This is a genomic window from Kocuria dechangensis, assembly GCF_014636775.1.
Taxonomy (GTDB): domain Bacteria; phylum Actinomycetota; class Actinomycetes; order Actinomycetales; family Micrococcaceae; genus Kocuria; species Kocuria dechangensis.
Map to the genome: position 1 here is coordinate 1 of NZ_BMEQ01000026.1, position 50,642 is coordinate 50,642.

The 50,642-nt window shown below is 66.7% G+C and carries 43 protein-coding genes and 1 tRNA gene; 23 read left to right on the forward strand and 21 right to left on the reverse strand.

Going from position 1 to position 50,642, the window contains the following annotated elements:
* Positions 1–184, reverse strand: a 184-nt coding sequence (locus IEW07_RS16945; protein ID WP_371870242.1) for a transposase, incomplete at its 3' end; no start/stop codon positions are given.
* 326 nt (positions 185–510) lie between these two features.
* Between IEW07_RS16945 and IEW07_RS16950 the strand changes: the two genes are divergently transcribed.
* From IEW07_RS16950 to IEW07_RS16960, 3 genes are all read left to right on the forward strand, one after another.
* Positions 511–5,184: a DEAD/DEAH box helicase gene (locus tag IEW07_RS16950; protein ID WP_188539409.1), complete on the forward strand. Its 4,674-nt coding sequence runs from the start codon at positions 511–513 to the stop codon at positions 5,182–5,184.
* A gap of 39 nt (positions 5,185–5,223) precedes the next feature.
* Positions 5,224–6,264 carry a DNA cytosine methyltransferase gene (locus IEW07_RS16955; protein ID WP_188539410.1) on the forward strand — a complete coding sequence of 347 codons (1,041 nt, stop codon included), beginning with the start codon at positions 5,224–5,226 and terminating at the stop codon, positions 6,262–6,264.
* 92 nt (positions 6,265–6,356) lie between these two features.
* Positions 6,357–7,478, forward strand: a complete 1,122-nt coding sequence (locus IEW07_RS16960; protein WP_229741930.1) for a DNA cytosine methyltransferase — start codon at positions 6,357–6,359, stop codon at positions 7,476–7,478.
* Positions 7,479–8,945: 1,467 nt separating this feature from the next.
* Here the strand turns inward: IEW07_RS16960 and drmB are convergent.
* The 6 genes from drmB to IEW07_RS16990 form a co-directional block, all read right to left on the reverse strand.
* The gene (gene drmB / locus IEW07_RS16965) at positions 8,946–10,676 is read right to left on the reverse strand and encodes an MrfA Zn-binding domain-containing protein (protein WP_188539411.1); all 1,731 of its coding nucleotides are present in this window, start codon (positions 10,674–10,676) and stop codon (positions 8,946–8,948) included.
* Entirely contained in the window at positions 10,663–13,896 is a 3,234-nt protein-coding gene (locus IEW07_RS16970; RefSeq protein WP_229741931.1) for a helicase-related protein, read from the reverse strand. The genes drmB and IEW07_RS16970 overlap by 14 nt, the downstream gene beginning before the upstream one ends.
* Before the next feature lie 37 nt (positions 13,897–13,933).
* Positions 13,934–15,763: a UvrD-helicase domain-containing protein gene (locus tag IEW07_RS16975; RefSeq protein ID WP_188539413.1), complete on the reverse strand. Its 1,830-nt coding sequence runs from the start codon at positions 15,761–15,763 to the stop codon at positions 13,934–13,936.
* A gap of 755 nt (positions 15,764–16,518) precedes the next feature.
* Positions 16,519–17,487: a DNA mismatch endonuclease Vsr gene (locus IEW07_RS21665; protein ID WP_308738240.1), complete on the reverse strand. Its 969-nt coding sequence runs from the start codon at positions 17,485–17,487 to the stop codon at positions 16,519–16,521.
* 121 nt (positions 17,488–17,608) lie between these two features.
* Positions 17,609–18,682 (reverse strand): IS630 family transposase, encoded by a 1,074-nt coding sequence (locus IEW07_RS16985; RefSeq protein WP_188539415.1) that lies wholly within the window; start codon positions 18,680–18,682, stop codon positions 17,609–17,611.
* Between the two features lie 238 nt (positions 18,683–18,920).
* A complete protein-coding gene (locus tag IEW07_RS16990) occupies positions 18,921–20,168 on the reverse strand; it encodes a DUF4192 family protein (protein ID WP_188539416.1) in 1,248 nt (415 codons plus the stop codon).
* Between IEW07_RS16990 and IEW07_RS21670 the strand changes: the two genes are divergently transcribed.
* Both IEW07_RS21670 and IEW07_RS17000 read left to right on the forward strand, forming a co-directional pair.
* Positions 20,106–20,294: a YgjP-like metallopeptidase domain-containing protein gene (locus IEW07_RS21670; RefSeq protein ID WP_308738241.1), complete on the forward strand. Its 189-nt coding sequence runs from the start codon at positions 20,106–20,108 to the stop codon at positions 20,292–20,294. The two genes, IEW07_RS16990 and IEW07_RS21670, sit on opposite strands and share 63 nt — an antisense overlap.
* 177 nt (positions 20,295–20,471) lie before the next feature.
* Positions 20,472–21,647, forward strand: a complete 1,176-nt coding sequence (locus IEW07_RS17000; protein WP_188539418.1) for an MrcB family domain-containing protein — start codon at positions 20,472–20,474, stop codon at positions 21,645–21,647.
* 93 nt (positions 21,648–21,740) lie between these two features.
* On the opposite strand, the gene IEW07_RS17005 is transcribed toward IEW07_RS17000, so the two are convergent.
* On the reverse strand, positions 21,741–22,172 hold the full coding sequence (locus IEW07_RS17005; protein ID WP_188539420.1) for a hypothetical protein: 432 nt from the start codon (positions 22,170–22,172) through the stop codon (positions 21,741–21,743).
* A 203-nt stretch (positions 22,173–22,375) separates the two neighbouring features.
* On the opposite strand from IEW07_RS17005, the gene IEW07_RS17010 reads away from it, so the two are divergent.
* On the forward strand, positions 22,376–23,419 hold the full coding sequence (locus IEW07_RS17010; protein WP_188539422.1) for a DUF559 domain-containing protein: 1,044 nt from the start codon (positions 22,376–22,378) through the stop codon (positions 23,417–23,419).
* 69 nt (positions 23,420–23,488) lie between these two features.
* Here IEW07_RS17010 and IEW07_RS17015 read toward each other — a convergent pair whose 3' ends face one another.
* Positions 23,489–24,064 (reverse strand): hypothetical protein, encoded by a 576-nt coding sequence (locus tag IEW07_RS17015; RefSeq protein ID WP_188539424.1) that lies wholly within the window; start codon positions 24,062–24,064, stop codon positions 23,489–23,491.
* A 343-nt stretch (positions 24,065–24,407) separates the two neighbouring features.
* Between IEW07_RS17015 and IEW07_RS17020 the strand changes: the two genes are divergently transcribed.
* Positions 24,408–24,923: a hypothetical protein gene (locus tag IEW07_RS17020; RefSeq protein WP_188539426.1), complete on the forward strand. Its 516-nt coding sequence runs from the start codon at positions 24,408–24,410 to the stop codon at positions 24,921–24,923.
* Between the two features lie 238 nt (positions 24,924–25,161).
* Positions 25,162–25,368: a transcription antiterminator/RNA stability regulator CspE gene (cspE, locus tag IEW07_RS17025; RefSeq protein ID WP_188539428.1), complete on the forward strand. Its 207-nt coding sequence runs from the start codon at positions 25,162–25,164 to the stop codon at positions 25,366–25,368.
* Positions 25,369–25,628: 260 nt separating this feature from the next.
* On the opposite strand, the gene IEW07_RS17030 is transcribed toward cspE, so the two are convergent.
* From IEW07_RS17030 to IEW07_RS17040, 3 genes are all read right to left on the reverse strand, one after another.
* The gene (locus tag IEW07_RS17030) at positions 25,629–26,234 is read right to left on the reverse strand and encodes a hypothetical protein (RefSeq protein ID WP_188539430.1); all 606 of its coding nucleotides are present in this window, start codon (positions 26,232–26,234) and stop codon (positions 25,629–25,631) included.
* A 59-nt stretch (positions 26,235–26,293) separates the two neighbouring features.
* A complete protein-coding gene (locus IEW07_RS17035; RefSeq protein WP_188539432.1) occupies positions 26,294–27,067 on the reverse strand; it encodes a ParA family protein in 774 nt (257 codons plus the stop codon).
* 551 nt (positions 27,068–27,618) lie between these two features.
* Positions 27,619–27,695: transfer RNA gene (locus IEW07_RS17040), tRNA-Met, on the reverse strand.
* Between the two features lie 124 nt (positions 27,696–27,819).
* On the opposite strand from IEW07_RS17040, the gene IEW07_RS21485 reads away from it, so the two are divergent.
* Complete coding sequence (locus IEW07_RS21485; RefSeq protein ID WP_268235540.1) at positions 27,820–27,945, forward strand: hypothetical protein; 126 nt, start codon at positions 27,820–27,822, stop codon at positions 27,943–27,945.
* A 1,130-nt stretch (positions 27,946–29,075) separates the two neighbouring features.
* On the opposite strand, the gene IEW07_RS17045 is transcribed toward IEW07_RS21485, so the two are convergent.
* The 6 genes from IEW07_RS17045 to IEW07_RS17070 form a co-directional block, all read right to left on the reverse strand.
* Positions 29,076–30,335, reverse strand: a complete 1,260-nt coding sequence (locus tag IEW07_RS17045; protein ID WP_188539435.1) for a Y-family DNA polymerase — start codon at positions 30,333–30,335, stop codon at positions 29,076–29,078.
* A gap of 253 nt (positions 30,336–30,588) precedes the next feature.
* Positions 30,589–31,806, reverse strand: a complete 1,218-nt coding sequence (locus IEW07_RS17050) for an MBL fold metallo-hydrolase (protein WP_188539437.1) — start codon at positions 31,804–31,806, stop codon at positions 30,589–30,591.
* Between the two features lie 209 nt (positions 31,807–32,015).
* Positions 32,016–32,456, reverse strand: a complete 441-nt coding sequence (locus IEW07_RS17055) for a LexA family protein (RefSeq protein ID WP_188539439.1) — start codon at positions 32,454–32,456, stop codon at positions 32,016–32,018.
* 475 nt (positions 32,457–32,931) lie between these two features.
* Complete coding sequence (locus tag IEW07_RS17060) at positions 32,932–33,258, reverse strand: hypothetical protein (protein WP_188539441.1); 327 nt, start codon at positions 33,256–33,258, stop codon at positions 32,932–32,934.
* A 202-nt stretch (positions 33,259–33,460) separates the two neighbouring features.
* A complete protein-coding gene (locus IEW07_RS17065) occupies positions 33,461–34,141 on the reverse strand; it encodes a hypothetical protein (protein WP_188539443.1) in 681 nt (226 codons plus the stop codon).
* A 330-nt stretch (positions 34,142–34,471) separates the two neighbouring features.
* On the reverse strand, positions 34,472–35,038 hold the full coding sequence (locus IEW07_RS17070) for a GNAT family N-acetyltransferase (protein WP_229741932.1): 567 nt from the start codon (positions 35,036–35,038) through the stop codon (positions 34,472–34,474).
* A 191-nt stretch (positions 35,039–35,229) separates the two neighbouring features.
* On the opposite strand from IEW07_RS17070, the gene IEW07_RS17075 reads away from it, so the two are divergent.
* Entirely contained in the window at positions 35,230–35,400 is a 171-nt protein-coding gene (locus IEW07_RS17075; protein WP_188539447.1) for a hypothetical protein, read from the forward strand.
* Positions 35,401–35,807: 407 nt separating this feature from the next.
* On the opposite strand, the gene IEW07_RS17080 is transcribed toward IEW07_RS17075, so the two are convergent.
* Complete coding sequence (locus IEW07_RS17080) at positions 35,808–37,028, reverse strand: hypothetical protein (RefSeq protein WP_188539449.1); 1,221 nt, start codon at positions 37,026–37,028, stop codon at positions 35,808–35,810.
* 268 nt (positions 37,029–37,296) lie between these two features.
* Positions 37,297–37,512, reverse strand: coding sequence for a hypothetical protein (locus tag IEW07_RS17085; RefSeq protein ID WP_229741933.1), 216 nt, complete (start codon positions 37,510–37,512; stop codon positions 37,297–37,299).
* Positions 37,513–37,724: 212 nt separating this feature from the next.
* Between IEW07_RS17085 and IEW07_RS17090 the strand changes: the two genes are divergently transcribed.
* From IEW07_RS17090 to IEW07_RS17110, 5 genes are all read left to right on the forward strand, one after another.
* Positions 37,725–38,180 (forward strand): hypothetical protein, encoded by a 456-nt coding sequence (locus tag IEW07_RS17090; RefSeq protein ID WP_188539453.1) that lies wholly within the window; start codon positions 37,725–37,727, stop codon positions 38,178–38,180.
* Positions 38,180–39,181, forward strand: coding sequence for a hypothetical protein (locus IEW07_RS17095; RefSeq protein WP_188539455.1), 1,002 nt, complete (start codon positions 38,180–38,182; stop codon positions 39,179–39,181). The genes IEW07_RS17090 and IEW07_RS17095 overlap by 1 nt, the downstream gene beginning before the upstream one ends.
* Entirely contained in the window at positions 39,178–39,771 is a 594-nt protein-coding gene (locus IEW07_RS17100; protein ID WP_188539457.1) for a hypothetical protein, read from the forward strand. The genes IEW07_RS17095 and IEW07_RS17100 overlap by 4 nt, the downstream gene beginning before the upstream one ends.
* Before the next feature lie 11 nt (positions 39,772–39,782).
* On the forward strand, positions 39,783–40,223 hold the full coding sequence (locus tag IEW07_RS21160) for a hypothetical protein (RefSeq protein WP_229741934.1): 441 nt from the start codon (positions 39,783–39,785) through the stop codon (positions 40,221–40,223).
* Between the two features lie 256 nt (positions 40,224–40,479).
* The gene (locus IEW07_RS17110) at positions 40,480–41,229 is read left to right on the forward strand and encodes a DUF4386 family protein (RefSeq protein WP_188539459.1); all 750 of its coding nucleotides are present in this window, start codon (positions 40,480–40,482) and stop codon (positions 41,227–41,229) included.
* Positions 41,230–41,609: 380 nt separating this feature from the next.
* Here IEW07_RS17110 and IEW07_RS17115 read toward each other — a convergent pair whose 3' ends face one another.
* Positions 41,610–41,951: an ArsR/SmtB family transcription factor gene (locus IEW07_RS17115; protein WP_188539461.1), complete on the reverse strand. Its 342-nt coding sequence runs from the start codon at positions 41,949–41,951 to the stop codon at positions 41,610–41,612.
* 173 nt (positions 41,952–42,124) lie between these two features.
* Between IEW07_RS17115 and IEW07_RS17120 the strand changes: the two genes are divergently transcribed.
* The 8 genes from IEW07_RS17120 to IEW07_RS17155 form a co-directional block, all read left to right on the forward strand.
* Positions 42,125–43,246: a transglycosylase SLT domain-containing protein gene (locus tag IEW07_RS17120; protein WP_188539463.1), complete on the forward strand. Its 1,122-nt coding sequence runs from the start codon at positions 42,125–42,127 to the stop codon at positions 43,244–43,246.
* Positions 43,234–43,863 (forward strand): hypothetical protein, encoded by a 630-nt coding sequence (locus IEW07_RS17125; RefSeq protein WP_229741935.1) that lies wholly within the window; start codon positions 43,234–43,236, stop codon positions 43,861–43,863. Before IEW07_RS17120 ends, IEW07_RS17125 begins: the two co-directional genes overlap by 13 nt.
* Entirely contained in the window at positions 43,860–45,446 is a 1,587-nt protein-coding gene (locus tag IEW07_RS17130; RefSeq protein WP_188539465.1) for a hypothetical protein, read from the forward strand. The genes IEW07_RS17125 and IEW07_RS17130 overlap by 4 nt, the downstream gene beginning before the upstream one ends.
* Entirely contained in the window at positions 45,443–46,387 is a 945-nt protein-coding gene (locus IEW07_RS17135; RefSeq protein WP_188539467.1) for a DUF6668 family protein, read from the forward strand. The genes IEW07_RS17130 and IEW07_RS17135 overlap by 4 nt, the downstream gene beginning before the upstream one ends.
* A 15-nt stretch (positions 46,388–46,402) precedes the next feature.
* Complete coding sequence (locus IEW07_RS17140) at positions 46,403–46,696, forward strand: hypothetical protein (protein ID WP_188539469.1); 294 nt, start codon at positions 46,403–46,405, stop codon at positions 46,694–46,696.
* 43 nt (positions 46,697–46,739) lie between these two features.
* Entirely contained in the window at positions 46,740–47,546 is an 807-nt protein-coding gene (locus IEW07_RS17145) for a DUF8175 domain-containg protein (RefSeq protein ID WP_188539471.1), read from the forward strand.
* Entirely contained in the window at positions 47,546–49,309 is a 1,764-nt protein-coding gene (locus tag IEW07_RS17150; protein ID WP_188539473.1) for a hypothetical protein, read from the forward strand. Before IEW07_RS17145 ends, IEW07_RS17150 begins: the two co-directional genes overlap by 1 nt.
* Positions 49,306–50,642, forward strand: a 1,337-nt coding sequence (locus IEW07_RS17155; protein ID WP_188539475.1) for an SCO6880 family protein, incomplete at its 3' end; no start/stop codon positions are given. The genes IEW07_RS17150 and IEW07_RS17155, both read left to right, overlap by 4 nt.

The following is a 50,642-nucleotide window of genomic DNA, read 5'->3' on the forward strand; positions in this document are numbered from 1 at the left end:
TCCAGGCGATGCCGTGCTCGGCCACGAACAGGATGCCCTCCAGGATGGCTCGGTCATCGACCCGTGGCCGCCCCGTTCGCCCGTTATTGGCCGGCGGGGGTGGTGGTATCAACGGTTCCAGCAACTCCCATAACTGGTCGCTGAGCAGTCGCCCGGACGCTGTCTGACTCGCCATGGCAGCCATGATCACCAGTCAGGCCGACCTCGCTCAACGCCTCAGCCATAACTATTGAAACCATCTCTTAGCCAACCGGGCTTCAACCTGGGACGTCTTGTGAGTGGAGCACTCGTGCAACACCAGGTGCAACCGCGGATGCGCGTAGGCCCGGGCGGGCTGTCCGAGGAACGCCTTGGCCCCGTGCGTGCGGCCGTTCGATCCTCGCCTGCATGCGATCCGTTTGCGGCTACGTCCCGGTACGACTTGCCCTTGGCGCGTCCACCTTTCATGGAATGATTGATGCAGATGCATCCTGCTTCGTGTCCGCGCCGATGTCGACTTGTGAGGTATACGTGAACCCCTCTGACTGGACCAGCGACGACAGTTCCCTTGCCGAGTTCGTCAGGGCGGAGACCGCCAAGAACATCGCAGCGTTCAAGGCGCAGCCACGCCTACTCCGGGAACAGTCGAACATTGAACAAACCGTGGTCGAAGGCGGCTACAACAAGAAACAGATCAATGAGCTGATCCAGAACGCGGCGGATGCCCTCGACGACCCGGAGGGTCGCATTGAGGTCGTTCTCACGGACTCCTACCTGTATTGCGCGAATGAGGGTATGCCATTCCAGACAAACGGCGTCGCCTCACTCCTCATGTCCCACTCCTCCGAAAAAACGGGCAATGAGATCGGCCGGTTCGGTTTGGGGTTCAAGTCCGTACTGGCGGTGACCGAGACTCCTGAGATTTTCAGCCGCTCGGTCTCATTCCGTTGGGACCAGGACCACCTGCGACAGCGTCTCGCGGAGGACGGCGTACGTGCGGAGAGTTTGCCCACCCTCCGCGCAGCAGTTCCTGTCGATCCGATCGGTGCCGCCGAGACGGACCCTGTACTCGACGAACTCATGGGCTGGGCGAGCACGATCGTCAGGCTTCCGCTCCTGCCCCATGCCGCATGGCTGTGGTCGGAAATGGAGGCTTTTCCTGGCGAGTTCCTGCTCTTCTCCGAGAAGATCGGCACGTTGATTCTTTCGGATCGTCGATCCGGTGATCGGCTCGCGTGGACGGCGACCCGCGACGCAAAAAGTGGCATCGTCAACCTGGCCTGCAACGGAGAGACGACGGAGTGGCAGGTGTTCTCGCTGCGTCACGAACCGTCGGAGTCCGCGAAGATCGAGGCCGGCCACCTGTCGGCACGCAACGACATGACGGTCTCCTGGGCCGTACCCCGTAAGCGACGAAATCGCCGCGGCCAGCTCTGGACCTTTTTCCCGACAACCTCGGAAACCTCCCTGACGGGAATCGTCAACGCCCCGTTCAAGATGAACGAGGATCGGCACAACGTCCTGGCCGGCCTGTACAACAAGGAAATTCTGACCCGCACCCTGCCCCGCGTAGTGGCGGGCGCACTGCCCTCGCTCCTGGATCCGAGCGACCCGGGTAGTGTCCTGGACATGCTGCCCGCCCGCGGACGGGAAACCCACAGCTGGGCCGACGAGACACTCAACCAAGCAGTGATGGACGCCGTAGCCGTGAGTCGGTCCCTCCCCGACATGGCAGGCCGGGCTCAGCTGCTCGACGATCTCCACGTGCCCGAGGTCGCCGCGCACGGGGAAGACCAACCCCTCGTAGAGGAGTGGTACACCCTCGCAACCACACAGGGCACTACGAACTGGATCCACCAGAGCTGCATCGACCACAAGGACCGCAACGCCACCCTGACCCGTCTCCTCGGCATCCGGAACCTCGCACGGAAGAACGTGCAGGTCTGGCTCGAAACGCTCGCCGATCCCGAAAACCTTAATACCCTCGAAGCAGTCCTTGGACTCGCGGTGAAGATCCAAAAAAGCTATCCGGATCGCCTTGTCGCGATGCGCCAAAGTCGCATCATTCTGGACGCTTCAGGCCAGCTCCGTCGGCCCATCGTCACAGAAATGTCGTTGCCACTAGGGACTGCTGCCCAGGAGAAGGGGAACACAGCGGTCATCCATCCTGACTTCGTAGCCCACGGACGGTCCCGTCGGCTACTGATGGAGCTGGGATTCAACAACATGGACGCCGCGGGTCAACTGAAGCGTCAGCTCCTCATCGCGGCCAGGGCCGCCGACGACGCCGCAGCGATGGAGTCCGCCTGGCGTATTTCCCGCAACGTGCGCGAACGAGGGCATGTAGCCGCTATGTTCACCGACACCCTGCCCCGGGACTCCATTCTGGTGCGCTGCTCGGACGGGCAGTGGCGAGAAATCGACCGAGTGTGGGCTCGGGGCGGGATATTCCCTACCGGCCACGTCCACGACGCCGAGATGCTGGTGGACGAACAGTTCCACCGTCACGACATGGACGTCATCCGACGCCTGGACGTCAACCAGCATCTGCCGTCGGAAATTCGCACCGGTAGCACCAAGCACCCCACCTATGCCACCTGGGCCGATGCCGTCGCCCAAAGACTGATAGCAGAACTGCGAGAGGAGGGCGTTCCGGTCGGCAGGCACCATATCTCCTTCGGCCAGGTCAACCTGACTCCGGGCCTTGAGCGCTTGAAGGATGCAAGTCTGCCCATCCGCGCTCGGGTCACCGAGGAGCTCCTGGGACGCCCGCACTACCCCACATCTCCCAGCATTGGCGGCAACTACGTCGCGACCGTCGATGATGTCGACCAGCCGGACAGGTGGTGGATCTGCCAGTACGGTGCGCTGAAGACCCCGTACGGGCTGACCCCGACCGCGTACTCGGTCGCTCCGGTGGACGGTTTTCCCGCCGAAATGCTCCCTTCGCCGACCGACCAGCGCGCACACAAGCTCCTCACACTGCCCACGACCGTCGAACGTATCAATTGGACGCAGGTCTTCGATTCCGCAGCCCGTGCTCTTCCTGTTGAGCTGCTCCACGATCTCTATGCCAGAGCTGCGCAGCTGGGGGTGCCTGCTCCTTCCGAGATAGCCGTGGAACACCAGGGGCGCAGATCTCCCGTGGACCGCGCCAGTTGCTGGGTGACCAGCTCACCGCGTACATACGAGCATCGGCGACACGCACCGACCAACCCCCACGGTGTCTTGGTGGACTCCACCGAGAAGGCGGCTGCACTGTCGGAGAACTGGGGGCTGGCCCTGTGCCAGATCTCCTTCAGCGCATCGGTGGATTTCACCCCAGCAGCGCCCCGGGAACCCATCACTGAGGAGCTGCCTCACCTGCCCAAAATCGTCAAAGGGACGTCACGACTCCTCGTGCAGTGGTGCGACGAGCTCGCCGTCGTGGAGTCCAACGACTTCGACGACGTCCAGGTGCGGACCGACAAGAAGGAACTCCTGCAGGACAAGGTGCTCTATGTCCGAGGCCGGCGAAACGTGGACCGGCTTCTTGCCGCACTGATCAAGGCAAACGGGCTCCGGCTGACAGTGAACGAGATCAAGCTGAAGCACGCTCAATTCGAGCAGGAAGAAGGGATTAACAACAAGCCCTTGGACGAACTCCTGGCGGACCTTCTGGGGAGGAGCGCTCTGGAGAGCCTCGTTTCGCCTGCCGTCCTGACAATGGTCGAAAGCACGAGGAAGGATCCCTTGTCGCCGGGCGAGTTGTTCGACGTGGCCAGGTCGATCCACGGTGTCGACCTGCTCAAAGAAATCAAGAAACACTTCGCAGGCCTCACGGCCAGGGACCCGGATTTGATTCCACCGGGCTCGGAGGTTTGGGGGTTCCTGAAGAACCTGCTTGAACCCGGGTCGACACACAAATCCCCTCCCGCGCTGCCGCGGGAAGAAGTTCTCGGTCCGGTGGTGCTCAAACCGTTACACGATTACCAGGAGGACGTCGGCCGGCAGATTCGGTCGCTCCTACAGGGAAAGACCGAACACTGGCGTGGTTTGCTGATGCTGCCTACCGGTGCCGGCAAGACCCGGGCCATGACCGAGTCTCTCGTCGGGCACGTGAGCGCAACCGAAGGCAATTTCGTCATCGTCTGGGTGGCTCAGTCCATCGAGTTGTGCGAGCAGGCCATAGATTCGTGGAAGTACGTCTGGCAGGCCGTCGGCGCGACCGGCCAGCGCATGGCGATCAGCCGGTTCTGGGGCGGCATGGCGGATGCCACTGAACCCGAAGATGTGAAGCTGCATCTAGTGGTGGGCACCCCCGACACCACGGTTCGCATCGCGGATTCACCGTCGAAGAGCAAAGATTATGATTGGCTTTTCAAGGCCGATGTGCTGGTTTTCGATGAGGCGCACGGCACCACCGGGCCTTCTTATACAAGGATTTTGGAGGCTTTCGGTCGGAATCCGCGTCAGCGTTCGAAGCCACTCCTGGGCATGTCCGCCACGCCTTTTAAGGGCACCAATGAGGAGAAAACCAAGCAATTGGTCAATCGGTTCGGAGGCAACCTGATCCAGCCGTCGCAGTTCACCTCGAAGACCGCTCACCAGTACCTGCAGGAACTGGGTGTATTGTCCCGGGTTCACCACGAAGTGATCGATGGGATGGAATTACGGCCCCTCCCCGCACCCCGGGACCAGTCACCATTGGATGAGCCCGTGGCGATGAAGGAACTGCAACTGGACCTGAAGGCCGTGGCGGCCAATGAAGAGCGCAACAGGGTCCTCATCGAGGACATCCTCCAGCGCGGACCCGACAGATCTTCTATTGTCTTCGCGGCCTCGGTCGACCACGCGCACGCTTTGGCCGCCACCTTGACCTACATGGGCCTGAAGTCGGCCTCCATCTCGGGAGAGACCTCTGGCGCCGCCCGCCGTGCAGCAATTGAGGACTTCAGAAGAGGGGAGATCCGCGTTCTGACGAACTACAACGTCCTGTCGGAGGGCTTCGATGCGCCGGGGGTCGACACCGTGTATGTGGGACGCCCGACGTTCTCTCCCAACCGATACCTGCAGATGATTGGGCGCGGCCTGCGGGGTCCAAAAAACGGGGGCAGCGAGTGGACCACTATCGTCAACGTACGAGACAACGTGGAGCAGTTCGGAACCGGTCTTGCTTTCGGTCACTTCGAGTACCTGTGGGACTCCGGCTACGCCGATGTTTGAAGAGCTCTCGACAGAGCCGAGCCGGCCGCCGGCATAGGCATGAGCATTTTTCCCGAGCTTCTGCCTGAGACCACGAGTGGGCACTCAACCGCCGCTCTGGGAGGACAGCGATTCAGGTCGATCGACGTCTGTGCCGGCGCAGGCGGACTAGCCCTTGGCCTCGAACAAGCCGGGTTCGACCCGGCACTTCTTATCGATATCCGAGAACAGCCGTGTGAGACACTGCGTCTCAATAGGCCCTCGTGGAATGTCCGTTGTTTGGATCTTCTCGACTTCGACCCCCGAGATCATCACGGGCTGGAGGATATCGATCTGCTCTCCGCCGGATTGCCCCGTGTGCAAGCCTCCGCTGCCTCGAACCGTTCTCGGGGCAGCAGCCACGAGCTGGAACTTCTCATGGCCACCGTCAAGCTCGCCCAGAGCCTACGGCCGCGCGCCTTGCTGATTGACAACGTCGCGGAACTGGCGGTCGCCGGCGCGTATGGGGGCATCCGCGAACAGATACACGACAAATTGGCGCAATTGGGCTACCGCTACAAGTGGTTCGTTCTGAACGCCGTCGACTTCCAGGTGCCCCAGGACCGTAAACACGGGTTTCTCGTCGCGCTCCAGGGCGACCTCATCGATGGCTTCCAGGTGCCATCGCCCTCGCGCCAGTCACCGCCCACGACCGGCGAGGCCTTGTTGGCCTCCATGGCATCGCGCGGCTGGGCCCACGCCGCCGAGTGGGCCCGCCTGGCGGACAAGGTCGCACCCACCGTGGTCGGGGGCTCCTGGGAACGCGGGGGAGCCGATCTGGGACCCACCGGGTCCAAGAGGGCGTGGGCACGGATCGGAGTGGACGGCGGCACGGTCGCCGATGAGGTACCAGGTCCGGATTTCTCCTGGGACCCGTCCCTGGGACGTTCAGGCATGATGGCCTTGACCACTGCCCAAGTGGCGCGTCTTCAGGGTTTCCCTGCCGAGTGGCTCGTGGCCGGCCGCAAGACCGCTCGTTACCGCCAAGTGGCCAATGCTTCGCCGCCTCCTCTGGCTCAGGCTGTGGGAGAAGCCATCGTCACTGCCTTGGCTTCTACCTGAATACGCCCGAACGCATGCCCCCCGAACTGCAGATAGCATCAAACATTATGACCCTCGCGCAATCCTCAGCCTCCCCACCACAGCCAGTTCGCATGGTTGATCTGTTCGCCGGTCCAGGCGGCCTCGACGTCGCCGCCCACTGGTTGGGGATCCCGGTGATAGGCATCGAGTGGGACGCGAACGCCTGCGCTACTCGCCTGGAGGCCCGTCTGAGGACCGAACAGGGTGACGTACGCAATTGGTCACCGGCCCATTTCCACACCGCGTCGATCCTGGCAGGCGGTCCTCCTTGCCAGACCTATACGGTAGCCGGCACCGGCAGCGGCCGACGGGCATTGGACCAGGTGTTGCAGTTCGTCGAGCGGATGGCCGACGGTGACGACGTCAGCACCGACCTCACTTCCCTGGAGGATGATCGGACCGGGTTGGTGCTGGAGCCCCTTCGCTGGGCTCTTGAAGCCCATCGAGGCGGACACCCCTACTCAACCATCGTCCTGGAACAGGTACCGGCAGTTCTGCCTGTCTGGAACGCTGTAGCTGACGTTCTCCAAACCATCGGGTACAACACTGCGACCGGCATCCTTCACGCCGAAGAGTTCGGTGTACCACAAACTCGTCGACGAGCTATCCTGCTCGCTCACAAACATCGACAGGTGGAACTACCCCGGCCGACACATCGTCGATACCGAAAAGGCGTTGAACAAAGCACGGGGGACCCGTCTCTCCTGCCGTGGAAGTCCATGGCAGAGACTCTCACCGATCGGGAGCCCTTCGAGGTCATCTCGAACTATGGCACGGGAGGCAACCCGAAGCTCCGAGGGAAGCGACAGAGCAACGAACCTGCCGCGACTGTGACGGGGAAAATTTCCCGCAACCGCCTGCGTCTGACTTCAAAAACAAAACCCGAATTCGATCGATTCAGCCTGCCCGAGGCAGGATTGCTGCAGACGTTCCCTCTCGAATATCCCTGGTCAGGTAAGGATGTGGCGCAGCAGATCGGCAACGCCATTCCCCCACGTTTAGCGGCCCATGTTCTCGCATCAGCCCTCGGGGGCGAACTCGACGAAACGCTATTGGATGAAGCCGTCGGCGGGAGATGGTCCGTCACGAAGGATAGTGCCCCCTTGGCGCCATGCCTTCGACGGACCTGCGACAACAGCCCCTCCAACAAGATCAACCCTGAACAACAAAAGGAACTCGCCACAATCTCATGATGGTCGCAGCTACGCTGGTGACCTGCAGCGCGTTTTCACGATGACGCCTTGTCGATGGCCGGAAACATCTACTACCACAGCATTTGACCCGATCCTGCGGTCCTGCTGGTGGCCGCCACATCAGGTTCACGTCAGACCGCGGTCCTTCGCCTGTAAAGACAGGGGCTCTCCGGCCACATTGACTGCTGGGACAGCACATAGACCGAACCCTTCGGCAGAGCATGGTTACGGATTAACAGTTTTTCGACGACCCTCAAGCCAGGGAGAGCAGCCGAGGCATGATCTGCGCGGAACGGCCACGGCGAGGTTCGCGGTGTTCCCTGGCATGTGGAGCATCGAAGTTGATCCGTCGTTGGCGTCGTGACCGAGAACCCTGGCGCATCACAATGGCCGCAGCCGGCTGTTTTGAGGAATTCGCGCGATGGTAGAGGACGCCCCTGCCAAGAGCCGAGACGTGATCACCCGGTGCGACGATTCCGTCCGGATCGGTCTCTGTCGGGCGGTGTGGAAAGGTTGGCTCTGTTGCACTGGCGAGGTGACCGTATGAAGATCTGCGGCGTACTGCTGGATCAGCCGCAGGAGGTACTGCTGTGCTGAGGAATGGCGGCGGCAGATTCCGCCCTCCCGCCAGCACTCCACCGTTCCACTCCCACCGCCCTGGGAGACACTGCAACGTTACGCGCATTGGGATGTTGGACCGGCCACTTCAGCCACGAGCGCTCGTGTGGCGAGGTCCCATGCAATATCCACGCCTTTACCCACGGTCCCTGCCCACCCTTTGGTGATCCTCGTGGCCGCGGAAGCGGGTAGGGGCCCTATTGTTCCTGACGTCTCCCAGACACCGACGTGTGGACCGGGCGGTGTGGGGCGATCCCTAACTCGCTCCTGTCGATGTCGAGTCGACAAGGCCTGCTTTTTCTTTTCCACCTCGTCGGGGCCCGCCAGGAATTCGGGGTATTACCGCGCTGAGACCCGAAGCGCTCCAACGTGCCGGTCACCATCGGCCCAGAGGCTCCGGAAACAGGCACATTCCTTCGAGTGGACGCACTACATCAGCCGAAATACCGTCCAACGTCTTTTCAACTTTTCCAAACTATGTCGTAAGTTCGGTCAGTCGGTAAGACTGGCTGTCTTTCATCCGGCGGAACGGTGTCGTGCGGGGCCCCTGTGGGTGTGATCACCCTTTTGCTCAAAGCACTATCAAAAAGGATGACCTGCTGCACGCGGCAGAGATTCCCCCGGGAATCAGGGAATAGTGGCCCACCGTCTTTGCGCTGGCATCGTGGTGTCTTCCCGGCAGCGTTCTTCTCACCACAGCTCCCGCGGAAGCTATGGAGTCGAGGCACACGGAAGGCGTTTGTCGCCGTATGCGTCATACGCTGTGCGCGCAGGCGCATCCAAGGCGTGGCATCTGATCCATCGCCCTCCGTCCGGTCGTTGATCACCCCGGACGCATGCTGATGGCCTTCACCGCTCTGTCGTCGCCAATCCACCTTTCAGGTCGCCCTCCACGTCGTCGATCCTGCCGATGACTGCCACGCGATCCAAGTAGATGTTGCGGTGTTCGCAGCTGGTCTCCGGCAGAAGCAGGCATGCGTGGCAGGCGGCGAGGTTCAGTCCGTCGGTACCGGAGGGACCGGACTCGCAGCACACAGGATCGTTCGAGCACCACCCCGAGCGAGAAATCGATGCGAGGAGAATTTTCCCGAATCGGTCCTCCTCGGCGAGACGGGCAAGTCCTCCGAGGCTGCCTGCGGCATCCGACGATGCGGTATAGATGAGGATTCCCGCCTGGCCCGGCTCGGCGTAGATGCGCTCTCGCATCGAGCCGATCGGGTAGCCGGCATCAAGGCTCAGTTCCTGCAGAAGTGCATGCGCGAGGGAGTGGATGGCGACGAAGCGCGGCGTTGGAGCCTCCACCAGCGGAGCGCCTGACTCGGTTGCCCTGCGTACCAGTGACTCGGTGAGCATCCCATGACGCTCATCTGCCAGCGCGCTCTTCTCCCACTCGGACACCACGTCTTCACGGAGCCGGACGAAGATGCCCTCGCCGAGGACCTCGGTCCCGGGCAGCCAGTTCCGGTGCGCATCGTTCAGCTTCGCCAGTTGCGGGTTGATGGTGTCGGTGGCCATCGGACTCACCCGTGAGAACCCGTGCAGGGCGCGGACTTCACGCAGTCGCGTAGCCTTGGAGATCTGCTGCACGAGGAACTCGACCGACGGTGCGACGTCGACCTCAACACATTGGAAGGTGTCGAGTGGCTCTCCTTGGTTGCCGTCGATCAGGGCACGGTATTCTTCCTGGCGCAGGTCCTGGTCGGTGGGTTGGGCTGTGGCCTGCAGTCCTCGGCGTTGACGGATGACGTCGATGATCCCGTCGACCGACAGACCCATGTGAGGGGACGAGGCGGTCATCCCGATGAGGGCGCCACTAAGGGCCGTTTCGGGAATGTGTTCGAGAACCGTCCAATGTTTGGTCACGAACTGCGCGTTGGGACTCGACCAGGGAGGGATCGAGATGCTCGAGCGGACAGCGCTGAACCACACGTTCGAGGATCCACGCTGTAGAGCGCGGAGCGGCTTCTCACACTCCTGGTCAGGTGATTGGGGCAGCCACGGGCGTTTGCCGCCGCATCGCTTGATTTCGACCAGCGCGTGGCGGGAGAAGGCTCCGTCGAGGGAGTACGGTTTCACACCGCACGAGCATTTGACGACGATGTCCGCCAGCGATGATGAGGCCCCGCGTGACTCCAGCGTGAGGCGGTGCTCCTCGCCCATGCCGGTGCCCGTTCCCCGGTGCACCCATTGGAAGTACGGGAAGTCCTCGATGTGCCCGTTCTCGCAGCAGGCGACGAAACGTGACGGGGTCAGGTCGCGGAGGCAGTCCGTGCACTGCATCTTCTTGGCGTCGAACTTCCAGAACCGGTCGAGGCGTCGGCATTTCGGGCAGTAGTGGTAGGTGGGAAACCGGACGACCGGCACATCGCCCCTCCGCCGACCGGTCGACGGCGCCCGGAATGTGTGCACACCCAGCGACCGTGCCAGCCGCGGTTCCTCGACGGGAGCGCACCACTTCTCCTCCCATTCGTCGATTCCGCAGATCATGTAGCTCTGCTCGCCGGAGGGGAACAGGGACCCGACGCCGTAGGTGGTGACGAGCTGACTCTGTCGGGCTCGGGGCAGATCACTGGTTGCCATCGCCGGCCACCGCCTTCGTCTTCTTCGGGGAAATGATCTGAAGTGTGCTCTCGCGGTCGACGTTGCGCAGACTCATCAGGGTCGGCCACGGTGGGTCGAGCGGCGGGAAGATCTCCGCCAGCGCCTCGCCCGTTGTGTCGTCCATGCCGGTGGCACCGGCCGGGCTGATCAGGCCGCGGGCGTCATTCTTTTTCCGATCCCACCGGGGATATTGAACGATCGCTTGGTTGTCGACCGCGTTGCGCCAGGCCTCGATGAGTTCGTCGAGCGCCTTGCGCACCTCCTCGCCGAGCGCTTTACGAGCCTCCTCGCCAGCGCTTGATTCGACCTTTTCCGCGCGGGCGACGATCACCTCGACCACACGCTGCAGTTCGTCGGACTCGATCGGGACCGCGACGGACTTGTCCTCGGCGGACCCGGTGATGGTGTGGCGCGCGAGGATCACCAGGAGTCCGTGCAGGCCACGGTCGAGGGCGCGGGGGGCGAACGGTGTCACTCCGGTCGCTTCGACCTGCTTGTAGAGAGCGCGGTGGTAGGAGGTGAACGCCTCGTAGTGGGAGAGATCGCGCGACCGTGAAGCGTTGTAGAGCGTGAACACCAGACCCGGGTACCGACGTCCGACACGGCTGGTGGCCTGGATGTACTCCGAGGTGGCCTGGGGTTGGCCCATGACAGCCATGAGCCCCAGACGGTCCACGTCGACACCTACGGAGATCATGTTCGTCGCGAGCACGATGTCTGGGCTGTTCGGGTTGGGGTGGGCCGTCTGGAGAGCTTTCAGCTCGAGGGGAATTTCGCTCGACTTCTTGCGCGACGTCATCTCGCGCGGGTCACGGGTCTCACGCGCCTCGGATCCAAGGCGCTGGGCGACGACCTTGATGCGGTCACGGACGTCATCGATCGATTGGATGTAGGCCGCGCCCAGGACCCGAAGGCTGTTGAAGTACCCCAGAAGCGTCCAATAGGCATCCCGTACCTCCGGCTTTGCCTCGAGATCTTTCGCGCCCTGCAGCAGCGCGGCGTAGGTGCGCACCAGCAGCGTCGCATGACTGGTGCTCGGGGCCATCAGACCGACATAGCGGCGAGTGCCCTTCGTTTCGGGCACAGCGTCGACGGCGAAGAAGGAGTCGGCGGCGTCGATCCCCGGTGGCGGGAACTGCCGGGCGTCCCGGGCGAACACGGCGTGCACCTGCTCGGCCGCACGGCGGATGGTCGCCGTCGAGGCCACCACTTTCGGACGGGCACCCGATGTGCTGTCCGTGGCGAGGTGGTCGATCGCCGTCTCGTAGAGACCGACGAGCGTGCCCAGCGGGCCGCTGATCAGATGGAGTTCGTCCTGCACGATGAGGTCCGGTGGCGCGTCCTCCCCGGAGCCGAAGAGTCGACCGCTCTTGGACTGCCAGGCCAGCATCGCGAACTTGTCGACGGTCCCGATGATCAGAGACGGCCGCACGCGGTAGACGTCGGAATCCACGAGGTGGACGGGAAGCCCGGTGTGGAACGCGCAGTCCACGTTCGAGCACCGGACCGTCACCTCGTCCATGCGCACGTCGGCACGGTAGTCCCTGGGGCCGAGGTCGGTGCCGCACCACGGGCAATGCAGCAGCTGCACCGGGTCGCCGTCACCGCCGGGATCCTCATCGTTAAGACGCTTTTTCAGCGCCGTGGCCGCGTCTTTCACATTGTTGGGGGTGGCTCCCTGGCCAACCCACAAGCCGATGGAGAAAGGCTCCTTGCCGGCCATGTCGTGCGCTTCGCGCCGCCAATCCTCCAGCGCACAGATCAGCCCCGCGGCGCGCTCGAACTGCTGGAGGGTGAGCAGCCGCAGCGTGTAGCGCATGAGGACACCGACGCCGGCGCCTGTCCCGTCCTCACCGGCACCGCGCAGTCGACGGTGTACCAATGTGAACGCGATCAGTCCCAGGTACGCCTCGGTCTTGCCACCACCGGTCGGGAACCAGAGCAGGTCGGCGAGATCGCGGTCCTGGCTGGTCGGTTCGACGAGGCCTTCGAGGTTGAGCAGGATGAATGCGATCTGGAAGGGACGCCACTCACCCTCGAGGTCGGGCGGGGTCGTCGCCCCGCTGCGGATCATCTCCTGCCGCACGCGCTGCTGCTGCATCACGGTGTTCATGACGCGGAAGGCCCGATCGGCGTCCTCGTCTTTGGTGAGGAGATCGATGCCGCGCCGCATACGGTCCACGGCTTCGCGAGCCTCGTCGATGTGCCGCGCTGCCGTCGCGGTGTGTTGCTCCGCCGACTCCGAAGGATCCGGGAAGAGCACGGGGAGCCTGTCCTCCTGGTCCTGGATCCACGCCTCATAGGTGTCGACGAGCCGGTCGAGCGGCTCCCACACGCCCGGTTCGGCAAGTGTCTTCATACCCAGTTCGGTCACGTCATCGCGCTCTGCCTGGGCGAGCTGCAGGTCGTGGCGTGGGAAGAACGTCGTCTCCACCTGCGTGACCTTCGGACCCTCGTCCCAGGTGACGGCCACACCGTGCCCGACGGCCAGGTGCCGCTGGTCACGGTAGAGCAGCTCACCGCTGCGCTCGTCGTTGTCCATGTGGGTGAGCAGGTGCTTCGGCCGACGGTCTGCGAGCTCTCCCTCGACGGCGCGCACCCGGATCACGGGCCGGAACCAGCACCACATGTCCGACCGGCCTTTCTCCGGCTTGGGGAACGTGTTCACCAGAACAAGCGTCACGTTCACGATGCCATCGCGAGCGGGGCGCACGACGACGCGCAGTTCCAGCCCGTCGATGAGATCAAGGGTGTTGGATACACCGGCTGCGAGATCGACCGTTCGTGTGTGGGGACCAAACGGCACACGCTGCCACTGACGGATGCGTTTGCCGTGTCCGCGGCTGGCAACCTCTGCGCCTTCAGGGGCTCCGTCATGGTCATCGGTGCCGGTTGCCGGCGTATAGCGATCGGCCTCGACCTCGACCGTGATTTGTCTGGTCGCTTCCGTCAAGCCGAAGGTGAGCCCGAGGGTTGAGGGGTAGCGCAGGTTGGCGAAGGAGACGCCCGGGTCGTAGTCCGCGTCGACTGCCGTACCGGCCTCGTCGTCGGGTGTTTCATCGGCGACCTCGACCGGCTCCTGAGTGCCGTTGGCGGCACGGGGGTGGAGGATGCCGATGATGTACCGCTCGAGCGGTTCCTCCTGCAGGAGCGCATCGTCGGCCGAGCCGTAGAGGTCGGCGAGGACGGCGTCGACCATGTGGTCCCGTGCCTTGTACCAGGGTCGAAGTCGGGAATCAGGCTTCATCGTCTTTGCTCCAGTCGAGTGCGAGGATGCCGGTAATGACCGGCGCGAGCCACAGCCCGTGACGTCCGACAGGTCCTTGTTGGGGGTCCCCGGCCACGGTCGCGACGCTCTCCACGCGGGCGCCGTCCATGCGGGGCCACGGCGTCGTCGTCTTGTCGCGTGCGCCGACCCGTGCGGCGAGGTCCTCCCCGAAGGCCACGGAGGTGCGGGCGACGACAACATCGTCGTGGATCACGTCGTAGATGGGGCGGGAGGGCGTCGACCGGTGCGGGTCGAGCACGAGGCGAAGGGAGTCGCCCGGTTCCACCCGGGCTGCAAGGTGCTCCTGGGCAAGCTGCGGATCTGCCCCGCAGGGCTCTTCTCGGCAGACGTCATCGACCCGGATCTCGTACCCGAACGTGTGACACTTCTTCGGCCCACCGCGGTACCAGCGCTTGGCATGGAGGGAAGGTCTCGAGAACTGGTGCAACCGCCGGTCGTCCGGGCCCTCCGCCCGCAAGATCTGGCACCGTGCCCGGGTCAAGGCCACGAAACGGGTACGGGCGCTTTCCGAGAGGTTCACGTCGTTCTTCAGCCATGGCTTGTCCGGGAAGTCGACCAGGACGACGTTGTCGAACTCCAGTCCCTTGGCTCGATGGATGGTGGAGACGACGAAGGGGGAGGACGGTTGGTCCAGGAGGTCCGGGGGCAGAGCACGGGGGGCGCGCAGACGCTTGGCGAGTTGCGGGATGTCGACCTCGCTGCCCTTGCTTCCGGCGGTGCTTCGGAGCACGCGCCAGGTGACCATGGGGTCGAGAGCGAGCGCCTTCTTGGTGATGAACGCCTCGATTTCGGTTTGGGTCACGGTTCTGGTGGGCGCATCCGCCAGCAGGCGGGCGATCCAGCTGGCGAGTACCCGTTGCCGGGCTGTACGCCGCACCTCGACCGGAAAGCCGGCATGGGAGATCTCCTGCGCCACGAGCATTGCCTGCCCGTTGGTCTGGGTGAGGAAGGCCGTGGTGCCGTCCCAACGGGAGGCGAGTTCCATGACATGTCCGATGGAACCCATGGTGATGACACCGGCCTCGAAGTCTTCGAAATCGCCGAGCTGGGCCTCGTCGAGGACGGCCGTGCGCAGTGCTGCGGCCTCGCGTGCATCATCGCTGGTGGCTCGGTACTGCCCCGTCAGATGCTTTGTCGTGACACCTGCGGACCGGCAGACGCGGTGGAGCAGCTCCTGCGACGTCGTCGTGGAGAAGGGTTTCCCCCCTTTGCCGTGGGAGCGCAGCTGGAAGTCGTAGATGCCCTGCGCCGGGTCGCCCAGGAGGCTCACACCGGCGTCCTCGGGCAGCGAGTCGATGATCGCCAACAAGAAGTCCGCGCGGATGCCCACGACATCTTGTACCTCGTCCACGACCAGATGCTCGACGTCGGCGAACCGTTCGGTGGCGTCGTCGTCCTCACGCAGCAGACGCACGGCACGGTCGATGCGCATATCGAAGGTGAGTCCTGTGAGATCCGCGTCGTCTGCTGCAGCCAGGATCTCGCCGGCAAGGGAATCCATCGTCTGCACGGTCACCGGGGGGATACCGCGATCGCGCAATCGGGCGTCGACGGTGTGCACGGCTGCGTTGGAGAAACTGATGACCAGCACGCCGTCCATCGGATCGACATCCTTCTCGACGACAAGATGTTCGACGAGAGCCGAGACCACCTCTGTCTTGCCGGAGCCTGGTCCGGCGATCACGATCTGTCGTTCATCGGGCTCGATGTCGACGGCTGCACGCTGACTTGCGTCCAGTTCGACGGTGTTCCTCGACGAAGGATTCTGCTGGATCATTGCCATGGCTTACCGACCACCCCTGGCGTTGATCGTGAGGAGCCGGGTTGGCACCGCGACCAGGAACCACGGGATATCGAGCGAGGCTCGGTGCTGGGACACGGGAACTCTTTCGGACGTGACGACGATGTCGGCGCAGGAGCACCTGCAGGAGCGGTACACGTGCGGGTGCTGCACCAGCGGCCATTGGCATGCAGACGCATTCATTGACTATAGCTAAATGGCTAGTGTTACCGTCCGGGGCTCACCTCGGGGGCTGTCCACCCTGTAGTTCAGGCGTCGCCCGCACGGGCGAACGCCCAATTGTTACTCCCATGTAGAAAAGTTGCTCCGCACTGGCTTGCCCCTGTCCCGCCGTCGCAGGACAACCGTCCGGGACAGCGTTCCAGAAGCCGCAGTGCTGGCCATGCTCCCGCCTGTCCGCGCATCGCCCACGAACACGCTTCACACCCCACCGCTGAGCTCACCACGCACCCGTGGAAACCGCGACGCTACCACTTGGCATGTGAGGCGCACCGCTCCGCTCGACGTGTCGATACCGACCGTTGAGGGACCAGAATGTGCGTTTCCCGCAACTCACCCGGCGCCACTGCTCGGGCCTTTCCACACGCCTGATTGCCCCCGTGCGCCAACATCGCCCAGTGCTGCATACACCCGAGCCCTGACACCAGCACGAACTTGCCCGTGGTCTCCGGGCAATAGCATGAACCGGGCGCGCCCGGGCGCGGAAGTGGTAAGCACCCAAAACCGCGTGCTTACCTACTCGACCCGTCGTGGAGAGTGCACGGCCTCGCCAGTGTCTCGACGGCATCGGCAGCAAGTGTCATGTCCTCGTGTTCCCAGAAGCGCAGCACCGTCCACCCCAGTTGCTTCAACCGCTGATCGGTATCTCGGTCCCGGGCCACATTGCCCTCCAGCTTGGTCCGCCACCAGGCGCTGTTGGTCTGGGGGCTCGTGGCGTGCAGAGGGCAGGCGTGCCAGAAACACCCGTCAACGAAAACCGCTACCTTACGGCGAGGAAACAGGACATCGGCACGTCGCCTCGGCATACCCGGGAGCTTGGCGTCCACCCGATACCGGAGCCCCCGTCGGTGCAGTTCCTTCCGCAGGAGCATTTCGGGTTCGGTGTCACGTCGGCGCTGGCGGGACATACGATCCGAGGCTTTTGTGGGCATCGACCGTGCGTGGGAGGTGTCCTTTCGGTTGAGCACCTCATATGCGTTATCAGGTCCGGCGGGCGGGTTAGACCACGATGATGTGTCCACCCCCGCATTGTCTCTCGTAGACGCTCCCCTCCGCCGTTTCGGCCCCTTCCCGGGGGACAAGGCCGTGGTCCCGTAGCCGGCATAAATAACGCATGCTCGGCAACAGCCGAACACCGCCCTGAGGACGCGATGCTCAAAACTCGGTAATTTGCGGCACCGGCCGCCCCGTGCCCAGCACGCCCATCGCCTCGTTGATCTGCTCCCGTGTGAGGTGGGAGGGATCAGCTTCTCCAGCGGCAGCAGGCCTTTACACCGCATCCGCTCGTACTTGGAGATCTCCAGCGCCGGCACGGCCGAGGCGCGGGAGCTGCCGATAATGTACTGGGCCTTGGCGGTGATCTTCAGCGGCTCGATCTGGAACATGGCGCCCAGGGTGGGCAGGCCCACGGTAACGGTCACGCCACCGGCAGTGGTTAGGTTGAACACGGCCTCGATGGCGCGGTCCGAGGTGGTGCCCATACCCGCCCTGAACTCCGCGCGTACGGCGCCCGCCTCGCAGTGGGTGGAGCCGGTGCCGGGTCCCCGTAGGAACACCGCATGGGCATGAGCCTCGGCGCGGCCGATGCGGCATCGTACCGGTCTAGTGACCCGTCTTTGAAGTGGTTGGGCGGTTGGCTTTTCTGAGGATTTCGGTGCTGGTCTTGGTCCGGACGAACGGGTGGCAGCGGTCGTTCCAGCCGGTGACGAAGGCGCGGATCTTGGCGTTGAGCTCCTGGACCGAAGCGACCTCGGCCCGGTGCAGGGCCTGACGTTCGACGATGGAAAACCACACCTCCACCAGGTTCAGCCAGGAGGCCGAGGTCGGAGTGAAGTGCACACGAAACCGGGCGTTCTCGGCCAGCCAGGCCTTCACTTCAGGGGTTTTGTGGGTGGCGTAGTTGTCCATCACCAGGTGCAACTGCTGGTCCGGATAGGTCCGGGCGATCTGCTTGAGGAACGCAAGGAACTCCTGGCGGCGGTGCCGCGGCTTGCAGGCGGCGGTGACATGACCCGTTGCGATCTCCAGAGCGGCGAACAGCGTCGAGGTCCCGTGCCGGATGTAGTCGTGGGTGCGGGCCGCCGGCTTCCCAGGTTGCATCGGCAGGGATGGTGAGGTGCGCTCGAGGGCCTGGATCTGGGACTTCTCATCCACGCAGAGCACCACCGCGTTCTCGGGCGGTGCCAGATACAGCCCGACGACGTCGACGACCTTGGCCACCAACTGCGGGTCGGTGGAGAACTTGAAGGTCCCCTCCCGCCACGGGGCGACCCCGTACTCCCGCCAGGCCTGGGCCACCGTAGTGTGATCGATCCCCAGCCTGGAGCCCAGCAACCGGGAGGACCAGTGGGTGACCCCGAGCTTCTTCGGCGGGGGCCGCAACGAGGCGGCCACGATCGCCCGGTGATCGATCTGCCGGGGCCGGCCGGACCGGTCGGCATCAGCCAACCCCTTGATCCCGGCCTCGGTGTAGCGGGCGCGCCAGGCGATCACGGTGTTGCGAGTCGTGCCCACCTTCTCGGCGATCTCGGTGTTGGAAATGCCCTCGGCGGCCAGCAGCACGATCCGCGCCCGCTGCGCCAATCCAGCCCGCACCGCGGTGGAACGCACGAGGCTCTGCAGTTTCTCCCGGTCACCCTGGCGCAACAGCAGCGGGGCCGCAGGATGGTTTGCCATAACCCATGGTCCCACCTCATCAACCGCTGGGGAACTTCAACCCCGGGGCACTAGCGCCTATAGAAGCGGGTGAATTCGGTGATGGTGCAGAGATTGACGGTGGTCGATGGCCCCTGGCCCGACCGAACGATCCGGTCGTCATGGCGCCGGCACTTCCGATCCAAGGCAATGATCAACTGGGCCCCGCTGGTCCGGGTGGACAGGAACCGACCAAACCGGACCGACCTTCCATGACCGGTTACATCTGCTGTCTGTTGGCGGCTGGGTGGACACCGAGGGTGTTCATCGTCGTCATCACGATGGTCACCAGGGGAGCCCTGCTGACACCGTTCTCGTCGACGACCTCGACCTCGCCGGCCATGTCCAGCCAGTCGACGGCATCGGTGCCGTGGCCGCCCATCCAGGCGAGCAGTCCCAGCAGAACGAACACGTGGGAACGGTCCGAAACGGGCGTGCATCCTGCCACAGCGTGCAAACCGTCGCGCACAGCGCGTCCTCGAGTCCAGTCGACATCCACCACTCCCCCGGGCACGTCCGTCACGCCCAGCGTCCGCAGCCAGGTCAGCTCGAAGTCGGCGCTTCCCGGACGTGCCGTCACCGCACAGAGGGCGAAGCGCGCTGCGGACGGATACACCAGGGTGGCGGCGAGGCGCTCCGCCGCTTCTCCGCGGTCCCCGGCGATCAGCTGCTCCCACAACTGGGTCAGTTCCCTCCCGGCCGGATGCCGTTGCTCCCACAGTTCTTCCCCGTGCACATCGGCGAGGAAGCCGTAGTCGGCGCGGTACTTGGCAACGCGGGTGGCTGCGGCCTCATCGGCAAGATAGGCAGGCGGCTCGACAGGTGCCCTACGCGTTGCCGAGACGATCCGCTCGTCACTGGCCCAGGCGATGAGGTCGACGGATTGGGTAACCTGCTCAGCACTTCCCTTCGAGTTGGCGTGGACCAGGGATTCCCAGATAGCGGAGGTCACTCGTACCACGTCGGAAACGTCGACGCCCGTGACGGAGGAGACGCCGCCCCCGATCAACCCGACCCCCAGATGGTGGGCCTGTTCCCGGTCCAGGTCATCGCTGAAGATATAGATGTAGACGCCCGGGGCATCCGGCCGTTGGCCGTGGAACAGCTGCTCCATGGAGGTCGCGAACTCGACCATCTGGTCCGGCGTGGGAGCATCGAAGCGGTGGACGGGGCCGGGCCGTCGGCCCCCGTAGAAGAAGAGCACGATCGAGTCCTGCGGCATATGACCGAGGGTCCCGGCGACAGTGGCGATCATGTCAGGGTGACTGCTGACGACGATCTTGGGGCCGACCATAATTCCTCCCGCGGTGAAGCAACCAGTGCAGTTGGTATGCATTGCTATGTCTAGCAGCAGCGCGGGCACCTCACCTTCAACCTCGAGCTGGCGAAACAGGACCCGGCCTCGCTGGAATACAGGGTGGTTCACGAGATGACGCACTTGCACGAACACGGCCACGGCCACGGCCACGGCGAACGACTCATCATGCTGCTGGACGTCTATCTGCCGACGTGGAGAACCCGCCGCGATGCGCTCAACACCACCCCGCTGCGCGACGAAAATTGGCAGAATCAGCTCGACAGCCGCCTTGCATGATCACGACGAAGCCTTTCGCTTCCCTACCTTCCGCGCCCCTTTGGGCGGGCAGCTACGCGAACCCTGCTGCAGCGGGGCAGGTCAAGGAAACCAGGGACAGTCCCCGTTCTCCCCACTCACCGGTTGAACTGACGGAAATTCGAGGCCGGGCATCATCCACCGCGTATGGTCCTGAGCATGCGCGCCGAGCTCGAGGAGATCCTGGAACTCCAGAAACAGTGGACCGACAGGAACACCGAACCCATGCAACGCCGCGGCGTCCTTGTCCGGCGTGAACTCACGGCATGGCTGAACAGCGCCCTCCCCGAGGCAAGAAGCACGCACCGAGTACTGACCGATCTCAACGTAGTAGCCAGCGACGGCTCCGGGCGCAAGGCCGCCATACCCTGGTGCCGCATCCACTCGCTCACCCACTCCCCCTCCGCGACGGAGGGGTGGTACCTCGTCTACCTGTTCAGTGCCGAGGGTGAACGGGCATACCTTTCCCTCAACCAGGGGACCAACCGTCGGGAGAACAGAAGGAATCGTCCCCGTTCTCCCGAGGAGCTGGAACATCGGGTCGACTGGGCGCGACAGGTCCTGCAGATCACCGGAGGACCGGGCCTGGTGGCCGACATCGACCTGGAAACACCCAGAACGCCTCTGGGTCGCCAGTACGAACTCGGCAACGTTGCAGCTTTCAGGTACCTGAACGGGTCGGTGCCGGACGAGTCGACGCTGGGCGATCACCTCACGGAAATGCTGACGTGGCTGGCGAAACTCCACGAGGCAGAGGAGGCAACACGGTCTGGCGTCCACGAACCGGATTCACACCCTGCCGATGCTGGGACGCCCCCAATGCAGACACCGGATCCCTCGCCGTGGCCCCGGTCGGGCCTGCACTCCGACACGGCCCGCGCCGACGACACCCTGAACCGTGACTACGTCTCCAGGTGGAGCGGCGAGGAGACGGATGCCCAGGCCCCGGCCACGATCCGCCGCGAGCAGAGGGAGCTGCGTCGGTCTCTCCTGAAGGATCGCCCGACAGCGCCGTGCGCCCTCTGCGGGGAAGTGCTGCCGGCACGGTTGCTCATCGCAGGTCACATCAAACCGCGGAGCATGTGCACCGAGGAAGAGCGCATGGACTTCACGTCGGCGGCGATGCTGGTCTGCGCCCTCGGCTGCGATGCCCTCTTCGAATGTGGCTACATCGTCGTGGACGCAAACGGTCAGGTGTGCCGTGGCCGTGCCGCAGAGACGAAGGGTCTCGAACGGGCCGTGGACCGGCTCATCGGGAGGACGTGCACCGCCCACGATGTCTCCACCGTCGCCAACTTCGAGGTTCACCGTTGCCTGGTACAGCGGGCGTCCTAGCGATCTCCCTGCGGGGATGACACGTACCCGGAGTCCACAGGGCAGCGGTCACGGGTCGTTCCCGGGGGACCGGGCTGGACGGTCCCGATGGGTTCAGCGCGACTGTCGGTAGTGGTCCTTGACTGCCCGGGTGAGGCGCTTGAGCTCGACGGATTTCTGCCGCGGTGTCAGACCCTCGGGCACCGCCCCCAGTTCTTCGGCCAGGGTCCAGAAGCCCTTGCCCACCGATGTACCACCGCTCTGCCGGACCAGGGCGCTGAGCATGATGCCGTGGTCCTCGTAGGACCACACCGAGATCTCACCCAACAGCCTGCCCATAGCCGCCCGATCGGCCTCCCGGTCGAAGCGGAACGCAGGCAGCCGTTCGCGGTCGATCCGGTGGTTGACGGCGGTGTAGTCGGTCTCGCAATTGCCCGCCGCACACTCGGCCAGGTAGGCCTCGGTGACCCTGAGCATCGCCGCCCAATCCCTCTTGGCGCGCCCGTAGTACAGCTCCTCATTCCCCTGGCCGGCTCGTGCCGTCATACCCCTGTCCCCCCGCAATCCCGATGGTAGTGTGCGCGAAAGCAAATCTACTGTTCGGTAGGGGCACAGGGCACCCATGTGCGCGCACATGACGCCGGAGGACACGGCCCTGCTGCCGCCCGCCCACGGTGCGCACCGCGCCGCGGCCCCCAGAGCCCTGTACCGCACCGCTGGACATCCACCACGATCCTGGGAGGACCCCTGTGAGCCCTCGCCGCTCCCCCTACACCTCCTCGTGGTTGCCGGAGCACGACCTCGGCGCCGAGGTGCCGTCCCAGAACCCGGCCACCTCGGCGATCGAGCAGCGGGTGAAGCAGAGACTGCTGGAGGCCGGGCTGCCGGTGCGCCAGGGATTGGCGATCCAGTGCAGCTACGACATCTTCGGCAACAGGTTCCCGGTCCTCACCCCGGACTTCGTGCTGCTGGAGTCGAAGGTCTGCGTGGAGGTGGACCCGCTCTACACCCACGGTGCGCGGGAGTTCCAGGACACGATGCGCAACGCGCTGCTCTCCCACGCCGGGTGGACCGTGGTGCGCCTGCGTCTGGGGGGCCAGCAGCCCATCGGCGCCCATGACGTCGTCGCCGAGGGCCAGACCATCACCGACCCGGTGATCGAGGCGCTGGTCGCGGCAGTCACCGACGCCGTTGACGGGCGCCCCGGGCAGGTGCGGCGGGTCGCCCGCCCGACCCCGAGGATGCACGGGCGGCTGAGCCGGGCCACCACCCGCTCGGCCTACGAGCACGCCTACTTCTTCGCCTGGATGCTCGACTCCGGTGACCCCGTGCGCCTGGCCATCGTGGACTCCGGGCGCTGTCTGGGCCTGGACCGGGGCAGGAGCGGGGTGTGGTTCCTCCGGCTGCTTGACCTCCACCGCCTCCCTCGGAAGCAGTGGAAGGCGGAGCTCACCGCGGTGCTGGAGCAGATGGGCGAGGCCGACTTCGAGCCGACCTCCGCCTTCCCGTGGGGCGAGCGGTTCTTCACCGGGCCCAGCGGGCCCAACGTGCTTCTGCCGGCTTCCTTCAACCTCGGCGGGCCGACCTGTGAGCTGACGGTCACCGTCAAAGGCACCACCACCTGGGAGCCCCTGGAGCTGCGCACCGACGGGACTCCCCAGCTGCAGGTCCACCCCGAAGCCGCAGCCGCCGGCTGGCGCATCGCTCAGGTCGTCGCGGCGAACCCGTTCCTGCCCCGTGTCGTGACCATCTCCCTGGCCCGCACCGGGAAACGCACCGGCCACTGGGCCTGAACGCGCGCTACGCACCATGCACGGCGCTACGCACGGGCCTCCTGCACCGGGCGTGCCCGCTGTGTTCTCTCAGGAGATCCAGGCGTGCTGGGTCGGGGACCAGAACACGACCCCGACGCTGTGGCCGTCCAGCTGCTCCCGGACCTGCTCGTCGGTCAGGGCGGAGGACCCGATCAGCGCCTGGAACTCCTGGCGTTGTACCGCGGCCCAGGAGACGGCGTAGTACCGGTCCGAGGAGTGGGCGAGCATCGCGGTGAGCTCGGCCTCGCCCAGCAGGGCCGTGGCCACCAGCTCCCGGTCGTAGTCCACCTCGTAGAGCTGCCCGCCGATGGTCTCCCGGTAGACCAGTCCGGCACCGGTGAAGTCGGCGATCCACGCCTCCAGGACCTCCTCCCGCACCCGGCGCTCCTGCTCGGTGGCGCCGAGGACCCGCAGCTGGGCCGGGTCCCCGTCGCCTTCGGTGGCCACCGCGACCACGGTGCCCTCGAGCAGCAGCTCCACTGACTGGGCAGGGTCCGCCCCGGGGTAGGCCTCCTCGGTGGCGCTGTAGGCACCCAGGACGTAGTCGGCGGTGGCCGGCACGGGCCGCAGGGTGGCCGGCAGCAGGCGGGTGGGAACCGTGGTGTCAGGGTCGGTGGGGGTCATCTGTTCTCCTGGGGCGGCAGGCGGGTGGCGGACACCCCCAGTCTCCGCCACCGCAGGGGTGATCCGGGCAGCGGCAGGGCCTCCGGACCCGGCACATCACCCCCCTCCCCCAAGTGCAGGCGCGATCAGCACCCGATGACCACGCCCGCCGGCAAGCACGGGGTGTGGGCGCAGCCCACGCGCCGCGGCCGGTCCCGCGGGGTACGGTCACGATGCTGCGGGCACCTGGCCCCGGTGTCCCGGCCGTGTCATCTCCGCGCCCCGCCGGACCCGGTCCCCGGACCCGGGGTGGGGTGTGTGAGAGTCTGGCTCGGTCCCCGTCCCCTCCCCATGGAGTCCCCCCTTGAGCGCTGCCGTCCCTGTCGCCACACCCGCCCCGGCCCCGGCCGAGGTCCCGGTGGTGGACTCCTTCGCCGTGGCCGCCCAGCTGCGCATGACCACCGCCGGCACCACCGCCCGCCTGATGGTGGGCCTGCCCGCCGAGGTGACGGTCACACCTGCTGTGCTGGTGCCGGCGCTGCTGAGCCTGGGCCGGCAGGTGCTGGACGACTACCGGCTCACCGGACACGAGCTGCCCGCAGTGGAAGTCACCGCGGTGGAGCGGGTGCAGACCGTGCCCGCGGCCGCACGGGCGACCGGCTTCACCGTGGGGGTCACCAACGACCTGACCGCGCGACGGTCGACCGTCGTGGTGGACTCGGACCTGCTGCTGGGCACCGACGAGGGGGTGGCCCTGATTGCCGCCACCCTGTCCGCCGGCGCCGAGCACCTGATGGAGACCACCGACCGCTCCACCCACCGGTCCGCCCCGTCCAAGCGCCGCTCCCACCGCCGGCGGAACTCCCGACGGCGCCGCTGACCCCATGCCCGGAGGACCCGTGGGCCGGCCCATGCCCCGGCACCGGCCGTGCACCCAGCAGCCCGCCCGGCACCACGGCCCCTGCCCCGGCGAGACGAGAACAGGCCACTGTGGCCGCGCGTCGGGCCTGTCCGGGGGCGGGGCTTTCTGCCAGGCTGGCAGAGCACGAACACCGTGCACGAGCACCCCGCACTCTGCGGGGTGCCCGGTGGTTCGCACAACGAAGTAGGTACTGGTTATGACTACAGGTGTGGTCAAGTGGTTCAACGCCGAGAAGGGCTTCGGCTTCATCAGCCCCGAGGACGGCTCCGCCGACGTGTTCGCCCACTACTCCGCCATCAACTCCGGAGGCTTCCGCTCCCTGGAGGAGAACCAACGGGTGGAATTCGAGATCCAACAAGGCCCCAAGGGCCCCCAGGCCGCGAACATCACCGTCCTGTCCTGACAACGACACTGGGATCTTGCCTGCAGATCCCGCGTAGCCCGAGCAGACGCTGCGGCACCGCCGAAGCCATCGCCACCCAGGCCTCGAGCTGGGTGGCGATGGCTTTGCCGCGGTCGATCAGTCTCCCCGCATCTTCACTATCCCTACGCTTCATCCACCGCGGATCATAAGCCGACAAGCTGCGACTTATTGAATAGATCGACTGCAGTGACATCATCAACTGGACGCACGGCATGCGCTGGTGACACCAGTTTCACTGCTCAGCGGGTGGGTTTGTTGGGCAGCCGTCTCGGCGCGACCGGCAGGCTACCGCCATTGCGCTGCCTAGCCTCCTCGATGGCGATGCGCAGGGCTTCGGCGGCCAACTGGCTCACCGACTGCATCCGTCCGGCCCGCCGGTCGATGCCGGTGGTCTCCTCCATCGTCGCAATGGTGTCCACCGGCAGGATGAAGGCACGGTTGACCCCGCGCTTGCCTTCCTCCGGATCCGGGTGCGCCTGCGCCAGCTTGGCCCGGTCGGCAGGAGTGCGCCCAGCGTGGGCATCCAAGGCGGCGGCGATCCAGCGGGCGAAGCTGGTGGGCGGATCGGCGAGGGCGTCCAGGTCGGCCACGTAGGCGGACTTGGCCCCCTCCAGGGTGGCCTGGCGCAGGTACAGACCCAGGCGCGCAGTCCCCGCCGGCAAGGCCTGCGGTCGGCGCGCAACGCCGCCCGGCTCGGTGATGCCGGCCGGCTCCTCGACCGCCGTCGGGGTGACAGACTGCGGGGCCCCCCGCTCCCCCGCTGTCGGCACCTCTGCCACAGGTGCCGCGGTGGATTGCTGTGGCACCTCGACGGTGGGTTCGTCGACAGGCTCGACGGTGGGCACCTCGACGGGTCTGGTGATGGCGGCCTTGTTCCGGTCTTTGAGGGACCTCCGGGCGGGCATCAGACTCGGACTCCTGTGCTGGCGGCGATGATCGGGGACACGGCCGCCTGGTAATCGGCGGCCACCTTGGAAGACGGGTCGTAGACGGACACCGGCATCCCAGCCGTGTAGGCATCGCGCACGGACACCGCCTCTCGCACCGGGGCGGTGACCTTGCCCGGGTGCATCTGCTCGAGCATCTCCACCACCTCCTTGTCCAGAGTCCGGCGCCCGTCATAGCGGGTGGGCACCACCCAGGACACCGCCAGCCCGGGACGAACCCGGCGGGCCAGCCGGGCCTCGATGACATCGGAGAGCCGGGTGAGCTGGTCCAAGGCCTCCACCTCGCAAGCCACCGCCGCCACCACGACATCGGCTGCGGCCAACCCGGACAGGGTCAGTCCGGACAGTGCCGGCGGGGTGTCGATGACCACGTCGTCGAAGCGCTCCGCCACCGTGGGCAGGTGATCGCGCAGGGCAGTCACCAGATCCGGCACCTGATGGGTGTCCATGTCCGCCAAGTCATGGGTGCCAGCCAGCACGTGCACCCCGGCAACGGTCGGGCTCGGAACAGCGGCTTCGGCAGCAGTAGCCTCCCCGGTGAGCACCTCAGCGGCCACGGCGGGGACCTCGCTGTCATCAGTCAGCCCGAGTCGAGTGGTGAGATTTCCCTGCTGATCGAGGTCGATGGCCAGCACCCGGCGTCCAGCCGCGGCCAGGGCGGCTGCGATTTCAGCAGCCGTAGTGGTCTTGGTGGAGCCGCCTTTGGACAAGGCGACGGTGTAGACGGTCATACGTGGGTGCCCCTTTCGGTGGTACCAGCAGCCCGGAGGTGTCCAAACTGTTGCATGTATTCAATCTATCGCAACTGATTGCTATGGGGCGTCACTGTCGACTCACTCGTCGGGCGCTTATAGGCCGTTGATGCCACCCCGCCAATCCCCTCCATCCCGTCCTTCAGGCACGAGCACGCTGACGCAGTTGGAGCGTAATGGCCACCCTGAGGCCCGAGTGGCTACGAGTGCGCCCGAACCAGACCGGTCAGACACCCCTCCACCCCCGCCCTCCGTCGCGCCGGAGAGGGCTCTGCATAGGGGTAGGGGTGGCAGGAAACCCCTGTGGGAGAGCCAGATGCAGCAGACTGTTCCACTTATACAATTTGTTGCGTCTATTCAACTCAGTGAATCGAGTGAATCGAGTGAATCGAGTCAATATCTCCGATACGACACCGCCACACTGAGGCGGCCAATGCGGATGGGGCAATGAGGATTTCACCCTCCACCCGAGCCCGCCCCCATACAGCGCAAAGACCCCCGCCCCGCATTGCGGGTTCGGGGGTCTTCCATGGTTGCGGGGGCAAGATTTGAACTTGCGACCTCTGGGTTATGAGCCCAGCGAGCTACCGAGCTGCTCCACCCCGCGGCGACCATACGACTATATGCCCCTTCGGACAGACGCGCACATCCGGCTCGACCAGCCAGCAGAGGGGGAAGGCGCAGCGACGCATTTCCCAGGGGAAGTCTTCTATGGAGCCGCCGAAGCCGGCATGCCTTACCTGCCTTACCTGCCTTACATCCAGTACATCCAGTACATCCAGTACATCCAGTACATCCAGTACATCCAGTACATCCAGTACATCCAGTACATCCAGTACATCCAGTACATTTACTGAATTTAGTGTGTCTATTCAATATATTTACTTTTGGCATAAATTGAATATATGCGTCAAAGCCATCAAAGAAACGATAGATATGGCGCCCCCGCCCTGTCCGGTGAATCGCCGTGAGGTCGTCCCCGAAGGCCGACACAGGTACCACGCCGAGTGGAGGAAGAGGTCCCAGCACATACGGCGAGAAGCCCTCTGCAGGAAGTGACCCGTGAGCGATGACACCCCTGCCTTGATCTCCTGCTGTTCGGCGTCACATTGCTCTCCACGGCAGATGTGCTGATGACCCGTATGGCAGCCGAGGGGAACTTGGCTCACAACAGCGCGGCCGGTCCATCCGCACCCGACACACCAAAGCCTCCACAATGCAGCCTGGGTGGCCGGCCAGACCGCAGCCTTGCCAAGAGCGTCGGCGACGGTCCCAATTACGGCGGGCACCGTGGTCGCGGCGGGAACTGCCGCCCTGATGGGTGGGGGCGGCGGGGCCGATGGCGTGGGGATGGTCGGATTCCTCGTAGAGACAGCTGTGCTGATCTCTGCCACCGGTCCAGCCCACACCGCGGCCCGGCACGCTATCGCCGCTTCCACCAAAAATCCCGCGCACGGTCCCGGTGCACAAGACCGGTCCTAGGTGAGCCCCGGAAGCGGGGGACACTCAGGCACCGAAACGGGGCCCCTTGCCCCGACGACATTGCCTAGCACTGGGGGATAGACATCGCATCCAGTGTCTATCGCAAGTTAACCGCGTATATTCATTATATTTATTAAGGTGTCTCTGCTGCGTCTAATGCGCTTCTGCCATCGGAGGGTCGAGTGACCTAAAGCGGTGGGGTCCGCCCTTCGGGTCAGCCCTAAGCGACATCACGCATGCGTCATGCTTTTCTGTCGCGTCGGAGCGGGAGGCAATAGGATCAGCTTTTGCCCACTACGACTGACTACTAGATTGAATATACGCCACATAGGAACATCCCGCGCATCCCTGGTGGGACAAGGGGTTTGAGTAAGGCGACAGCTGAAGCGCCCCACCTACGGTGTTGTCTGAGCCTCCGCAGAGGTGCACCGCGGTTCTTTTGGGCAGGCGCTCTGGAGTCTCTCTAGGGCCGAGGAAATGCGCGGGAGCCGCTGCTGTGTCCTTGTCAGCTAACGGTGCGCAGCTCGTCCCAGTCGGTGGTGTACCTGGGGGAGAGGTCGGCCTGGCGGGTGGCCCAGGGGGCGGGGGAGTGGGTGCCGGACCGGCCCAGGGCCAGGGTGCGGTGGCCGAAGCGGGCGTTCACCGCATCGATCAGCTCCCCGATCGGGGCCGGCTGCTCGATCACTCCGGGCAGGATCGGCACCGCCCCCTCCGGTGCCAGGTCCAGGCAGAGGATCCCGGCGCGCATGTACGGCATCCCAGGCAGCAGCTTGGGCACCAGAGAAGCCCGGGCGGCGGCGGCCAGGGGACCGGGCTGGTGGGTGGGCACGGCCAAGCGCACGTGGGCCGAGACGTGGTGGGTGGGTCCGGGCCGATGGGGTGAGGTGGTGGCGAACACCGTCAGGCGCCCGGCGACCTCGCCCTCCTTCCGGAGGCGCCGGGAGGCGCGCTGGGCGAACTCGGCCACCGCCGCCCCCACGACCTCCGGGTCATAGATCCGGTCCGGGAAGGAGCGGGAGACGAGGATCTGCTGCTTGGTGGCCACCTCGTCCTCGAGGGGGATGGCCGGGAAGCCGTTGAGCTCGAGCACGGTGCGCATCTGCACCACCGAGAACCGGTCCCGGATCGCCACCGGATCCGCATTACGCAGCTGCGCGACGGTGGCGATGCCCATCGCCTCCAGGCGCTTGGCCAGCCGCCCGGCGATGCCCCAGACCTCGGTGACCGGCAGGGCTTCCATGAGTCGCTCCCAGTACCCTTCGGGGGTCTGGTCCCAGTGGACGACCCCGCCGGTGGCCGGCAGCTTCTTCGCGGCCTCGGTGGCGATCTTGGCCCTCGTCTTCGAGCCGGCGATCCCGATGCTCACCGGCAACCCCACGTTGCGGGCCACGGTGGCTTTCAGCCGGCGTGCCCACCGCACCTGCTCGGCCGGGGTGCCATCGGGTGGGAGCAGGAAGCACTCGTCGATGGAGTACACCTCCTGCCCGAGGCTGTGACGGGCCAGCAGCAGCATCACCCGCTCGGACAGGTCGGCGTAGAGTTGGTAGTTGGAGGACCGCTTGACCAGTCCCCAGCGTTGGGCGTCGGCACGTAGCTGGAACCAGGGGTCGCCCATGTTGATCCCCAGCGCCTTGGCCTCGGGGGAGCGGGCGACCACACAGCCATCGTTGTTGGAGAGCACCACCAACGGCTTGCCCGCCAGGGAGGGTTCGAAGAGCACCTCGGCCGAGGCGTAGAAGTTGTTCACGTCCACCAGGGCGATCACCGCACATCACCGCCCTGGTCAGTGTGTTGGCATATCGCGATGTTCGTTCCTGCGGTGTTCCCTGTATCTGGAGATCTGATACCTGCTCATGAGAGCAGGTATAGCCGCTGGAGACGACATCATTGCCGGGCCCTCACGGCCGGACATGGGGGATGGGGCGGGATGTGCCCGGGCAACGGCCCCACCGGGCAACTCGTGGCTCCTGCTCGAGGGGTAGGCAGGAGCCCACGAGTTGCCCGGTGGCGGGCTGTGGTCAGCCGATGGCGATGGCGTCGAAGTCCTCGCTGATCACCAGTTCTCCGGAGAAGTTCGCCCCGGCCTTCTCCCACTTCTCGACCGGCCAGTTGCCCGGGACGAGGTGGTTGAGCACCAGCTTCTTCACCCCGGCGCGTTCGGCGATGCCCCCCACGTCCTCGATCGTGGTGTGCGCCCCGATCAGGTGCTGGTACTCGGCCTCGGCGGCCGCGTCGCGCGGTTCCGGGTGGCGCTGGGCCACCCACTCGGCGGCGATGGCCTCGTGCACCAGGACGTCGGAGCCCTTGGCCAGTTCCACGAGGTTCTCGCTGGGGCCGGTGTCCCCGGAGAAGGTCACGGACCCGGTGTCGGTGTCGAAGCGGAACGCGAAGGCCGGGAAGACCGGGGCGTGCTGGACCAGGGTGGCGGTGACCTTCACCCGGTCGTCCTCGAAGACCTCGACGGGGCTCATCGACGGGTGCGGGTCGCCGTTGGGGTCATCAACCAGCTCGGCGGGCAGGACGATGTCACGGCCGGTGAAGAAGTCCCGGGGCGGCGGGTAGCCGGAGTCGATGATGCGGTCGTTGAAGTCCGTGGCGAAGGTCTTGACCATCGCCTCGATCGTCTCCCGGGTTCCCGGAGTGGGGTTGGCCGGGTTGACCACCTGGTCGGCCGGGATCTTCGCCCCCTTGTAGTTCACCGGCAGAGCCCCGCGGTTGCCGGGCCCGTAGATCTCCAGGACCCGGTCGGGGATGGCCACCCCGTTCTGCAGGCCGGTGCCGAGGATGTTGTAGAGGTCGGAGATGTGGTCCGAATGCAGGTGGGTGAGGAAGACGGCCACCAGGGCGTCGAGCGGACCGCGCATGTCCTTGTCCCAGGCACCGAGCTTGGCCTTCTTGATCTGCTTGCCGACCCCGTCCCCGGCATCCACCAGGTAGTACTTGTCCCCGACCACCACCGCGGAGGAGACCCCTTCGCGGTGGGAGTCGTTCCACCAGGGCGGGCCGCCGCTGGTGCCCAGCAGCACGATCCGGTTCTTCGCGTCGGTGGTCAGCGGGGCCCGGCCCACCGCCCGCCCCGGTGCGCCCGAGGCGGCCGAGGCGGCCGAGACACCCGAGGCGGTGGCAGAAGCGGCTCCACCGGCCGAGGACGCCTGGCTGGCCGGTGCGCAGGCCGTGGCCGCCAGCGGCGTCAGCCCCAGTGCGGAGGCCAGGCCGAGCGCACGCCGGCGGGACATCCCCTTCGACGGGACGGCATTGTGATCGGAACCAGGGCCGGGCATGAAAGATCCCCCAAAGAAGTGACTTGTATCATGGACAAAGATCCAGTATGGAACATCACCGCTGGCCAGAACCCGCTTTTGGGCACCTCAACAATACATAATCACAGGTTATTCATACGCATGCGCACTGGATGGGGTGGCCGTAACCAGCCGCTCGCCCTGCGCTAACGGAACTTCCGCGGGTAGACGTGACGGATTCCGTAGACCACCACACCCCAAATGTGCAGGGTCGACAGGGACGGAACCTCCACATCCGGATAGGCCGGGTTCTCCGGATGCAGCACGACCTTCTCGGGATAGACGTGGAGGGTCTTGATGGTGAAGTCACCGTCGAGCACGGCGATCACCACGCTGCCGTGCTTGGGCGTCAGGGAGCGGTCCACGAGGACTTCGTCGCCGTGGTAGATCCCGATGCCTTCCATCGAGTCCCCGGTGACGCGGAAGAGGTAGGTGGAGGTGACGTCTCTGATCAACACCTCGTTGAGGTCGATCCGGCCGTCGTCGAAGCTGTCCTGGGCAGGGGAGGGGAAGCCAGCCGGGACTCGGACCAGGACCGCAGAGACCCACACGGGGTCATCAATGGTGAGCGGTACTGGGTGTCTCATGCCGCCAGGATAGAACAATTATTCGATATTTAAGTATTGCACCGCTCTTTTATAGAACTGATTTTCGGTAGGGCCAACGCTGATCCACTGGTGCTTCGGGTGCGTCCTGGGGCAGGCATGCCCCCTGCCCCGCCGCCCAGTACAACCGCCCCCAGGGGAAGCTCACCGGATGACGGGTGGGACACGCAGCACCGCCTGGTGCAACGAGGGCGAACGGAAGACCACCAACCGCTCTTATCAGGGCAGAGCAAAGACGGGGACGGGAATGGCATTCATCGGTGCACCCTCCGGCACAGGCGCCCGGGACGGGACGCCCGGTGGCTTGCAGGGAGGACGGTCGGCCGGTCCTGTGCTCGGTACACCGGGCAGGAGCTCGACCCGGGCCCGGAGTGCCGGCTTCGACGGTGAGGTGGTTGCCGCAGCGAGCACCACGCCACTCCTGTCGGCACGAGCCAGGCGCCTGGAAGGTGCCCGTTCAGGCGGCGTGACACAGGACCCCAGAACCCAGAATCGCGCGGCGCAGGGTGGCAGCGGACGGGACGTGGGCGGCGAGTTCGTGCAGGTACCCCCGGGCCTCCAGCAGCTGCAGGGCGTCCTGGAGCTGCTCACCGGTGAGCTGGGTCTGCGCGGCCACCACCTGCAGATCCAGGGGGCGGACCTGCTCGAGGAGGTGGTCGGCCACCGCGTCGAGGACCACCACCGCCTCCACGCTCACCTGGTCGTCGTGGAGAGCCTGGGCCAGCAGCCGCTCGACGGCATAGGCGGAGGCGTCGAGGAACCGGACAGCAGAGGTGGTGTGCATGGGGCAGACGCTATTCCTGGCCCCCTGAGGGTGGGCTGATACGGGCTGAGCGGGACCTGAAGCCCTGCTGCCACTTCAAGGGATCGCATGCGGCAGGCCCGGCCCGGGCGCCAGCGGGACAGAGCCAGGGATGTCGGCGAGGAGCCGGCGGACGGACACGGTGCCGGGGTGACCGCCGGGGGCAGGGCTCAGGTGTCGCGGTTCAGCGGTTGGGGTTCAGGACGCAGTTGGCGACGATGACCGCCGTCCCCCCGCCCAAGGTTGCGGCGAGGAAGATCGCCAGCGGGATCCCCCACGGACCGGTGGCGGTACCGATGATGAGCAACGCACCGAAGGCCGCGAAGACGGCCAGGGCGGCCCAGTACCCGATCTTCGAGACCACACAGTCCCACACCGTGCGGTTGTGCCCGATGCCCTGCACCGCGATCTCCTGGATCGCCGCCGCGTCAGCGTCCAGCAGCTTGGGCGGGAAGTCCGGGAAGTGACCGGCGATGATGCGCCGGGCGTCCTTCCCGGAGGTGGCCGGGGACAGGCCCAGCCCCCGCAGCTCCTGGAAGGACATCGGCGCGATGGGCACCTCGCCCCGGGTGGTCAGCTCCCGCCACGTGACCCTCCGTCCGGTGCCCCGGGTGCGCTGACGCAGATGTTTCTCCACACCCTTCCGGGCCTGACCGCGCACGTGGTCGGGGAAGACCTCCGGATCGCGCAGCAGCCGTGCTGCCACCTCGGCGTCCACGAACAGTTCACCCTCGTGCTCGAACACCAGCTCGTCGAGCTCACGCATCAGCTTGCGCAGTCGCCGGTGCACCTCCTTGTCCTGGAACTCCCGCGGGAGGAGATCCAACAGATCCCCCGCCTGGCCCCGCGCGTCCTTGCCGTCCATGACCCCTCCCGGTGTCGCCGCACGCCCCTTGAGAAACGTGTATTTGCATACGTTAATGGTAGGGCGTGGGTCAGAGGGCAACAAGCACGGGAGCTGAGGTGGAGCCGCTGACTGCTCGATCGTTATAGACCACTACCTGGCGGCCGGGCCTCGACGCTGCCCCCCACCCCTGGCGGCCGCCGTGCGAGCTGGTCTCACACCCCGATACCTCACCGCCTGCCGGCGTCCGGGCGGCTCATGGCGCCGGGGAGTGACGGTGCCGATGCGGTCGTGGGCGGCCGATGACCGCCACGGAGAGCTGCTCGCTTGTGGAATTGCGCCCCGGGTGTCTCAGCGGTGGTCGACGGCGGGGGGCTCCCCGGGCGTGGGGGAGGAGCCGGGCAGGAGGCGTTCCATCACGACGTCGTCCTCCTGGCGGCCCCCGATGGTGAAGCGGCGCCGCCCCACGACGGTGAACCCGTGCTTGGTGTAGAAGGTGATGGCCCGGGTGTTGTCCTGGTGGGTGCCCAGCCACATCGAGTGCGCCCCGCGGCCGCCGGCGACATCCAGGCACGCGGTGATCAGGGACCCGGCGAGGCCGGTGCCGTGATGGTCGGCCACGACGTAGCACTTGCTCAGCTGTGCCGTCGGGCGACCGGTGACCGCCCCGGCCACCTCCGGATCCGCCGGGTCCCCGAGCACGACCATGGCATAGCCGCCCAGCACCCCGCCGCTCTCTTCCACCAGCACCACCCGCTGGGGATCCTGGAGGTAGCCGCTGAAGCAGGCGACGGACAGGGACTCGGCGATGAACCCCGCAATGGCCTCCCTGCTCAGGTGGGGCGGGCACGCCAGGGGAAAGGTCGCGGCGGCGAGATCGGCCAGGGCAGGCACGTCCTCGGGCAGAGCAGGGCGCACGGGCACGAAACGTCCTTTCGATCAGGGAGGCGGCAGGGACCGGATGCCAGGTGACAAGACCTATCAGATGGCGCCGTGGGCAGCGACCAGGTGCTGAGGCCTCAGAGGCAACCCCTTCCCCCTGAGGCACTCCCTATGCCACGGTCACCCGGTCCACCGCTGCTGCCCCGGCCCCGGACTGAACCCAGCCCATGGAGGTCACCCAGCTGTCCCCGGCGTGCCCGCAGGTGGACTCACCCTTCCTCACCGCCGTCCTCGGCGACGCCCTGGCCTGGCTGGCCCGCGACAAGCACTGCCAACGGCTGTCAGCGACCATGCCCGGCGACCTGACACTGGAGGAGAACCTGCCAGTGACGGTCTAGATCCACGGCGGCGGTCTACACCCGAACCATCGGCCGTTTCGCTACCCGGCACACCCAAGCCGGCAGGGCGGCCCACACCTATGCGCTCTCCTGGGCTGCCCCGGGTAACGACTATGGTGCGGCCCACCCGATCGATCTGTCGCTGCTGTGCGGCCCCGAAGACACCTGGGCGAACACTGGGCTGGTAGCCGGTGCGATCTGGGCGGAGAGGGAGGCCTGCAGGAGGTAGCTGCGCCGACTGTGGGCCAATTTCGCCCGTGGCGAGGACCTGGGCGAGGCCGGGAACATCCCGGGGCCTTGCCCTAACGCCGCACCCGCGCCTGAGCTCATCTGAGACCCTGAGCCAACCGGGGCAGGGCCGGCCGAGGCCGTGGACGCGGTGTCCGGCCGGCAGGGGAGTGGATCCATCACCTGCCCCGGCCGTGTTCGGCGAGCACGGCCGCGTGGCCGGCTGCGATCTGCGCAGCCCACCGCTCCCTAAACGACCGCCGATCCACCGGCCCAGACCCCTGCGACCTAACGGTCACATCATCCCCACCCGCCGCTTGAACATCGGCCGGGACCTTCGTGTCGATCTTGGGTGCGGCGGCCTGGCGGGCTGCTTCGCGGCGTGCGTGGCGGGCGGCGGCGGTGATGGCCTCGGCCCGGCGTTGTTCAGCCTCTGCCGCGGCCCTCTGGTCGGGGGAGCGCATGGGGGTGCCGTCTTGGTGGGTCCAGGCTCTGAGGCGGGCGGCGAACCAGGCGCCGGGGTTCTCGATGCCGGCGACCGAGTCGTGGGGGTAGCGCTGACCGTTAGGTGTCCAGTTGAGGGTGTGGAGGATGTCGGCGATGCTCCAGCCGGCCTCAAAATGGGGCTTCGCCACGGAGACGACGTAGGCGGTGGTGATGCGGCGCAGGACCAGGGCGTGGTGTTGGAGTTCGAGCCCCGCACAACGGTAAGTGTGCTTCCAATCTCGACGGGTCGCCCCCACACTCTGCGGCTTCACCGTCGCGTGAGCTGGCCACAGTGGAGCTGAACGCTGTGAGAGGGCGGCTTGGACTTCCCGCCGCTGTGCGGCGGCTTTGGCGGTGGGTCGCGGCGTAGCCGCGTCCTTCGGGGAAAGTTCTTCGCGCGCGTGCGGGGGGGACAAGACCCCCTTCGGGGGGACCGGGCCGACATTTATTTCCACAGGCATTGACTCCTCTTCCGCGTGGGTGGGGGTTTCGGTTGCGGTCTCCGGCGGTGTTGCCGGGGTGGGCGGGGACGGGGTGGTGAGGGCGTAGACGGGGGCCTCGCCCTGCTTCTTGCCGGTGGCCCGGGGGGTGTAGGCGGCCGAGCGGCCGGTGGCCACCACGGCCAGCAGTCCCCAGTCCTTGAGCCGGCGGATCATCCGCCCCACCGAGTCCTCATGGACACCGAGGCGTTCGGCGACCCAGGCCCAGGTGGTGCGCCAGGTGCGCGAGGCCGGGTCCTGCTGCACCGCGATGACCTCGATCAGGGCGGCCATGTTCGCCCGCCCGTCGGCGCGCATCAGCTCCAGGGCAGGGTGCTCCAAAGCGGCGCGCTTCCACGCCACCACGTGACGGGCCAGCCGGCACCCCTTGGGCACCGCACGCAGGACCACGGCCTTGGAGCGTTCATAGGCCACACGCACCCGACGACGCCGCGAGGGCAACTCCGCATCGAGCGCTGAGCAGCCGTCAAAAGACGGCTCAGAGGGAAAATTGGCGGCGTTAAGCCGCGAGGGGTCCCCTTGCGGGAACGCCTCAGGTACACTAGGAGACACAACAGTCCCCTGGTATTGGGTTCATGACAGGTTCCGATTCAGTTAGCTGTTGAAACGGCTGTCGCAGTTTGGCGACGGAGACAGCCGAATGACTTAGACGGCCCGCCCGGCAAGGCGGGCCGTCAGTCGTTTAAGCGGAGTTAGCCAGCGGCAAGCGCGGTTCCTCTCTGCTATCGAGCTTGTTGGATTTTCCTCGATCGCGGTCGATCAGAGCACCGATGTACTCAGCCATGCTGAGGCCCGCGTTGCGGGAGGCTTCAATAGCCGCACGGTGCTGGTCTGGAGAGACCCGCGCCATCAGGGCCACTTTGTGGCCCTGCAACTTTGGCTGCTGGTAATCGGTCATGGGCAGATCATCGCACATGGAGACCGATACCGATAGCGGTATCGGGCGTGTCTTCATGACTTTTGACGTGGTCGTTGCTGCAGGGTGGGGAGCTGGCTGGCCTTCATCGCTCCACGTCTGAAAGCGTGCGTGCTGGGAGACATGGCTTCACGATACCCCAAATTGAACATGTTCAACATAAACATGTTCAACCTGGGGGTAGCCTGAAGGGCATGTCGTGGCTTGGAGGAGTGATAGCGCGATCCGGCTCTGATCCGCTGGCTGACCTGCCCTTATCTCTCACACGGGAGCAGCTCCATCGAGAGGTCGAACGGCGGCACGGCAAGCCCATCGCGATTCAGCCGGCCCCTGCGGGGCTCGGTAAGGACGTCACGGGCTTGTGGCTTGAGACGGATGAACGGTCGTGGATTTTTCACGCTGCGGGTGAGAGCGAGCTTCTGCGTCGGCACGTGATTCTGCACGAGTACGGGCACATCCTCCTTATGCACAGCGGGTGCGAACTGACGCTGGGGACCGCCTTCTCGCACATCGGGGGCTCCCGGCGGATCAAGACTCTTCTCGGCCGGTCCACAGCGTGGACTGTCCAGGAAATTGCGGCGGAGGACGCCGCCACGCAACTGGCGGCTCGCCTGGCGCATCGTGCGGATCCTTTGCTCGAGGCGTTCTGATGAGCCTGGGCGCCTTCCTGAGCCTCTTCAAGGCCGCGGCGTGCATCTTCGCCGCCGTGGCGGCCGGGGCTCGACTGCCCCAGGTGGTGCGGCGCCGTCGGCTGGACCTTGTGTGGGTAGGCACAGTCCTGGCCGCCCTGGCCTTCTCCGCCAACGCGGTCATGGTCGCCGAGCACACCGTGGATGCGCTGCTGGGCGGGACCAATGTGTTCCATCTGGTGCGCAATCTGCTCGCGCTCAGTGCCGTGTGGTGCTTGCGCGCCGCTCTCGTGCAGTCCCTGCAGCGAAAGGCTTGGAGCCGGTCGCGGACATTGAGAGAGGCCACGGTCGGTGCTGCTCTTCTGCTGGCGCTCACCGTCGCTTTCTTTGCCATCGACCGGGGCCCCACCTCGGTGGCGTTCATCCCGGACCATCTTCACCAGGGGGCGACCGTGGTCTACACGGTGCTCATAATGGCGATGGGCGGATGGAACGCCGCCAACGTTGCCCAAGTCGCCTTGCGGGAACTCACCCTCCGCCAGGATGGGCGCAACCGCCTGTTGCGGCCGGCCCTATTGGGCCTGGTGGCGGGTGGTTTTCTGCTCATGCTCGGGTCCGCGCTGGAAGCCGCCTATGCGATCCTCGGGCATCTGGGCGCCTTGGATGCCGTCGCTGTGGTGTTGAGGTCCTTCTTCGGGCCCGTATTCCTTCCCGGGGCGGCTCTGGTGTGTTTGGCCGTGGCATGGCTGGGTCTCTGCGCCCTCGGCCAGCGTCTGCAAGTGGGCCTGCGGATGGACATCCTGAGGATCGCTCCGGTGTGGGAGCAGGTCAGAGCCGATCGGTGGAGCCCTGGGGGGTACCCTCCGGGCTGGCGCAGTGCTCTGTCCTCCGATCCGCAGAAGGTCCTCTACAGTTCCGTTATTGCCATCGAAGACGCTCTGCGGGCGGACAAGGTGAGCTTGTCCCATAAACGACGGCGTACCTTGGCGGTCGCCGAGAGGAGATTCGAACTCACACCATGACAGTGCAGATCGGCATCCCCCGCTGGGAAAGAACAGCCACCGAGGCATTCCAGCCTCCGGTGCTGCTGGCCGCACTTCTCGTCGCCCTGCCGTGGGGCGCGAACCCTTCCGCTGCTTCTCTGTGGTGGGGGATCAGCGCAGCCCTTATCGTGTGCGGCATTCCACTGGCCGTGGTCCTCATGCTGGTGCGCCGCGGGGTGCTCACCGACCATCACGTGAGCGTGAAGGAGCACCGGCGGCCAGTGATGGCCGGCGTGCTGGTCCTGGTCCTCGCCTATCTTGCAGCGGCGATCCTGATGCAAGGTCCGATCGAGATCGTGGCACTGCTGGTCGCAACGTTCTTGGCCGGCCTCGTCATCGCTGTCGTGAGCCCGTGGTGGAAGATCTCCGGTCACGGCATGATGATGGGCGGCACTATTGTTGCCCTGACAACAACTTGGGGCCCTGTCGGCCTGCTGTTCGTTCCGGTAGGCATCGCAGTCTGCTGGAGCCGCATCCGGCTTCAGGACCACACCGGGCCGCAGGTGATCTCAGGCTTCATCTACGGGCTGGCCTTCCTGGGAAGCATTTACGCCTGGATCGTGACATGAGGAGAAAAGACGTGGGGGACGCCAACAGGGAGCGGTCAGCCCAGATCTTGGCCGACAAGATCAACCTGTTACTGGACACCCTGCGCACCGAAGCCGGAGAGCCCTTCGACTTCGCCACCATCCAGCAAGGCCTCAAAGACCGCGGAGTGGCCATCTCCCGAACCAAATGGCACTACCTGAAGACCGCAGACCCCCGGGTGCGCCCCGACGAGAAGCTCCTCCGGGCACTGGGAGAGGTTTTCGGGGTGGACCCCGAGTACCTTGTACAAGAGGATGGTCCGCTCCCTCAGCAGGTCGAGCAGGAACTCCACACCGTACGGGCCCTCCGACGGGCCGAAGTTCGCAACTTCGCCGCCCGAGCCCTCGGACAGATCGACCCCGAAGGGCTCCAGGCAATCCTCGAGGTCATCGAGAAGAACGAGAACAAACACCGGGACAATTTTCAGGAGTAGCAGTCCAGCCCATGAGGTCGGCCCCCGCCACACTGGCGGGGGCCAACCTCATTGAGGGGGCGTGCATCTCAGTAAGACCTGGTCTCAATACTTGATCCGTCGTTGGCGGCTCTTCTGCCGGTGGTTCAGTGTGCCTGCACAGCCTCGACTGCGCGGGCGCGCTATCACCGGGGAGAGGTGGGTACCGTCAGGGCGAGCTCGCGCCCGTGCCGGGCCGGGCTGCCCGGGCTCGACTGCCGAGGCTTCGATGCCTACGATGGGCGCCATGCGAGGCAGCCGTGGTGCTGAGGAAGTCGCCAGCGAACCTCCACCGCTGCGCGCCGCCGTGACCCTCAGTGGCGCCCTGATGCTGGTCGGCCTCGTCGTGAACGCAGTCCAGCGCGGGATCTTCCACCCCAGCGGAGAAGAGGACCACCACGAGGCGATCTTCGCCGAGTACGCGGCGAGTCAGGGATGGGTCGCCACTCATTTCGCCGAGTTCATCCTCGTGCTCGTAGCGCTGGCCGGATTGCTCGTGCTCTGCAATGCGCTGCGCCCCGGCACGCCCTGCCTGGCCTTGCTGGCGACCGGGGCCGTCATTGCGACCGGCGCTGTGTGGGCTGTTCTGCAAGCGGTGGACGGCGTCACGCTCAAGCAGGCCGTGGATGCCTGGGCCACCGCGTCGGGACCCGACAAGGCAGCCCTGTTTGCCGATGCCGAAGCCATCCGCTGGGCAGAGTGGGGCCTGCAGAGTTACTTCCGGCTCCTCCTCGGAATGGCCTTCCTGCTCCTAGGTGTTGCGACCGTCGTCAGCCGCGTGATCCCCCGCTGGCTGGGCGTGCTCCTGCTGCTCGGCGGTTTGCTCTCACTGTTAGTGGGGTTCTCCGTCGGCTACGAGGGCCTGGAGAGCACCGTCCAGGACGCTCTGGTCATCGCCTTCCAGCTCGTCGTCCTCGCCTTCGCCGTCGGCCTGCTCGCCGTCGGCCTTCGAATGCGCCCACCGAGCTCCCGCGAGGCCGGCCCTTAGTCGACGGCCAGGCCCTCAGCAGCGCCTGTCGTCATAGCGCTCGACAGGACACGCTGTCATCGCCTGGTCCCCACAGCGCGGCGGAGACGCCGATTCCGCCGGCGGAGAGCGCACCTTGATCACAAGCCTCGGCAGGCCCGGTGTGACGACTGCGTCCTCGTCGTCATGCAGGGCCTGCGGACCATGCACAGGCGAAGGGACAACGACAGGGCGGGTTTTGAGACCACGTCTCAAGCGCCCATAGGGGTTATTGACGGGGAGGCTATCGCGGGTATGCACCACTCACTCCAGTTGAGGTGCTGAGGGACTATCCGTATGATCCTAATTGAACATGTTCAACGCTCTTCGAAACAGGGGAGTGGACCACGGGAAGGAAGTCCTCAGTGAGACTCGCCGCGAGCCCCTATATCAGACACACCCTCCAGTACGTACTGAGAGAGGGCGGATAGCAGCTCCTCAAGCCTGGACTGGTTTGCGTAGTACAGCATGGGACGGCCCCGACTGTGCTGGGCCTCAGCCTTCACGACCCCCAGGGCTTCCAGCTCGGCCAGCTGGGCACCGAGGGTCTTGGCTGGGAGGCCGGTCTGCGCCACCAGATCCGCGCGCAGCGCCGGCCCGTGCTTGAGGACGTTGATGATCGACAGCCGGACGGTGTTTCCGAACACTTTGGCGGCTTGGGCGACCAGGTCGGGCTGACCTGCGGGATGGACGACGGACGGCACGGGATTCATTGTGTCGCACCCGCCTCCTCCAGCTGACATCAGACCCGCACCCAGCAGTTGGGGATCCGTCGGGTCGCATCTGTTTCGACTGCATTAGACAGTCAGAATGTGCTACACCTCTTACAGCTGTCTAAGACAGCCATAAGGCACTGCTTCGGGAAGGGAGGTGGCTCGTGGAAGAGGAGGAGTCCCACGGCTCGTCGGCTCTGGTGGTCGCCGCCCTGGCGGTGGTCGGGGTGGTGGCGGTGGGTGTGCCCGTCGCCGGTGTGGCCGGCCTGGCCCTGGTGGCCGATCTGCAGGCCTCGGCCGGTGGGTGCACCTCTTCCACGGTCGTCTCCGGTGAGGGGTCCGGGGAGGGGGTGGTCAACGTGCCTCACGGGTGGGGTCCGCTGGTGGAGGAGGCGGCCGGGACGGCCGGGCTGCCGGTGAGTGTGGTGGCCGCCCAGCTGGAGGCCGAGTCGGACTGGAACCCAGATGCGGGCAGTCCTGCCGGGGCGGCCGGGATCGCCCAGTTCATGCCCGCCACCTGGGCCGCCTACGGGGACGGCGGGGACGTGACCGATCCTGCAGCTGCGATCCCGGCCTATGGCCGCTACATGGCAGCGTTGCGGGATCAGGTGAAGGAGGTGGCCGGCGACGACCCGGAGAAGCTGGTGCGTCTGACCCTGGCCGCCTACAACGCCGGGCCCGGGGCGGTGGTCCAGCACCAGGGGGTGCCGCCGTTCGCAGAGACCCAGCGGTACGTGGAGACGATCCTCGAGAAGGCTCAGGTCGAGTTCTCCCCGGGCTGTGAGGCCCCTCCCGGGGGCAGAGGGTGGGACGGGGACCTGGGGGAGGGGGAGTGGACCACGCCCCTGCCCGGGGGCACGGTCACCTCCGGCTACGGCGGACGCGCCCTGACTGGTGTGCCCGGTTGGGCCAACCAGCACGTCGGTGTGGACATCGCCACCCCCGGCGCCGGTAGCGGGCCGGGTGGGGTCGTGGTCGCCCCGACCGATCTGCGCATCACCGGGTTCAACGAGCCGGACGGGTGCGTGATCGCCAAGGAGAACGGTGACGACCCTGATTTCGGATTCGCCTTCTGCCACCTGGACTCCCACCGGGTGCAGACGGGCCAGCAGCTCTCCCGCGGGGAGGTCATCGGCACCGAGGGCAATCGGGGGCGCTTCGGCATGGCCACGCACCTGCACCTGGAGGTCTACGCCCCCGGTGCCCCCGAGGTCGTCTTCCCCTATGAGGGCTTCAATCTCGATCCCGCCCCGATCCTGCGGGAGAAAGGAGCATGGCCGGCATGATCCGCCACCGCCCCCAAGTGATCACGGCCCTGGCCGTGTGCGTCCTGCCGCTGGCCGCGTGCTCCTGGCAGGAGGCCCAGGAGACCTCCCACTCCTCCAGTGCTGCCCCGGCCGCCGAGGTCGGCCCGTCCAGTGCGCCCACTCCTCAGGTGCCCGGCGACGGGACGTTCCCGCGGGTTCAGGACGTGGATCGCACCGATGTGGAGTCCACCGCCCGGACGGCGGCGGTCCTGTTGCACTCGTGGGACACGGCCCTCGACCGCACCGAGACCGCGGCCGCGATCCGCGCCACCGCGCTCATGTCGGATAAGTGGGCCGAAGCCCAGGTGGAGCCGGCCCGCAACTCCGCCCAGGGGGACTGGCTGGGCCCGGCCGCGCACCGGGCCTACAGCCGGGCCCAGGCCGTGCCGGCGATCGGCGACGTCTCCCAGGAGGTGGGGTCCGACAAGGCGGTCCGTGCCTATGAGGTGAGCTGGCGGTGGGCCAGCCGGGATGGGGAACCTGCTTCAGGGACGGGTAAGCGTCAGGTGACGATCTATCTGGAGAAGCGCTCCGGGGCCTGGGAAGTCGTGGGCCACCAGTCCCAGGAGATGGCGGCGGGGGAGGCGGGCTCGTGAGCGCGGCCGTGCACCCCTGGCCGGTGATCACCCTGACCTTCGGGGGACAGCAGATCCTCGCCGAGGCCAACGGGGAGGTCCTGACCTACCCGGTCATGGACCCAGCCGCCGCCCATGAGGTTGCGGCGGACGCGGCCGCCGAAGCGTGCCGGCGGCTGGGGCTGGCGGTGTGCCGGGTGCAGGGCCACACCGAGGACGGGTCCGTGTTCGAGATGGTCGTCGACGCCGACCTGGGCACCCTCGAGGAGCACCAGCCCCCGGAGTCACCCGGGGCTGCGCCGAAGCGACGGGGCCCCCGCATCGGCGGCGGCAGGATCCGCGCCGGGAGTTCCCGTGCCGCCGCACCGAAGGGGACGCGGAGCCGCACCGCGGTGGTCTGGGGCAGCGTGGGCGTGCTCGTGCTCGCCGTCGGCACCTCCACCGTCGTCGGGGCCCAGGGTGGGGGAGGGGAACCCACCGCGGTGGTGCACACCCCGCCGCCGGCGCAGCTGCCGGTGCCGGCCCCGGCGGGGTGGGACACCTACGCCGCCTGGTCCACCCCGATGGGTGGGTCCGAGGTGAGGGCGGTCCTGGACGGGGCGGGCCGCCCGGTGAGCGTGGACGGCCACCGGCTCACCGGCCACGACCCGGCCACCGGGGTCGCGCAGTGGAACCGCACGGCGCCGTTCACCGTGACCCAGATGGCCATGGTCACCGTCGAGGGGCAGAGCCGTCTGGCGGCGGCGACGGGCAAGGAGCTGGTGCTCTTCGATCAGTCCTCTCCGGAGCCGGTGCGGGTCGAGGTGCCCCAGGAGGCGACCGTGGTCGTCGACGGGGGCACCGTGCCGCGGCTGGATCTGCCCACCCAGAAATCCCTACTGGTCACCGCCGACGGGGGCACCGTCTCCCGGGTGGTCCCGGCAGCCGCCGAGTCCCTGGAGGCCCAGGGGAAGGACCTGATCGCCGCCGACGCCAAGGCGGGGAAGGTGTGGCGGGTCGGGACCGACTCCGCCGCCCTTCCGACCCCGGCCACCCTGCCCGCCCCGTCGAAGGGGGCGGAGCTCACCTGCGTCCTCGGCAGCGTGGAGGGCCGGGTGGTGGCCGCGTGGAAGGACGGCAAGCAGACGGTGGTCGGCTTCTACGACGTGGCCCCGGACCTGGAGGCCACCACGGTGCAGCAGGTCGCGGTGCGTGAGCTCGAGGGGGAGCAGCTGACGGCCTCCACCGTCCAGGTGGACCGGGTCCACGGGCTGTTGCTGGCCTCGACGGTGCTGGTCGATGTGGAGGCCACCACGGTCCACCGCCTTGAGGGACAGGGCACGCTGTCGGCCGGCTACGCCTGGGTCACCGCAGGCGGTGAGCAGACCCGGATCAACCGCCACGGGCGCACCGAGGCCACCACCTCGGCGGAGCAGGCGGCGGTGCCCGACGTCATCACTGAAACCGGGATGGCCATCACGCGGGCGGACGGTGCCGCGGGCGGATCCCTCTACGCCCTCCTCGTGTCCGGTCCCACCCCCACTGCCGGCCCCTCACCGACTGCCAGCCCCTCGCCGACTGCCAGCCCTTCGCCGACTGCGATTTCTGAGGAGAGTTCCCGATGAAGATGACCGCGACGATCGACGCCGCCGGCACCACAAACCTGGACCTGGACGGGGATCTGAGTCGACAGACCTACCCCTCGGTCGCGCAGGCCCGCCGGGCGGTGCTGGCCACGGCCACCACCCTGGCGGAGCAGACCCGCGAGGACACCCGACTGCGCCTCGAGGACCCTTCCGGGGCCCGGACGCTCCTGGTAGCCGCCGACGGCACCACCGCTCAGCAAGAAGCCGTAGCGCCTGCGGTGGAGCGGGGATGCGTCGAAGCGACGGCACAGCCGACCGCCCAGAATCCGGGCGAGGTGGCTGCCAGCCGGAGCCGACGCGCGTCAGGGCCAGTGAGCGTGGAAGCCCCTCGCAACCCCTTCGTCGCCGCGCCTGCGGTGGTCGTGGAGGAGGACCCGATCGACGAGGACCCGATCCTCGGCGCCCGGGAAGCCATCCGGGGGCCGCAGAACCTCCAGCAGACCCTGGCCCAGAAACCGACCCCGGACGAGGAGACGGCTGCCCCGGTAGACGTCACCCAGGCCACCTTGTGGCTGGTCGGGGCCTCCGGCGGGGTGGGCACCTCCACGCTAGCCGGACTGTGCTCCGAGGCCGTTGCGGACGCTGCGGTGCAGGAACCGGGGTGGGCGTGTCGGGCGCTGCTGGTGTGCTCCACCAGCGCGGGATCCCTGGAGGCGGCCTCCCGACAAGCCCGGGCCTCGGCCACCGGCCGGCTGGCCTATGAGCTGGCCGGGCTGGTGATCGTCCACGACCGCCCCAAAAACCGGATCACCAAACCCACCCTGGCCTATGCCCGCAGTGTGGCGCGCATGTTCCCGGTGGCCATGACCGTGCCCTACGAACCGGCCTGGCGCGAGGTCGGCGTCACCCCCACCCCCTCGGGCACACGGCTGAGAACCGTGCTGCGCCGCATCGAAAAAATCGCCCGGACCGGGCACTGAGAAAGGAAACCCCCGATGATCACCACCACCTGGATGACCACCTCGCTCACCGCACTGAATGCCGTGAAGATCCCCGCCATCAACGCCACACCGACCCAGCCCCCGGGGATGGAGAACGTGACCATGATCCTGGGCTGGATCCTCTGGGGTGCGGGCCTGGTGCTGTTCGTCTACTTCATCTTCGGGCTCGTCACCGCCGGGCGGAACCGCCGCCGCGGTGATGAGGTCGAGGCCCCGGTGTGGCCGCTGGTCGCCGCCGCCCTGCTCGGGGCCGCCGGGGCGATCTGGAACATGATCACCGGCGGCTGACCCCGACCCCGATCGCTACGCAATCAAGGAGAGGGAGAGCCCCATGATGGATACGCACGACAACGACGACGCGACCCGCACTCGCCCCCGCTGGTTCGGCCCGGCGCTGATCGCCCTGGTGCTGCTGCTGGTCGCGGTGACCGGGTGGACCATCCGCAATCTGACCTCCACCGACGACATCGCGGCTCAGACCCCGGCCGCACCCACCGCGACAGCCTCCACGCAGGAGGCCTCAGAGGAAGCCATTCCGCAGCGGAGGGAGGACTTCGCCTGGGACTGCCAAGCAGACCTGAACACCGACACCGGCTCCGTGGCCAAGAAGGCCCCGGAGGTGCAGGACTGGGTGGCCGCCGGTTACACCGTGGTGCCCTCCTCCCCGGAGTTCGGCGGCTGTGAGCGACGGGATTCCGGGCTGCGGGTGGGTTTCGCCCACTCCGAGGCCGGGGCGCTGATGGCCGCGGCCACCTACGCGATGGCCCTGGACCCCTCCGTGAGCGAAGAGGCGGGCAAGAACATCGAGGTGGGCATTGCTGAGGGACCCAACCGGGACCGGTTGGAGGAGAAGGCCCAGCGCATCCGTGACGGCGTGGAGGAAGGCGACGACGGGTCCGCATCCGCGTCCACGACGCTGATCGGCTACTCCCAGGACCACTACACCGACCAGTCCGCCTCCTACCAGCTGATCTATGACCTGCCCTCGGACAACGGACTGACGACCAAGGTGGCTGTGCAGGCCGATGTGGTGTGGGAGGACGGGGACTGGAAGCTGGACCCGGCCTCGGGCACTGAGCTGATGACCTCGGACCAGTACCAGGGCCAGCCCTACGTTCAGTGGGGGCCCAAGAGCTGATGGATGTCATCAAGGACGTCGCCGGCGACATTGCCGGGGACACGGTGGAGCAGCTGATCCTATTCATGGCGGGGTGGCTGGTGGAGGTGTTCTCCACGCTGCTGGACTTCGTGGGCACCTGGTGGCTGAACATCGGCGCCCCCGACATGGGCGCAGGCTCTGCCACCGAGCGGGTGCAGGACGCGACGACGACCTTCGTCGGGGTCGCGGGCATCATCGGCACCGCCTTCGCCGTGCTGCGGATCGGACGGGACCACAACCGGGAGTCGGCTGAGAACCTGGTGATGGGCCTGATCCGCACCGTGGTCGTCTCCGGGCTGGCGGTGTCCATGGTGGCACTGTCGCTGGCGGTCACCGATGAGGTGGCCCCGTGGCTGGTGAACACCATCGCCGGCAACGCCGCCGACGACGGGCTGGGCCAGGCGATGGGCCTGAACACCCTGGTGGGCACTGGGATGGCGTTGACCACCGCCGGGATCCTGCTGGTCCTGGCACCGTTCGCGCTGCTGGGGGCGGTCCTCAACGCCGCGCTGGTGATCTTCTCCTACGGGGTGGCCGGGGCCCTGTGCGGGATCCTGCCGATCTTCGCCGCGGCCTCCACCACCCCGAAGGGACAGAAGGCCTTCGACAAGGCGGTGGGCTGGCTGGTGGCCGTGATCCTGTTCAAGCCGGCCGCGGCCGTGCTCTACGGCTTCGGCCTGGCGCTGATGAACGGCATCGACGGCACCGGGGATGAGGTGGGCAACAAGATCATCACCTTGCTCACCGGCACCGTCGTGATCTTCTCGGCCTGCCTGGCCATGCCCGCCCTGGCCCGGGTCATGGTCCCGGCCGTCAGCGCCGGCCCCCGCGGCATGGGTGCTGGCGGGCTGGCCCTGCTCGGCGGCGCGGTCGCCGTCGGCGCCCTGACCGCCGGTGTGGGCACCGCGGCCACCGGTGCTGCCGCGGCAGGGGCCGGTGGCGCTGCGGGAGCGGGTGCTGGTGGTGCTGCCGGAGCTGGCTCGGCTGGTGCCGTCGGCGCGGGGACCACTGGTGCCAGCGGTGCGGCGGGAGCCGCAAGTGGCGGGGCCGGTGCTTCCGGGGGTGCTGCTCCTGGCGGTGGTGCTGGAGCAGGCGGTGCGGGCATGGCCGGCTCCAGTGCGCAGAGCGCGACCGGGGCCCAGGCCTCCAGTGCCGGTGGGGGAGCCGGTGGGGGCTGGCCCACGGCCGGTGGCCCGGGTGGTGCGCAGAACGTGGAGACCACCTCGACCGGGGCTGAGTCCACTTCCGTGCCGGGGACCACCACCGGTGGGGCCTCGGGTGCGCAGATCGTGCAGCCCACCGCGACCGGGGCCGCTCCGGTCAGCACCCCGGGGTCCACCTCCGCGGGTGCCTCCGGTGCGGAGAACGTGCAGCCCACCTCGACCGGGGCCGCGTCGACCAGTGCCGCAGCCACGACCACGGGCGGGCCTTCGGGGGCCGAGAAGGTGCAGGGCCCCAGCGGCGGGGGCGTGGTCGGGCCGACCGGCGCAGAGCCGGTCCAGGGGACGAGCTCGAGCTCGTCCTCCGTACCTGCCGGTGGGGCATCCGAGGCGTCCGGGCCGGCGGGTGCGGAGCCGGTGGCTCCAACGACCGGTGCGGGGCCTGCCGGTCATCCGGCCGGTGAGGGTTCCTCGGCCGCGGGGGCGAAGAAATCGTTCATCGACGGCCAGCGGCTCGAATACGGGCTGCGCGAAGTCGTTCGGGACAGCGAGCAATCTATTGAGAGTGGTGAGGATCTGTGAGCAACGATGCGCAGGTGATGGTGCGCCAGTACGGCAACATCGCCGAGGACAAGACGGCCGGGCTGTTGGGCTTCTCGATGGCCTCCACCGTGGTGCTCGGGATCGGGGCGGTGGGGGTGTTCCTGTTCATCATGGCTTCCCGGATCGGGGTGGCCGCCGCCATCGCGGTGGCCGCGTTCGGGGCCGCCACGGTGCTGGGCTCCAAGGACCGCAACGGGCGCTCCATCCCGGAGCGGTGGCTGGCCAAGCACCTGTTCAGCCGGGCCGAGAAGAAGAACCGCACCACGTACAGGGCCGGGCCGGCCTCGCAGCTCCCCGACGGGTCCTTCCGCGCCCCCGGTGTGCTGGCCGGCACCGTTCCGGTGGCCTTCACCGACCTGTTCGGGCATGAGGGGGTGATGCTGTGGCACCGGCAGCTGAAGACCGGCACCGTGTTCGTCATCGCCAACTCCTCCGGGCTGGGGCTGCTGGACCAGGAGAGGGTGGACCGGATGGTGGGCACCTGGGCGGCCTTCCAGCGCGACGCGGGGTCGAACACGGAGCTGGTGCAGGTCTCGGTCACCACCCAGTCCACCACCGACCCCCGGGAGCGGCTGCCCGATGCGGTGGCGGTGGGCCGGTCCCAGGCCGGGGACCGCCAGGTGCCGGGCTTCGCGAGGGCGACGATGGATGCGGTGGTGGCTGATCTGAACCAGGACGTGCCGAAGCTTCAGCAGTGGATCGCGCTGACCTTCAGCGCCCGGGCCAACGCGGCCGAAGGCGTGCCCGAGCGCACCGCGGGCGAGCTGACCACGGACGTGTCCTCGCTGCTGAGCGGGTTCCTGGAACAGCTCGAACAAGCCGGGGCCGGGTCGGTGTCACTGATGAAAGAAACGGAGCTGATCGACCAGACGTATGTGGCCTACAACCCGCTGGCGGCCGCCGCGGTCGAGCGGGCCCGGCTCTCGGGGGCCGGCACCGGGCTGCGGTGGGAGGAGGTCGGCCCCGCCGCCGCGAGGGTGATCGGCTCCCCGGGGCGCTACGAGCACGGCGGGGTGGTCTCGAAGTCCTGGCAGATGTGGCGGCCCCCCGCCGGCACGTTCCGGGAGAACGCCCTGGTGGCCCTGCTGGCCCCCACCGCGGAGATGCTGCAGAAGCGGGTCACGGTGTTCTACCGCCCCCAGTCCCCGGACAGCTCGGCCACCCAGGTGCAGCAGGCGCTGACCAACGCCCAGTTCGCGGCGAACCAGAAGAACCGCCGCCCGACCAGCTCCCAGATCATCGCCCTGGAGAAGGCCCGGAAGGCCGAACGCGAGCAGGCCGAAGGGGCGTCCCTGGTGCGGTTCTCCATCGT

What these genes read in the sequence shown, in the direction of transcription:
- IEW07_RS16955 (WP_188539410.1), top strand. Translation starts at nt 5,224, where the DNA reads ATGAGCATTTTTCCCGAGCTTCTGCCTGAGACCACGAGTGGGCACTCA.
- IEW07_RS16960 (WP_229741930.1), top strand. Translation starts at nt 6,357, where the DNA reads ATGGTTGATCTGTTCGCCGGTCCAGGCGGCCTCGACGTCGCCGCCCAC.
- drmB (WP_188539411.1), bottom strand. Translation starts at nt 10,676, where the DNA reads ATGGCAACCAGTGATCTGCCCCGAGCCCGACAGAGTCAGCTCGTCACC.
- IEW07_RS16970 (WP_229741931.1), bottom strand. Translation starts at nt 13,896, where the DNA reads ATGGTCGACGCCGTCCTCGCCGACCTCTACGGCTCGGCCGACGATGCG.
- IEW07_RS16975 (WP_188539413.1), bottom strand. Translation starts at nt 15,763, where the DNA reads ATGATCCAGCAGAATCCTTCGTCGAGGAACACCGTCGAACTGGACGCA.
- IEW07_RS21665 (WP_308738240.1), bottom strand. Translation starts at nt 17,487, where the DNA reads ATGGGCACCACCTCGGACCGCGCCATCGAGGCCGTGTTCAACCTAACC.
- IEW07_RS16985 (WP_188539415.1), bottom strand. Translation starts at nt 18,682, where the DNA reads ATGGCAAACCATCCTGCGGCCCCGCTGCTGTTGCGCCAGGGTGACCGG.
- IEW07_RS17000 (WP_188539418.1), top strand. Translation starts at nt 20,472, where the DNA reads ATGCGCGCCGAGCTCGAGGAGATCCTGGAACTCCAGAAACAGTGGACC.
- IEW07_RS17005 (WP_188539420.1), bottom strand. Translation starts at nt 22,172, where the DNA reads ATGACGGCACGAGCCGGCCAGGGGAATGAGGAGCTGTACTACGGGCGC.
- IEW07_RS17015 (WP_188539424.1), bottom strand. Translation starts at nt 24,064, where the DNA reads ATGACCCCCACCGACCCTGACACCACGGTTCCCACCCGCCTGCTGCCG.
- cspE (WP_188539428.1), top strand. Translation starts at nt 25,162, where the DNA reads ATGACTACAGGTGTGGTCAAGTGGTTCAACGCCGAGAAGGGCTTCGGC.
- IEW07_RS17035 (WP_188539432.1), bottom strand. Translation starts at nt 27,067, where the DNA reads ATGACCGTCTACACCGTCGCCTTGTCCAAAGGCGGCTCCACCAAGACC.
- IEW07_RS21485 (WP_268235540.1), top strand. Translation starts at nt 27,820, where the DNA reads ATGCCTTACCTGCCTTACCTGCCTTACATCCAGTACATCCAGTACATC.
- IEW07_RS17050 (WP_188539437.1), bottom strand. Translation starts at nt 31,806, where the DNA reads ATGTCCCGCCGGCGTGCGCTCGGCCTGGCCTCCGCACTGGGGCTGACG.
- IEW07_RS17055 (WP_188539439.1), bottom strand. Translation starts at nt 32,456, where the DNA reads ATGAGACACCCAGTACCGCTCACCATTGATGACCCCGTGTGGGTCTCT.
- IEW07_RS17060 (WP_188539441.1), bottom strand. Translation starts at nt 33,258, where the DNA reads ATGCACACCACCTCTGCTGTCCGGTTCCTCGACGCCTCCGCCTATGCC.
- IEW07_RS17065 (WP_188539443.1), bottom strand. Translation starts at nt 34,141, where the DNA reads ATGGACGGCAAGGACGCGCGGGGCCAGGCGGGGGATCTGTTGGATCTC.
- IEW07_RS17075 (WP_188539447.1), top strand. Translation starts at nt 35,230, where the DNA reads ATGGAGGTCACCCAGCTGTCCCCGGCGTGCCCGCAGGTGGACTCACCC.
- IEW07_RS17085 (WP_229741933.1), bottom strand. Translation starts at nt 37,512, where the DNA reads ATGACCGATTACCAGCAGCCAAAGTTGCAGGGCCACAAAGTGGCCCTG.
- IEW07_RS17090 (WP_188539453.1), top strand. Translation starts at nt 37,725, where the DNA reads ATGTCGTGGCTTGGAGGAGTGATAGCGCGATCCGGCTCTGATCCGCTG.
- IEW07_RS17095 (WP_188539455.1), top strand. Translation starts at nt 38,180, where the DNA reads ATGAGCCTGGGCGCCTTCCTGAGCCTCTTCAAGGCCGCGGCGTGCATC.
- IEW07_RS17100 (WP_188539457.1), top strand. Translation starts at nt 39,178, where the DNA reads ATGACAGTGCAGATCGGCATCCCCCGCTGGGAAAGAACAGCCACCGAG.
- IEW07_RS17110 (WP_188539459.1), top strand. Translation starts at nt 40,480, where the DNA reads ATGGGCGCCATGCGAGGCAGCCGTGGTGCTGAGGAAGTCGCCAGCGAA.
- IEW07_RS17125 (WP_229741935.1), top strand. Translation starts at nt 43,234, where the DNA reads ATGGCCGGCATGATCCGCCACCGCCCCCAAGTGATCACGGCCCTGGCC.
- IEW07_RS17135 (WP_188539467.1), top strand. Translation starts at nt 45,443, where the DNA reads ATGAAGATGACCGCGACGATCGACGCCGCCGGCACCACAAACCTGGAC.
- IEW07_RS17140 (WP_188539469.1), top strand. Translation starts at nt 46,403, where the DNA reads ATGATCACCACCACCTGGATGACCACCTCGCTCACCGCACTGAATGCC.
- IEW07_RS17145 (WP_188539471.1), top strand. Translation starts at nt 46,740, where the DNA reads ATGATGGATACGCACGACAACGACGACGCGACCCGCACTCGCCCCCGC.
- IEW07_RS17150 (WP_188539473.1), top strand. Translation starts at nt 47,546, where the DNA reads ATGGATGTCATCAAGGACGTCGCCGGCGACATTGCCGGGGACACGGTG.